This window comes from Serratia sp. CC22-02, from assembly GCF_900182895.1.
GTDB classification, from domain to species: Bacteria; Pseudomonadota; Gammaproteobacteria; order Enterobacterales; family Enterobacteriaceae; genus Serratia; species Serratia nevei.
Genome location: NZ_FXUD01000006.1, coordinates 1 through 57,070 on the forward strand (window position 1 = coordinate 1; position 57,070 = coordinate 57,070).

Here is a 57,070-nt window from a genome sequence, read left to right on the forward strand (position 1 = left end):
ACCGCTCGACTTGCATGTGTTAAGCCTGCCGCCAGCGTTCAATCTGAGCCATGATCAAACTCTTCAATTAAAAGCTTGATTTGCTTCCACTCGAGAAGCGATGCTCAAAGATTTACTGCATGAATTTTACTTCAGTTAGTCACTCTTCAAGACTTGATATTTTTTTGCATCCGAAGATGCTGGATATCGTCTTGTGGAGTGCCCACACAGATTGTCTGATAAATTGTTAAAGAGCAGTGAGTTAGGCGCTTTCGCTTGCTAACTCGAGGTGGCGTATATTACGCTTTTCACCCGGAGAGTCAAGCGTTTATTTCGCTTTTCTCTCGCTGACCCGGCGACTTGTCAGTCGTTGTTCCCGGTCAGTGGAGGCGCATTATAGGGAGTTCTCGGCGGGCCGCAACCCCTAAATGCAAAAAACTTTTCAAGCGCGCTTTTTTTCAACAAAAGGGCGAAAAAGCGACGAATTTATGTCACTTTTTCCGGCAAACAGCCATAAAAGCTGGCGATCACTGGAGTAAAATAGAAATAACGATGTCAGTAAGGACCCGCAGCCATGCCGCTAAATGCACAACAACAGGCCGCCCAACGCAATCTTTCTTATCTGCTTGCAGAGAAACTCGGCCAACAAATTCTGGCTGGCGATTATCAGGCCGGCAGCATCCTGCCCGGTGAAATGGAACTGGGCGAGCAATTCGGCGTCAGCCGCACCGCAGTACGCGAAGCGGTAAAGATGTTAGCCGCCAAAGGCATGTTGTTGCCGCGCCCACGTATCGGCACCCGCGTGATGCCGCAAAGCCAATGGAATTTTCTCGATCAGGATTTACTGACCTGGTGGATGACGCGGGAAAACTTCGATCAGGTGATGCAACACTTCCTTATCCTGCGCACTTCGCTGGAGCCGCAGGCCTGCGCGTTGGCGGCAAACCACGCCAGCCCGCAGCAAACCAAGCTGCTGGCGGAGCTGATGGCGGAAATGCGCGCGCTGCATACCCAGTTTGATCGCGAGCGTTGGATCCAGGTCGATACCCAATTCCACCAGCTCATCTACGAGGCCAGCGGCAACCCGTTCCTGACCTCGTTCGCCAACCTGTTCAGTTCGGTGTACCAAAGCTACTTCCGTGCCATCACCGGCAATGAAGTGATCAAGCTGCGCCATCATCAGGCTATCGTCGATGCGATACTCGCCGGAGACAGCGCCGGCGCGCTCGTCGCCTGCCAGGTGCTGCTGAAAGAGAAAGACTAGACACGCTCCCCGCTTATATATAGAAGAAAGAGACGAGGGACAGACGACCATTTAACCAGGACCGACCATGACCCAATCCGCGCGCAGTATGGCAGGACTACCGTGGATCGCCGCAATGGCGTTCTTTATGCAGGCGCTGGACGCCACCATCCTTAACACCGCGCTGCCGGCGATCGCCCAAAGCCTGGGGCGTTCACCGCTGGCGATGCAATCGGCCGTCATCAGCTACACGCTGACGGTGGCGATGCTGATCCCGGTCAGCGGCTGGCTGGCGGACCGCTTCGGCACCCGCCGCGTGTTCATCTTCGCCGTGACGTTATTCACCCTTGGCTCGCTGCTGTGCGCCCTGTCCCCTACGTTAAGCGTGCTGGTCGCCTCTCGCGTGCTGCAAGGCATCGGCGGCGCGATGATGATGCCGGTCGCGCGGTTGGCGCTGCTGCGCGCCTATCCGCGCAGCGAACTGCTGCCGGTGCTGAACTTCGTCACCATGCCCGGCCTGGTCGGGCCGATTCTCGGGCCGCTGCTGGGCGGCTGGCTGGTCACCTACGCCACCTGGCACTGGATTTTCCTGATCAATATCCCTATCGGCCTGCTCGGCATCGTCTATGCGCGCAAGTACATGCCGGACTTCACCACGCCCAAGCGCCGCTTCGATTTCCTTGGCTTCATGCTGTTCGGCCTGAGCCTGGTGCTGATCTCTACCGGACTGGAGCTGTTTGGCGAGCGGGTGCTGGCGAGCTACGTTTCGCTGGGCATTCTGCTCAGCGGTTTCGTGATGCTGTTCGGCTATATCGCGCACGCACGCCGCCATCCTCAGCCGCTGATCGGTATCGACCTGTTCAAAACCCGCACCTTCTCGGTCGGTATCGCCGGCAACGTCGCCTCCAGGCTGGGAACCGGCTGCGTGCCGTTTTTAATGCCGCTCATGCTGCAGGTGGGATTCGGTTATACGGCGATCGTCGCCGGCTGCATGATGGCGCCGACCGCCATCGGTTCGCTGATGGCGAAATCCACCGTCACTCAGGTGCTGCGCTGGTTCGGCTACCGTAAAACGCTGGTCGGCATCACCGTTATCATCGGGGTGCTGATCGCCCAGTTCGCCCTGCAAAGCCCGGGCATGCCGCTGTGGCTGATGATCCTGCCGCTGTTCGTGCTGGGCATGGCGATGTCCACCCAGTTCACCGCCATGAACACCATCAGCCTGGCGGATTTGAACGACGCCAACGCCAGCGCCGGCAACAGCGTCCTGGCGGTCACCCAGCAGCTGTCCATCAGCTTCGGTGTGGCAATCAGCGCGGCGGTGCTGCGTTTTTACGAATCCCTGTCGTTAGGCACCATGATCGACCACTTCCATTACACCTTTATCACCATGGGGATCGTCACCGTGGCGTCGGCGCTGGTGTTTATGTTGCTGAGAAGGAAGGATGGCCGCAATTTGATCAGCGGCCAGGAAAGCAAGAAAGAAGCGAAGGCGGCCAGTTAACGGCGGCCCACCGAGGCGCGTTCCACCAGCTCGGGCGTCAGCACCAGCACCTGGGGCGCACGCTCCGGGTTTTGCAGGCGATTGATCAGCGCATCGATCGCCAGTTCGCCCAACGAATCCTTCGGCTGATGAATGGTGCTCAGCGGCGGCGCCAGATAACGCGCCAACTCAATGTCATCGTAGCCCATCACCGCCATATCCTGCGGCACGGAAAGCCCGGCCTGATATAGCGCCTGATAAACGCCCACCGCCACCGCGTCGTTACCGGCGAACACCGCATGCGGCGGCTCGTCCAGCGCCAGCAGTTGGCGCATGGCGTTCACGCCGCCCTCAAACTCAAAGTCGCAATGCACTTCATACCCTGGCGGAACCGGCAATCCGGCGCGCCGCATCGCGTTGCGATAGCCTTCCAGTCGGTGACGGGCGGTGGTTTTATCCTGCGGGCCGGCGATGCAGGCGATCTTGCGGTAGCCGCAGGCGATCAGATGATCGGTCGCCATCTCGCCGCCCAGCAGCGAGTTATCCTGAATAATGTCGTTGGCGCCCTCGAACGGCGCCCAGTCCATCATGACGATCGGCAGTGACGGGTAGCGGCTCAGGGCATCTTGCGATGGCCGGTGGTTTTCGGTGCACATCAGCAGCAAACCGTCGACGCGCTTTTGCAGCAGCGTCTCCATACTGCGGTTCATGCGCGCGGCGTCTTCTTCGGTGTTGCACAGGATCAGGCTGTAGCCGCGTTCATAGCAGCTGCGCTCCACGCCACGCACCACTTCGGCATAAAACGGGTTGTTACTGGCGGTCACCAGCATGCCGATGGTGCGCGTCTGATTGAGCTTCAGGCTGCGCGCCAGCGCGGAAGGCGCATAGTTCAGCTGTTCCACGGCCGCCATGACCTTGTCGCGCACGCTGTCGCTGACAAAGCGATTGTTGTTGACCACATGCGAAACGGTAGAGGTTGAAACGCCCGCCAGGCGGGCGACATCTTTCATGGTGGCCAAAGGATCACCCCTGCTGCTGCAAGAAGGCGTCGATCTCTTCACGCCACGGCACCGAAGGCTGCGCGCCAGGGCGGGTCACGGCGATCGCCGCCGCCGCATGGGCGAAACGCACCGCGTCGGCCATGATCTTGCCTTCCAACAGAGCTGTGACCAGCGCACCGTTAAAGGTATCGCCGGCGGCGATGGTATCCACCGCTTGCACCTTGAAGCCGGGCACCAGTTTGCCGTTGCCGTTTTCGCTCAGCCACACGCCGCGGCTGCCAAGGGTGATGATCACCGTCGCGATGCCCTTGTCGTGCAGCGCCTGCGCCGCGCGCGCCGCATCGGCGTCGTTGTCCACGGCGATGCCGGTCACGCGCTGGGCTTCGGTTTCATTCGGAGTGATCATATCGATCATGCCCAGCAGCTCGTCCGGCAGCTCACGCGCCGGGGCCGGGTTGAGGATCACTTGCGTGTGATGCTGCTTCGCCAGGCGGGCGGCGGCGATCACCGTATCCAGCGGCGACTCCAACTGCATCAGCAAAGCGTCGGCATCGATCACTTTTTGTTGGTAGCGCGCCAGGTAATCCGGCGTCACCGCGGCGTTGGCGCCGGCATCGATGCCGATCACGTTCTCGCCTTCGGCGTTGACGAAGATCAGCGCCACGCCGGTGGTGCTGTCGGCGATGGCTTCAATCGGTTGGGTATCAATGCGATCGCTCGCCAGCTGCCGGCGGACACGTTCGCCGATGTCGTCAGCGCCCACGCAGGCGATAAAGGCGATCTCCGCCCCGCTGCGCCCGGCCGCCACCGCCTGATTCGCGCCCTTGCCGCCAAACGCCACCTTATACTGTTTCCCGATCACCGTTTCGCCCGGGTGGGGGAACTGTTCAATATTGAGGATATGGTCGGCATTGATGCTGCCAAGAACCACCAGCTTACCTGTTTCCATCGCATTGATTCCTGAATTGCGCGCCATCGTAAACGCCCCGTTCCGATGGCGCTGGTATGACTTACTGAGTGACCAGTTTCAAATCGACCGGGATGGTCGCCGGCACTTTTTCGCCTTTCAGCACTTTATCGGCGGTTTCCACACCGATCACGCCGATCTGATCGGGACGCTGCGCCACGGTCGCCGCCAGCTTACCGCCTTCGACCGCTTTCACGCCGTCAGCGGTGCCGTCGAAGCCTACCACGATCACGTCGGTTTTACCGGCGGTTTGCAGCGCGCGCAGCGCACCCAGCGCCATTTCATCGTTCTGAGCGAACACCGCCTGCACATCCGGGTGCGCAGTCAGCAGGTTCTGCATCACGTTCAGGCCCTTGGTGCGATCGAAATCGGCCGGCTGGCTGGCCAACAGTTTGAATTTATTCTGATCCAGCGACTGTTTGAAGCCTTCACCGCGTTCACGCGCGGCGGAAGTGCCAGCGATGCCTTCCAGCTGAATCACCTTGGCATCGGCACCCACTTTCTTGGCGATGAAGTCGCCGGCCATTTTGCCGCCCACGCGGTTATCCGAAGCGATGTGGCTCACCACGTCACCCTTGCTCGCCACGCGGTCCAGCGTAATGACCGGGATCTTAGCCTGGTTGGCCATCTTGATGGCGTTGCCTACCGCGTCGGAGTCGGTCGGGTTGATCAGCAGCAGCTTGGGCGCGCGCACCATCAGATCCTGCACGTTGGCCAGCTCTTTCGCCGGGTTGTTCTGGGAATCCAGCACCACCAGGTTGTAGCCCAGCTTGTTGGCCTCTTGCTGCGCACCGTCCTTCATCGAGACGAAGAACGGGTTGTTGAGGGTGGACACCACCAGCGCGATGGTGTCTTTGGCCATGGCATTGGCGCTCAGGGTGGCGCTCAGCGCGATGGCGGAAGCTAAGGTTGCCAGTTTTTTCATTTTCATCATCGTGATTCCTGTAGGGGGAGGTTACTTGTTGCTTTTGTTATCTACCAGAACCGCCAGCAGTATCACCACTGCCTTCACGATCATTTGGTAGTAGGAAGAAACACCCAGTAAATTCAGGCCGTTGTTCAGGAAGCCGAGGATCAGCGCCCCGATCAGCGTGCCGACGATGCGGCCCTTGCCGCCGGCCAGGCTGGTGCCGCCCAGCACCACGGCGGCGATGGCGTCCAGCTCATAGCCGGTGCCGGCGGTCGGCTGCGCCGACGACAGGCGCGCCACTTCGATCACCCCGGCCAGCGCCGCCAGCAGGCCGCACAGCGAGTAGACGATAATCTTCACTTTATCGACGCTGATGCCGGAGAGGCGGGTCGCCGCTTCGTTGCCGCCCAGGGCATAAATATAGCGGCCCAGGCGCGTATGATGCAGCATATACCAGGCGGCGATGAACACGATCGCCATGATCCAGATCGGCGTAGGCACGCCCAGCGGGCGGCCGATGCCGAACCAGCCGAAGGTGTCGGCCACGTCGGTGAAACCGGTGTTGACCGGGCTGCCATTGGTGTACACCATGGTGACGCCGCGCAGCAGCAGCATCATCACCAGCGTGGCGATAAAGGCCTGCACTTTGCCTTTGGCGACGATCACCCCGGTGCAGGCGCCAACCGCGGCGCCCAGCGCCAGTGCCGCCGCCACCGCCACCAGCGCGTTGACCTCAAAGCCGACGATCGACGCCGCCACCGCGCCGGTCAGCGCCAGCAGCGATCCTACCGACAGATCGATGCCGGAGGTGAGGATCACCAGCGTCATCCCCACCGCCATGATGGCGTTCACCGAGGTCTGCTGCAGAATATTGAACAGGTTGTTCAGGGTGAAGAAGTTCGGGCTCATGGAAGAGACCACGGCGATCAGCACCAGCAGCGCAATCAACGACTTCTGCTCTAACAGCCACTCTTTACTGAACCAGCGCTTAGCTGCGATAGTCTGGGAACTCATATCTGATTACTCCTGCTTTACGCCGTATTGCTTGCCGACGGCTGCCGCCATCAACGCTTCCTGGGTGGCCTGTTCAATCGGGAACTCGCCGCTGAGATGCCCTTCGTGCATCACCAGAATGCGATCGCTCATGCCCATCACCTCCGGCATTTCCGAAGACACCAGAATGATGCTCAGCCCTTCCTGCTTGAACTGGTTGATTAACTGATAGATCTCTTTTTTGGCGCCAACGTCGACGCCGCGCGTCGGCTCATCGAGGATCAGTACCTTCGGCCGGGTCATCAGGCCGCGGGCGATCGCCACTTTTTGCTGATTGCCGCCGGAAAGCAGACCGATCGGCTGCTCCATCGACGGCGTTTTTATATTGAACAGCCGGATGAAATCCCCCACCGCCTGCCGCTCGTCGGCCTGTTTCAGGCTGCCGTCGGCGCGGCTGAAATAGCGCAGCGCGGTCAGCGACATGTTTTCCTTCACCGACATGCCCAGCACCAGGCCGTCGCGTTTGCGGTCTTCCGAGATATAGACGATGCCGTTCGCCAACCCGTCCTGCGGCGAATGGGTGACCACGTCGCGACCGTCCAGGCTGACGGTGCCGGCCTTGCGCGGGGCGGCGCCGTACAGGATTTTCATCAATTCTGTGCGCCCGGCGCCCATCAGCCCGGCCACGCCGAGGATCTCGCCGCGATACAGCGTAAAGCTAACGTCTTCAACGCCGGGGCCGGAAAGGTGGCTGACGTCCAGCCGTTTTTCCCCGCGCGGCAAATCAAGGCGCGGGTACTGCTCTTCCAGCTTGCGGCCGACCATCATCTCAATCAGCGAATCTTCCTGCAGCTCGCTCACCGGCCGCTCGGCGATAAACTGCCCGTCGCGGAATACGGTCACGTCGTCGCAGATTTCAAAAATCTCTTTCAGGCGGTGCGAGATATACACGATGCCGCGCCCTTCGGCCTTCAGCTCGTTGATCACCTTGAACAGCGAGGCAGTTTCGGTGTCGGTCAGCGCATCGGTCGGTTCGTCCATGATGATCACTTTCGATTCGAAGCTCAGCACCTTGGCGATCTCCACCATCTGCTGATCGCCGATCGACAGCTCGCCCACCAGTCGGTGGCTGCTGTAGCGCAGATTGAGACGCGCCAACAAGCGATCGGCCTCGGCGTACATGCGCTTCCAGTCAATGCGGCCGAAACGGTTGACGAACTCGCGGCCGAGGAAGATGTTTTCCGCAATCGTCAGCTGCGGGATCAGGTTCAGCTCCTGATGGATAATGCCTATGCCCGCTTCCTGCGAATCCTTAGGCCCGTTGAACGCCACCTCTTTACCGAGAAAATACTGGCTGCCGGCGTCTTTCTGGTAGATGCCGGTCAGCACTTTCATCATGGTGGACTTCCCGGCGCCGTTTTCTCCCACCAGCGCCATCACCTTGCCGGGATAGACGCTGAGGGCAGCGCCGGAAAGCGCCTTCACGCCGGGAAAGGCTTTATCAATCCCTTTCAGTTGCAGTAAAGGTTGCATACGCGCCTCAGAAAGTTACGCCGGCGCACAGGATCACGTTCGCATAAGGCGAACACTCCCCGCTGCGGATCACCGCCCGGCTGTGCCCGGTTTGCGCTTTAAACGCCTGATGGCTGATATAGCGCACGCTGATGGTATTGCCCTGGCGTTGACCCAATGCGGTCAGTTCAGCCAACAGTGCCTCGTGGAGCGACGGATTCTGTTTCACGATCTCTTCCGCCAGGATGGCGCTTTCTACCTGCATCTCTTGCGTGACCGCCGCGAACACCTGCATGAAGGTCGGCACGCCCTGCGTCAGCGCCAGATCGATGCGCTGCGTTTCCGTCGGTATCGGCAGGCCCGCATCGCACAGGGTGAGCTGGTCGGTATGCCCCAGCCGGGCAATCACGGCAGACACGTCGGAATTCAGTAATACGCCTTTTTTCATCTTCTCACTCCGCTAGCGAAACGTTTCGCTCTCTGGGGGAGTTTAAAAAAACGGCAGGGGAAGGCAACCGGGACAATGCAGAAGTGTGATCGCTATCGAAACGTTTCGTTCACGCACGGACAAAGCACAAACAAAAGGGGCTCAGCCATGCTGAGCCCCTTATCAGGCGGGTTAAATCTCGACCTGCGTGCCGAGCTCGATCACCCGGTTCGGCGGGATCTCAAACTGATCCGGCGCGCGCAGCGCGTTGCGGCTCAGGGCGACGAACAGTTTACCGCGCAAATAGAGGTACCACGGCCGCTTGGTGAGGATCAGCGATTCATGGGACATGAAGAACGAGGTCTCCGACATGCGGCACGGCAACCCTTCCAGCCCGCAGCGGTGGAACACTTCCTCGACGTTCGGCGTTTCACGCCAGCCGTAGCTGGCCACCACCCGCCAGAAGGTCGGCGACAGCTGTTCGATGGTCACCCGGCGCACGTTGTGCACGTAAGGCGCATCTTCGGTGCGCAGCGTCAGCAGCACCACGCGCTCATGCAGCACCTTGTTGTGCTTCAGGTTGTGCAGCAGCGCAAAAGGAATGACGTTGGTGGCGCGCGACATGAACACCGCGGTACCCGGCACCCGCACCGGCGGCGATTTCTCCAGCGAGGCAATCATCGCCTCCAGCGAGTTGCCGTGTTCATGCAGGCGGCGCAGCAGGCGGAAACGCTCGCTCTTCCAGGTGGTCATAATGAGGAACATCACCAGCGCCAAGGTCAGCGGCAACCAGCCGCCGGAGAACAGCTTCAGGGCGTTGGCGGAGAACATCGGCACGTCGATGATCAGCAAGATGGTCACGATGCCGATCGCCAGGAAGCGATTCCAGTGCCAGTTGTTGATCGCCACCGAGGTGACCAGAATGCTGGTCAGCACCATGGTGCCGGTGACGGCGATGCCGTACGCCGCTGCCAGGTTGCTGGAGTGTTCGAACCCGATGATCACCAGCACCACCGAGATGTACAGCGTCCAGTTGATCACCGGAATATAGATCTGGCCGGATTCCATTTCCGAGGTGTGAATGATGCGCATCGGCGACAGATAGCCCAGGCGCACCGCCTGGCGGGTCAGCGAGAAGACGCCGGAAATTACCGCCTGCGAGGCGATAACCGTCGCCAGGGTCGCCAGAATCAGCAGCGGGATCAGCGCCCAGTCGGGCGCCAACAGGAAGAACGGGTTTTTGATCGCCTCCGGGTTTTTCAGCAGCAGCGCGCCCTGGCCGAAGTAGTTGAGCACCAGCGAAGGCAGCACCACGGTGAACCAGGCCAGGCGAATCGGGAACTTGCCGAAGTGCCCCATATCGGCATACAGCGCCTCGACGCCGGTGATCGACAACACCACCGCCCCCAGCGCGAAGAACGACACCTTCTTATATTCCATGAAGAAGTTGAGCGCCCATTTGGGATTCAGCGCCTGCAGCACTTCCGGGTTCGAAATGATGCTGCGCGCGCCCAGCACCGCCAACACGATGAACCACAGCAGCATCACCGGAGCGAACAGCTTGCCAACGCTGCCGGTGCCGTGCTTTTGAATGGCGAACAGCAGCGTCAGTACCAGAATGGAGAGCGGCACGATATAGGCGTCAAGCGCAGGCGCGGCGATTTCCAGCCCCTCGATCGCCGACATCACCGAGATAGCCGGGGTGATCACCACCTCGCCATAGAAGAAGCTGCCGCCGATCAGGCCCAGTATCACCAGCACCGCGGTAGTGCGCGCCGAAGTGTTGCGCCCGGCCAGCGACATCAGCGTCAGGATACCGCCCTCGCCGGCGTTGTCCGCGCGCATCACGTAGGTGAGATATTTGAGGGAAACGATCACGATCAGCATCCAGAAAATCAGCGACAGGAAGCCGAAAACCACGTCTGGACGAACATCGAAGCCGTAATGGCCGGAGAAACACTCTCTCAGCGTATAGAGAGGGCTGGTTCCGATATCACCGTAGACCACGCCGATGGCCGCCAGGGTTACCGCCGATAAGGACTGCTTATGCTCTGCGCTCATAATTCGTTTCTTTATCAGAACATCCGTTAGCGATGCATCCGCATCAGGCAAAATACGGGCTCAAAGATCCGTCACGCCCACCAGAAAGCCGCACAGTATGCACCATTTATACGCCTTGCCTACCCTTATATCAGAGCCGAAAAATAAACAAAATGTGAACCGGATATCCGGCACAGCTTAGAAAAATATTACTAATCAATAAGCTATACCACTAAAAATAATGGTGGTTTATCATCGGATTATCGACCAAGATTGGCTAACTCTCGGACAATGCGACAATTATATGACGCCATCATCCCTTCTGGCAGAACGAATTTCCCGCCTCAGCAGCGCGCTGGAGAGCGGTCTTTATGAGCGGCAAGAAGCGATCCGCCTGTGCCTGCTCGCGGCGCTGAGCGGCGAAAGCGTATTCCTGCTCGGCCCGCCCGGCATCGCCAAGAGCCTGATCGCGCGCCGGCTGAAGTTTGCCTTCCGCAACGCCCGTTCCTTTGAATACCTGATGACGCGATTTTCCACGCCGGAAGAGGTCTTCGGCCCGCTCTCTATTCAGGCGCTGAAAGATGAAGGGCGCTATCAGCGCCTGACAACCGGCTACCTGCCGGAAGCGGAGATCGTGTTTCTGGACGAAATCTGGAAGGCCGGCCCGGCGATCCTCAACACCCTGCTGACGGCGATCAACGAACGGCGCTTTCGCAACGGCAACAGCGAAGAACCGATCCCGCTGCGCCTGCTGGTCACCGCCTCCAACGAACTGCCCGAAGCAGACAACAGCCTCGAAGCCCTGTATGACCGCATGCTGATCCGCCTGTGGCTGGACAAGGTGCAGGATAAACAGAATTTCCGCTCGCTGCTGGTCAACCGCCAGAACGAGAGCCAAAACCCGGTGCCGGCGGCGCTGAGCGTCAGCGACGAAGAGTTTCTGCAGTGGCAACCGCAGATCGACAAGGTGGCGCTGCCGGAAGCCTGCTTTGAACTGATTTTCCAGCTGCGCCAGCGGCTGGACGCGTTGGAACAGGCGCCGTACGTCTCCGACCGACGCTGGAAAAAGGCCCTGCGCCTGCTGCAGGCCTGCGCCTTCTTCAGCGGGCGCGACGCCATCGCCCCGCTCGACCTGATGCTGCTGAAAGACTGCCTGTGGCACGATCTCACCTCGCTGAAGCTGCTGCAACAGCAGATCGATCAGCTGCTGACCGAATCGGCCTATCAGCAGCAGTCGATGTTGATCCAACTGCAACAAATCCACACCCGCTGGCTGCAGGATCAGCAACAACAAAGCGACCGGCAGGCCATCAGCCTGGTGAAAAAGGGCGGCATGTTCAGCCGCAAACCGCAATACGCGCCGGCCACGCCGTTCGCCGGCGGCACTCTCACTCTGCTGCTGCAAAAACCGCTGCAGCTGCATGACATTCAGGTCAACCATCTGAGCATCGAGAGCAGCGTGCTGGATAACTGGCTGCAAAAAGGCGGCGACGTGCGCGCCAAGCTGAACGGCATCGGCTTCGCGCAGCCGATCGATTTGGAGGTCGACGACCAACTGCACCTGACGGTGCTGGACGTCAGCCGCCAGCCTTCGCTGCTGGCGCTGCCGGGCAAACAGGCCACCGCCACGCCGCAGGCGCTGCTGGATGAAATGGACGCGTTGGCCCAGCGCCTGGCGGAGCAGCGCCGCGCCTTCAGCCAGCATCAGCCCTGTCTGTTCACCCCCGCCGCCGGCCTGGCCAAGATCGAAGCCAGTCTGCTGCAGGTGGCAGAGCAGGTTAAACAGCAACTGCAGCAAATGCGCGGCCAGTAACCATGCTCAGTCTGGAGACGCTCGATCTGCTGCTGGCGATCACCGAAGGCGAGATGATCGAGGAGATGATCGTCGGCATGCTGGCGGCGCCGCAGCTGTCGGTGTTCTTTAAAAAGTTTCCGGCCATTCGCCGGGCGCTGGATCGCGATCTGCCACGCTGGAAACTGCAGCTCAAGGAGCGTCTGCAGGAGGCCATGGTGCCGCCGGCGCTGGCGCAGGAATTTTACCGCTACCAACAGTGCCAACTGGAGAATAACACCCAGTTCTATCACAACCTCAACGACACGATGGAGCTGCTGCGCCAGCTGGTCTCGCCGTTTTATGAACAGGCGCGCGCGCTGGTGGACGCCGCCGATCTGCCCAATCATCCGCTGGACGACAGCTTCCAAACCCTATTCTTGCAGCGCTGGCGCATCAGCCTGACGCTGCAGGCCACCATGCTGCACCACCAGCTGCTGGAACAAGAGCGCGAGCAGCTGATGGCGGAACTGCAGGAGCGCCTGGCACTGAGCGGCGCGCTGGAGCCGCTGCTGTCGGAGAACGACACCGCCGCCGGCAGGCTGTGGGACATGAGCAAAGGCCAGCTGCAGCGCGGTGATTACCAACGGCTGGTGGAGTACGGCAACTTTTTGCAGCAGCAGCCAGAGCTGAAAAAGTTGGCGCAGCAGCTGGGCCGCAGCTATCAGGCCAAGGCAGTGCAGCAACAGGACGCGCAGCCCGAACCGTTCAGGGTCATGGTACAGGTGCCGGCCACGCTGCCGGAAGAAGTGAGCGGCATTCATCAAAGCGATGACATCCTGCGCCTGCTGCCGCCGGAGCTGGCGACGCTGGGGATTGAAGAGCTGGAGTTCGAGTTTTATCGCCGCCTGTTGGAAAAGCGGCTGCTGAGCTACCGCCTGCAGGGCGACGTTTGGCAGGAACAGATCCTGATCCGCCAGGTCACCCACCAGCAGCAGGATCAACAGCCGCGCGGGCCGTTTATCGTCTGCGTGGACACCTCAGGATCGATGGGCGGCTTCAACGAACAGTGCGCCAAGGCGTTCTGCCTGGCGCTGCTGCGCATTGCGCTGGCGGACAACCGCCGCTGCTACATCATGCTGTTCGCCAACCAGATCGTGCATTACGAACTCACCGCCGCCAGCGGCATCGAACAGGCGGTGCGCTTTCTCGGCCAGCAGTTTCGCGGCGGCACCGATCTGGCGGCCTGCCTGAACGCCACCGTCACCAAAATGGCGGAAAGCGGCTGGTTCGACGCCGATGCGGTGATCATTTCCGATTTTATCGCCCAGCGATTGCCGGAGGAGGTAATAAAGAAGGTAAAACAGCAGCAGCAAAGCCACCAGCAGCGTTTCCATGCGGTGGCGATGTCCGCCTACGGCAAACCCGGCATCATGCGCATCTTCGATCATATCTGGCGCTTTGATACCGGGCTGAAAAGCCGTTTGATGCGCCGCTGGCGGCGCTAGGCAGGATCAGAGCAGGCCTTCGACCGCCCCGCGCACTTCCGGCGACCACACGCCGCACTGCACCTGGCCGATATGCGACAGTTGCAACAGCAGCATCACCAAACGCGACTGGCCGATACCGCCGCCGATGGTCTGTGGCATATCGCCGCGCAACAACGACTGGTGCCACTCCAGCTTCATGCGCTCTTCGTCACCGGTCAGCGCCAGCTGATGTTTCAGCGCGGCGGCGTCGACGCGGATGCCCATAGAGGACAGCTCGAAAGCGTCCTGCAGCACCGGGTTCCACACCACGATGTCGCCGTTCAGGCCCGCCAGGCCATCCGCCGCCGGCGTGGTCCAGTCATCATAATCCGGCGCCCGCACATCGTGCGATTTGCCGTGCGACAGCTTGCCGCCGATGCCGATCAGGAATACCGCGCCCAGCTCTTTGGCGATCGCCCGCTCGCGCCCTTTGGCGTCCAGATCCGGGTAGCGCTGCAGCAGGGTTTCGCTGTGCACAAAGTGGATCTGTTCCGGCAGGAACGGAGTCAGACCATGCTCGCGGCTGACTTCCGCCTCCGTCGCCTTGATGGCGGCGTAAATGCTGCGCACGGTGCTTTTCAGGTAGTCCAGGCTGCGCTCACCATCGCCCATTACCCGCTCCCAATCCCACTGATCGACGTACACCGAGTGGATAGGCGTCAGGCGATCTTCATCAGGGCGCAGCGCCTTCATATGGGTGTACAGGCCTTCGCCAGCGCCGAAATCGTAACTACCCAGGGTTTTGCGTTTCCATTTCGCCAGTGAATGCACCACTTCGAAGGTGGCGTCCGGCAGGGTTTTGACCTTAACCTGCACCGCTTTCTCGCTGCCGGAGAGGTTATCCTGCGTGCCATCGCCCAAACGGCTGAGGATCGGGGCCTGCACTTCGATCAGACCGAGCTGTTGCTCCAGCTGGCGGGAGAAGAAGGATTTGACCTGGCTGATTTGTTGTTGTTTTTGGATAAACTGTTTTTTCATTGCCGTATCTCTTGTAAACCTGTCTCTGTTGCCATCGATTAAGCAACAAAATGATACGCCAATTCAATATCCACTAATCAATATTGCCTTTTCACTTTTAATCGTTCATTTTTACCCGGACAGAATTCAACAATCGTTAATTAATGGGGGATTAAATGGCGGAAATTTATCAGATCGATAATCTCGATCGCGGCATCCTCAACGCACTGATGGACAACGCGCGCACACCGTACGCCGAACTGGCGAAAAACTTCGCCGTCAGCCCCGGCACCATTCATGTGCGGGTAGAGAAGATGAAACAGGCCGGGATCATCACCGGCGCGCGCATCGACGTCAGCCCCAAACAGCTGGGCTATGACGTGTGCTGCTTTATCGGCATCATTTTAAAGAGCGCCAAAGACTATCCTTCGGCGCTGAAGAAGCTGGAAAGCCTGGAAGAAGTGGTGGAAGCCTATTACACCACCGGCCACTACAGCGTCTTTATCAAGGTGATGTGCCGATCGATCGACGCGCTGCAACAGGTACTTATCAACAAGATCCAGACCATCGACGAGATCCAGTCTACCGAAACGCTGATCTCGCTGCAGAACCCCATTATGCGCACCATTGTGCCGTAACCCGCCAAATTGCATACCCACATTATCCACAGGTAGATCCCAGCCGATTCACAGCGTACAATGCAGCCACTTTGAGTGAGAAGGTTGGGATCGTTGGTTCATGGCAGACATTACTCTGATCAGTGGCAGTACGCTTGGCAGCGCCGAATACGTGGCTGAACATTTGGCTGAAAAGCTGGAAGACGCGGGTTTCTCTACCGAGATGCTGCACGGCCCTGAACTGGATGAGCTGCCGTTGACCGGTCGCTGGCTGGTGGTCTCTTCCACGCACGGCGCCGGCGAACTGCCGGATAACCTTCAGCCGTTGCTGGAGCAGATCGCAGAACAACAGCCGGATCTTTCCGAGGTGCAGTTCGGCGCCGTCGGTTTGGGCAGTTCGGAATACGACACCTTCTGCGGTGCGATCAAACAGATCGACGATCTGTTGATCGCCAGAGGCGCGAAAAGGATCGGCGATCGTCTCGAGATCGACGTGACCGAACATGAAATTCCCGAGGATCCGGCCGAGGAATGGGTAAAAAACTGGATTAATTTACTCTAATTCGCCTAAAGATCGTGCGAACGATTGTGGATAACTATACTTAAAAGCAGGGTAAAAGCCGTAGTTATCCCAATAACAACCGTAGTGCGCTTTTTGTCCTGTGCATAACAAGCCTTTTAGATCCCAGCTTATCTGCGTCGGGATCACCGATCATTCACAGCAAACGATCCTCCTTAATCTGCTGATCTTCATCGTGAATAGTCACTTATCCACAGAGGATCGCGATCCTAATAAGAGATCTAATAAAGAGATCTTTAAATAAAAAAGATCTTCTTTTAATTACCGACGATCCTGACCACTTGGTCGATTGTCTAAACTTGAGTAGAATCCCCCACCCCAGGGCAAATAACGATCGTTCGCAATACGGCGAGGTGCAGTTCCATGTTTTATCCAGATCAATTTGACGTCATCATCATCGGTGGTGGCCATGCAGGGACCGAGGCCGCCATGGCCGCGGCACGCATGGGACGTCAGACTTTATTATTGACACACAATATCGATACGCTGGGACAGATGTCCTGCAACCCGGCGATTGGCGGTATTGGTAAAGGGCATCTGGTTAAGGAAATTGATGCACTCGGCGGCCTGATGGCCACGGCGATCGACCATGCCGGCATCCAGTTTAGGATACTAAACGCCAGCAAAGGCCCAGCCGTTCGCGCCACGCGCGCTCAGGCGGATCGCGTACTGTATCGCCAGGCGATCCGTACCGCGTTGGAGAACCAACCCAACCTGATGATCTTCCAACAACCCGTTGAGGATCTGATCGTCGAAAACGATCGCGTAGTGGGCGCCGTCACCCAAATGGGCCTGAAATTCCGCGCCAAGGCGGTGGTATTGACCGTCGGCACTTTCCTGGACGGTAAGATCCATATTGGCCTGGAGAATTACAGCGGCGGCCGCGCCGGGGATCCTCCTTCAATCTCGCTGTCGCAGCGCCTGCGAGAACTGCCGCTGCGCGTTAACCGCTTGAAAACCGGTACGCCGCCGCGCATCGACGCTCGCACTATCGATTTCAGCGTACTGGCGCCACAACACGGCGATACGCCGGTGCCGGTATTCTCGTTCTTGGGCGATGCTAGCCAGCACCCAGAACAAATGGCGTGCTACATCACCCATACCAATGAAAAAACCCATGACGTGATCCGCAATAACCTCGATCGCAGCCCGATGTATGCCGGGATCATCGAAGGGATCGGCCCACGTTACTGCCCGTCGATCGAAGACAAGGTCATGCGCTTTGCCGATCGCAACGCGCACCAGATCTTCCTCGAACCGGAAGGCCTGACCAGCAACGAGATTTACCCTAACGGGATCTCCACCAGCCTGCCGTTCGACGTGCAGATGCAGATCGTCCGTTCGATGGAAGGCATGCAGAACGCGCGTATTATTCGCCCTGGTTACGCCATCGAGTACGATTTCTTCGATCCGCGCGATTTGAAGCCGACGCTGGAAAGCAAATTCATTCAGGGGCTGTTCTTCGCCGGCCAGATCAACGGCACTACCGGGTATGAAGAAGCCGCTGCGCAGGGCCTGCTGGCCGGTTTGAACGCCGGGCGCTTCGCCGACGAACAGGAAGGCTGGGCGCCACGTCGGGATCAGGCTTATCTGGGCGTGCTGGTGGACGATCTCAGCACCCTCGGCACCAAAGAACCGTACCGGATGTTTACCTCACGTGCCGAGTATCGTCTGATGCTGCGCGAAGACAACGCCGATCTCCGCCTGACGGAAAAAGGCCGTGAACTGGGCCTGGTGGACGATGTGCGTTGGGCGCGTTACAGCGAGAAGCTGGAGCGAATCGAACGCGAACGTCAGCGCCTGCGCGACATCTGGATGCACCCGCACGCCGAGAACGTCGAACAGGTCAATGCGCTGCTGAAAGCGCCGTTGTCGCGTGAAGCGAACGGCGAAGAGCTGCTGCGCCGCCCTGAGATGGATTACGCGCAGTTGACCGGCACCGACGTCTTCGCGCCGCCGCTGGACGACGTACAAGCTGCCGAACAGGTCGAGATCCAGGTCAAATACGAAGGCTACATCGCTCGCCAGCAGGAAGAGATCGAAAAACAGCAGCGCAATGAGAATACCGTGCTGCCGTTGGATCTCGATTACCGTCAGGTTTCAGGGCTGTCGAACGAGGTGATCGCCAAGCTGAACGATCACAAACCGAACTCCATCGGCCAGGCTTCGCGCATCTCCGGCATTACGCCGGCGGCGATCTCGATTTTGCTGATCTGGCTGAAAAAGCAGGGACTGCTGCGCCGCAGCGCATAAATCTCGCATCCAGGCGGCCGTTTGTTCATCCCGTAGCCAAACGGCCGCTGACATCACTTGCGCCCTGAATTATCATAGTCGCCTCATTGCGCCAGCTAACCATCCGCTGGTCGTTCAGCGCCTGCCAGAGGATCCGTTGTGCAAAAAAAATTAGACTCGCTGCTTGCGGTAGCAGGCATTGAGCTGCCCGATCAGCAGAAACAGCAGCTGCTGGGCTATGTCGGCATGCTGGATAAATGGAACAAGGCTTATAACCTCACGTCGGTGCGCGATCCGCAGCAAATGCTGGTGCGCCACATCCTCGACAGCATCGTGGTCAACCCGCATCTGCAGGGCTCGCGTTTTATCGATGTCGGTACCGGCCCCGGCTTGCCGGGCATTCCGCTGGCGATCGTGCGCCCGGACGCGCATTTCACGCTGCTCGACAGCCTGGGTAAGCGTGTGCGTTTCCTGCGTCAGGTGCAGCATGAGCTGGGCCTGAACAATATCGAGCCGGTGCAGAGCCGCGTTGAGGAGTTTCCGGCCGAGCCACCGTTCGATGGCGTGATCAGCCGCGCGTTCGCTTCGCTGCAGGATATGCTGTCCTGGTGCCATCATCTGCCGGCGAAAGGGCAGGGGCGTTTTTACGCGTTGAAAGGCGTGCGCCCGGATGAAGAGCTGACGCAGCTGCCTGCAGGCGTTAGCCTGGAGTCTATCGTGCGGCTGCAGGTGCCTGAACTGGAAGGCGAACGCCATCTGGTGATTCTTAAGGCAAACTGAGTTTGCTTTTGATCAAACAAGCGTGAATTAAAGGCAGTACCAGGCAGAAAGATAAGCAGGCTAATTAGTTGGTCGCTTTTTTTAGTTAATTTACTTCCTATTAACACAAAAAACGCGGCTAATTAGCGACAATAGAGTAATTGCATTTGGAAATAGTCACGTTAGCAATCATGTGCGAAAGATTGGCGTTTGCTGCTAATGTTAATTGGCTGTTGGAATATTGCCCCGCTGCTTGTCAATAAAAGGTTTTCATCGGGTATACGGATTGTTTTTGAACAGTTAACTGATAATGTTTTGATTTATATAATCTTTTGATCGCTCAAATTGCTAAAGACGGTTTGGTTGACCATCGGCTATAAATCAGGAAGGGACATTACTGTGATCGGCTTCGCGTTTCTAAACGCAACGCTGGAATAATCAGACAATTAAATGCGCCCTATTATTCCGACCGTTTTCTTGTGAAAATAGGCTGGAATAGGGAAATTTAAATAATTGTTCACCTTTTCGCTACTTATCGATTGAATTCGTTGGTATGCCCCGTATAATTTGCTCGTTTTTTGCTGCTTGACTCAGGACAGCAAAAACAGTTGTATACGTCACTCAGCATACCCCCTCTGGGGTACGGAGAGAACAAACGTCATGTCTGTGTCCCTTTACAGCGGGAAAGTCGCACGCAAACTGCTGTTTTTGCAGTTAATGACTTTTGTTCTGATCAGCGTTGCTTTCTGGCTGAAAAGCCCGGAATGGAGCGCTTCGGCGCTGGCAGGCGGTCTCGCCGCCTGGTTGCCGAGTGCAATGTTTATGCTGTTTGCCTTGCGCCATCAGGCGCAAACGCCGGCGCCCGGTAGGGTTGCCTGGTCGTTCGCCATCGGCGAGGGGCTAAAGGTCGTGATCACCATCGTTTTGCTGATCGTGGCGCTGGGGGTGTTCAAGGCGGAGTTTATACCGCTTGGCCTGACCTATTTAGCGGTGTTAGTGGTGCAGATAGTGGCACCGGCCGTGATTAACAGTTACCGAACTTAACTAAATAAGGGTAAGAGGCATCATGTCTGCAGGAGAAGTCTTGACTCCACAGGAGTATATCGGTCACCACCTGACGCAGCTTCAGGTCGGGACTGGGTTTTGGTCGATTAACCTCGACTCGATGTTTTTCTCCGTCGTCCTCGGGGCGCTCTTCCTGGTGATCTTCCGCAAAGTGGCCAAAAACGCCACCAGCGGCGTGCCGGGTAAACTGCAAACCGCCGTGGAGCTGGTGGTCGGTTTCGTCGACAGCAGCGTGCGCGATATGTACCACGGCAAGAGCAAGGTCATTGCGCCGTTGGCACTGACCGTGTTCGTCTGGGTGTTCCTGATGAACCTGATGGACCTTATCCCGGTTGACTTCCTGCCTTATCTCGGCACCCACGTTCTCGGTCTGCCTGCGCTGCGCGTCGTGCCTACCGCCGACGTGAACGTCACGCTGTCTATGGCGCTGGGCGTGTTTATCCTGATTCTGTTCTATAGCATCAAAATGAAAGGCGTTGGCGGGTTCGTTAAAGAGTTGACCATGCAGCCGTTCAACCACCCTGTATTCATTCCTATCAACCTGATTCTTGAAGGTGTCAGCCTGCTGTCCAAACCTGTTTCACTGGGTCTGCGACTGTTCGGCAACATGTATGCGGGTGAGTTGATCTTCATCCTGATTGCCGGCCTGTTGCCGTGGTGGTCACAGTGGGTCCTGAGCTTGCCTTGGGCTATTTTCCACATCCTGATCATTACGCTTCAAGCCTTTATTTTCATGGTTCTGACGATCGTCTATCTGTCGATGGCGTCTGAAGAGCACTGATTTTCTTAAAACACTTGCACTTTTAAACTGAAACAAACTGGAGACTGTCATGGAAAACCTGAGTATGGATCTGCTGTACATGGCTGCCGCTGTGATGATGGGTTTAGCGGCAATCGGTGCTGCGATCGGTATCGGCATCCTGGGTGGTAAATTCTTGGAAGGCGCTGCTCGTCAGCCTGACCTGATTCCTCTGCTGCGTACACAGTTCTTTATCGTTATGGGTCTGGTCGACGCCATCCCGATGATCGCTGTAGGTCTGGGTCTGTACGTGATGTTCGCCGTCGCGTAAGTAGAGTAACCCTCTACGACGTAACCAAACTATTAACTTTTAAAGAGGCATTGTGCTGTGAATCTTAACGCAACAATCCTCGGCCAGGCCATCGCGTTCGTTCTGTTTGTCTGGTTCTGCATGAAGTACGTATGGCCGCCGATCATGGCTGCCATCGAGAAACGTCAGAAAGAAATCGCTGACGGCCTCGCTTCTGCAGAGCGTGCCAAAAAAGATCTGGACTTAGCGCAAGCCAATGCGACCGACCAGCTGAAAACTGCTAAAGCAGAAGCTCAGGTGATCATCGAGCAAGCGAACAAACGCAAAGCTCAGATCATGGATGAAGCGAAAGCCGAAGCCGAGCAGGAACGTAACAAAATCGTGGCGCAGGCTCAGGCTGAGATCGAAGCCGAACGTAAGCGCGCTCGTGAAGAGTTGCGTAAGCAAGTCGCGATGCTGGCAATTGCCGGCGCCGAGAAGATCATCGAACGTTCCGTGGATGAAGCTGCTAACAGCGACATCGTTGATAAACTGGTCGCTGAACTGTAAGGAGGGAGGGGCTGATGTCTGAATTTGTAACTGTAGCTCGCCCCTACGCCAAAGCAGCTTTTGACTTTGCCGTTGAGCACCAAAGCGTAGAGCGCTGGCAGGAAATGCTGGCGTTTGCGGCTGAAGTCACTCGCAATGAACAGATTTCTGAACTGCTGTCTGGCGCGGTCGCGCCAGAAACGCTGTCCAAGACGTTCATCGCGGTTTGTGGCGATCGGCTCGACGAACATGGCCAGAACTTTATCCGTGTAATGGCCGAAAATGGACGTTTACTGGTTCTTCCTGCCGTGCTGCAGCAGTTCATCGAACTGCGCGCCTCGCTGGAATCCACCGTCGAAGTCGAAGTGCTCTCTGCGAGCGCGCTGAGCGACGAACAGCAGGCGAAAATCGCCGCTGCGATGGAAAAACGTCTGTCACGCAAAGTTAAGCTGAATTGCAAAATTGACAAGTCTGTACTGGCCGGCATCGTTGTTCGCGCCGGCGATATGGTGATTGATGGCAGCGTTCGCGGTCGTCTTGAACGCCTGACAGACGTCTTGCAGTCTTAAGGGGACTGGAGCATGCAACTGAATTCCACCGAAATCAGCGAACTGATCAAGCAGCGCATTGCTCAGTTCAATGTAGTGAGCGAAGCTCACAATGAAGGTACTATCGTTTCCGTCAGCGACGGGATCATCCGCGTACACGGCCTGGCCGAAGTTATGCAGGGCGAAATGATCGCGCTGCCTGGCAACCGTTACGCAATCGCATTGAACCTGGAGCGCGACTCCGTAGGTGCCGTGGTTATGGGTCCGTACGCGGATCTGGCCGAAGGCATGAAGGTTAAATGCACCGGCCGTATCCTGGAAGTTCCAGTCGGTCGTGGTCTGCTGGGCCGCGTAGTTAACACCCTGGGTGCACCAATCGACGGCAAAGGCCCGATTGAGAACGATGGCTTCTCTCCGGTAGAAGCTATCGCGCCAGGCGTTATCGAGCGTCAGTCCGTTGATCAGCCGGTTCAGACTGGCTACAAATCCGTTGACGCCATGATTCCAATCGGCCGTGGCCAGCGTGAGCTGGTGATCGGTGACCGTCAGACCGGTAAAACCGCGCTGGCGATCGATGCGATCATCAACCAACGCGACTCCGGCATCAAATGCGTTTACGTGGCTATCGGCCAGAAAGCGTCCACCATCGCTAACGTGGTGCGCAAACTGGAAGAGCACGGCGCACTGGCCAACACCATCGTGGTGGTGGCGACCGCTTCCGAATCCGCTGCACTGCAATACCTGGCGCCATACGCCGGTTGCGCAATGGGTGAATACTTCCGTGACCGCGGTGAAGATGCGCTGATCGTGTACGATGACCTGTCCAAACAGGCCGTTGCTTACCGCCAGATTTCCCTGCTGCTTCGTCGTCCGCCAGGTCGTGAAGCTTACCCAGGCGACGTATTCTACCTGCACTCCCGCTTGCTGGAGCGTGCAGCGCGCGTTAACGCCGAATACGTTGAAGCCTTCACCAAAGGTGAAGTTAAAGGCCAAACCGGTTCACTGACCGCTCTGCCGATCATTGAAACCCAGGCGGGTGACGTTTCCGCGTTCGTTCCGACCAACGTAATCTCGATTACCGATGGTCAGATCTTCCTGGAATCCAACCTGTTCAACTCCGGTATTCGTCCGGCAGTTAACCCGGGTATCTCCGTATCCCGTGTTGGTGGCGCCGCGCAGACCAAGATCATGAAGAAACTGTCCGGTGGTATCCGTACCGCGCTGGCGCAGTATCGTGAGCTGGCTGCGTTCTCCCAGTTCGCCTCCGATCTGGACGACGCGACCCGCAAACAGCTGAGCCACGGTCAGAAAGTGACCGAGCTGCTGAAACAGAAACAGTATGCGCCGATGTCGGTTGCACAACAGTCTCTGGTGCTGTTTGCCGCAGAACGCGGTTACCTGAACGACGTCGAAGTCGCCAAAGTGGTGAGCTTCGAAGCCGCGCTGGTAGCCTATGCGGACCGCGAGCACGCCGAACTGCTGAACCACATCAACCAAACTGGCAACTTCAATGATGAGATCGAGGGCAAGTTGAAAGACATCCTCGAGACCTTCAAGAAAACCCAGTCCTGGTAACGCCGAACGGTCCTGCTGTTGAAAGACAGCAGGCCGTCTGGCACTGAGGAGAAGCAGAGATGGCCGGCGCAAAAGAGATACGTAGTAAGATCGCTAGCGTGCAAAACACGCAAAAGATCACTAAAGCGATGGAAATGGTCGCCGCCTCCAAAATGCGTAAATCGCAGGATCGCATGGCGGCCAGCCGTCCTTATGCAGAGACCATGCGCAAAGTGATTGGTCACCTTGCGTTAGGGAATCTGGAGTACAAGCACCCGTACCTGGATGAGCGTGACGTTAAGCGCGTCGGGTATCTGGTGGTGTCTACTGACCGTGGTCTCTGCGGCGGCTTGAACATCAACCTGTTCAAAAAGCTGCTGGCGGAGATGAAAGCCTGGTCCGAAAAAGGCGTCGAAACCGATTTGGCGCTGATTGGCTCTAAAGCGGCCTCTTTCTTTGGTTCCGTGGGCGGCAACGTGGTTGCCCAGGTGACCGGCATGGGGGACAAACCTTCCCTGTCGGATCTGATCGGGCCGGTGAAAGTGATGCTGCAGGCCTACGACGAAGGTCGTTTGGACAAGCTGTACATTGTCAGCAACAAATTTGTTAATACGATGTCCCAAGAGCCACAGGTGCTTCAGCTGCTGCCGTTACCGCCAGCCGATGACGAAGAGCTGAAGAAAACGCCTTGGGATTACCTGTATGAACCCGATCCAAAAGTGCTGCTTGATACCTTGCTGCGCCGCTATGTGGAGTCGCAGGTTTATCAGGGCGTCGTGGAAAACCTGGCCAGCGAGCAGGCCGCACGAATGGTCGCGATGAAAGCCGCAACCGATAACGGCGGTAGCCTGATCAAAGAGCTGCAGTTGGTATACAACAAGGCGCGTCAGGCCAGCATCACTCAGGAACTCACCGAGATCGTTTCGGGAGCCTCCGCGGTTTAAGCTAGGTTTACGAATTACGTAGAGGATTCAAGATGGCTACTGGAAAGATTATCCAGGTAATCGGCGCCGTGGTGGACGTCGAGTTCCCTCAGGATGCCGTACCAAAAGTGTACGATGCCCTTGAGGTAGAAAACGGCACCGAAAAACTGGTGTTGGAAGTTCAGCAACAGCTGGGCGGTGGCGTGGTTCGCTGTATCGCAATGGGGACCTCCGACGGTCTGCGTCGCGGTCTGAAAGTGAACAACCTGGACCACCCGATTGAAGTGCCGGTGGGTAAAGCTACCCTGGGCCGTATCATGAACGTATTGGGTCAACCGATCGACATGAAAGGCGACATCGGCGAAGAAGAGCGTTGGGCGATTCACCGCGCGGCGCCAAGCTACGAAGAGCTGTCCAGCTCCCAGGAGCTGCTGGAAACCGGTATCAAGGTAATGGACCTGATTTGTCCATTCGCCAAGGGCGGTAAAGTCGGTCTGTTCGGCGGTGCGGGCGTGGGTAAAACCGTAAACATGATGGAGCTGATCCGTAACATCGCGATCGAGCACTCCGGTTATTCTGTGTTTGCGGGCGTGGGCGAGCGTACTCGTGAGGGTAACGACTTCTACCACGAAATGACCGACTCCAACGTTCTGGACAAAGTATCCCTGGTTTACGGCCAGATGAACGAGCCACCAGGTAACCGTCTGCGCGTTGCGCTGACCGGTCTGACCATGGCGGAGAAATTCCGTGACGAAGGCCGTGACGTTCTGCTGTTCGTTGACAACATCTACCGTTACACCCTGGCCGGTACCGAAGTGTCCGCACTTCTGGGCCGTATGCCATCCGCGGTAGGTTATCAGCCAACGCTGGCGGAAGAGATGGGCGTTCTGCAAGAACGTATCACCTCGACCAAGACCGGTTCCATCACTTCCGTACAGGCCGTTTACGTTCCTGCGGATGACTTGACTGACCCGTCACCAGCCACCACCTTTGCGCACTTGGACGCAACCGTGGTACTGAGCCGTAACATCGCTTCTCTGGGTATCTACCCGGCCGTTGACCCGCTGGATTCCACCAGCCGTCAGCTGGATCCGCTGGTTGTTGGCCAGGAGCACTACGACGTAGCGCGTGGCGTGCAGTCCATTCTGCAACGCTACCAGGAACTGAAAGATATCATCGCGATCCTGGGTATGGACGAGCTGTCTGAAGAAGACAAACTGGTCGTATCCCGTGCGCGTAAGATCCAACGCTTCCTGTCTCAGCCGTTCTTCGTGGCAGAAGTCTTCACCGGTTCTCCGGGCAAGTTCGTATCGCTGAAAGACACCATCCGTGGTTTCAAAGGCATTATGGACGGCGACTATGACCACCTGCCGGAGCAGGCGTTCTACATGGTTGGCACCATTGAAGAAGCAGTGGAAAAAGCCAAGAAACTGTAACGCCTTGAGAGGAGGGTGATATGGCTATGACTTACCATCTGGATGTAGTCAGCGCGGAAAAACAGATGTTTTCCGGCCTGGTGCAGAAGATCCAGGTGACAGGCAGCGAAGGTGAACTGGGGATCTTCCCTGGCCATGCGCCGCTGCTGACTGCCATCAAGCCTGGCATGGTGCGTATTGTTAAGCAGCACGGTGAAGAAGAGTTCATCTACCTGTCCGGCGGCATCCTCGAGGTGCAGCCGAGCGTGGTTACCGTGCTGGCGGACACTGCTATCCGTGGTACTGACCTCGACGAAGCGAGAGCGTTGGAAGCTAAGCGTAAAGCTGAAGAACACATTCGCAGCTCTCATGGCGATGTCGACTATGCTCAGGCATCCGCTGAACTGGCGAAAGCGATCGCAAAACTGCGCGTTATCGAGCTCACCAGAAAAGCGATGTAATGTTTGGGTGCAAAGCACCCAACTTTAAGAAAGCGGCCTATAGGGTCGCTTTTTTTTTACTTTAAAATAAGCATTTCAGCCCGGCGGACAGTGTGGTGTATAACCCCTGATATCGGGAAATAAACGTCGCCGATCGCCGACAGTTTTTTCGTCCCGACGCCGAATTGGCCGCGATAGCGGCAGGCCAAGGCCCACGCGGTCTGCACCGGGTTCGTGCAGAGAAATATGTAGTAATATCGTCGCTAAACGGTTTTACTTTCGTCTATCAAAATGGAGTTATCAGGTTGCTTATGTCGAACAGCGCAATGAGCGTGGTTATCCTCGCCGCGGGCAAGGGAACACGCATGTATTCCGATCTTCCCAAGGTCTTACATCCGTTGGCCGGCAAGCCGATGGTGCAACACGTCATTGATGCCGCGATGAAACTGGGCGCGCAACATGTCCACCTGGTATACGGCCACGGCGGCGATCTGCTGAAGAGTACGTTGACTGACGGCGCGCTGAACTGGGTGCTGCAGGCCGAGCAACTGGGTACCGGCCATGCGATGCAGCAGGCCGCGCCGCACTTTGCCGACGATGAAGACGTGCTGATGCTGTACGGTGACGTGCCGTTGATCTCCGTGGATACGCTGCAACGCCTGCTGGCGGCCAAGCCGCAGGGCGGTATCGGGCTGCTGACGGTCAAGCTGGACGATCCGAGCGGTTACGGCCGCATCGTGCGCGAGCAGGGCAACGTGGTGGGCATCGTCGAACACAAGGATGCCAGCGAGGCGCAGCGCCAGATTAACGAGATCAATACCGGCATCCTGGTGGCGAACGGGCGCGATCTGAAGCGCTGGCTGGGGATGTTGAATAACGACAACGCGCAGGGTGAGTTCTACATCACCGATATCATTGCGTTGGCCCATGCCGACGGCAAGAAAATCGAAACCGTGCACCCGTCGCGTTTGAGTGAAGTGGAAGGCGTGAACAACCGCCTGCAGCTGGCGACCCTGGAGCGCGTCTTCCAGTCGGAACAGTCTGAAAAGCTGCTGTTGGCCGGCGTGATGTTGCTGGATCCGGCGCGTTTCGATCTGCGCGGGGAACTTGTTCATGGCCGCGACATCACTATTGATGCGAATGTGATTATCGAAGGTCACGTCAAGCTGGGCGACCGGGTGAAAATCGGCGCCGGCTGCGTGCTGAAAAACTGCGTGATTGGCGATGACTGCGAGATCAGCCCTTACAGCGTGCTGGAAGACAGCGTGCTGGAGGCTGACTGCACCGTGGGGCCGTTCGCCCGCCTGCGCCCAGGCGCGGAGCTGGCGGCAGGGGCTCACGTCGGCAACTTCGTGGAAATGAAAAAGGCGCGTCTGGGTAAAGGCTCCAAGGCCGGCCACCTCAGCTATCTGGGCGATGCCGAAATCGGCGATGACGTGAATATCGGCGCCGGCACCATCACCTGCAACTACGATGGCGCCAACAAGCACAAGACGGTGATCGGCGACGGCGTATTCGTCGGTTCCGATACTCAGCTGGTGGCGCCGGTGTCGGTCGGCAAAGGCTCCACCATCGCCGCCGGCACCACGGTGACGCGCGATATCGCCGAGAACGAACTGGTGCTGAGCCGCGTCAAGCAGGTGCACATTCAGGGCTGGCAACGTCCGGTGAAGAAGAAGTCATAGTGTGTTTTGCGTTGGGCTCCGTTCACGAGCCCAATACAAAACATAATAACCCCCACCATCTACAGGCTCGGGGGACGCACGGTAAAAACCGGCAAAAATCAGGTCAAGGCATCGAAAGCGCCCATGAAGGGCGTTCATTAGGAATACAACTGATGTGTGGAATTGTAGGCGCAGTAGCGCAACGTGATATCGCAGAAATCCTGTTGGAAGGTTTACGCCGTCTCGAGTACCGCGGTTATGACTCCGCCGGTCTGGCGGTGGTCGACGCGCAGGGCAACGTCAGCCGCCTGCGCCGCGTAGGCAAGGTGCAAAAACTGGCCGAAGCAGCGGAGCAGACCGATCTACACGGCGGTACCGGCATCGCTCACACCCGTTGGGCAACGCACGGTGAACCTACTGAGGCGAACGCGCACCCGCATGTTTCCGACTACATTACCGTGGTGCATAACGGCATCATCGAAAACCACGAACCGCTGCGCGAACTGTTGATCGAACGCGGTTATCGCTTCAGCTCCGAAACCGACACCGAAGTGATTGCGCACCTGGTGCACTGGGAACAACTGCAAGGCGGTACGCTGCTGGAAGTGGTTCAGCGCGTGATCCCACAGCTGCGCGGCGCCTACGGCACCGTGGTGATGGACAGCCGCGATCCGAGCGTATTGGTCGCGGCGCGCTCCGGCAGCCCGTTGGTTATCGGCCGCGGCGTCGGGGAAAACTTCATCGCTTCCGATCAGCTGGCGCTGCTGCCGGTCACCCGCCGCTTCATCTTCCTGGAAGAAGGCGACGTGGTGGAAGTGACTCGCCGCACCGTCAACATCTTCGACAAGCAGGGCAACGCCATCGAGCGCCCTGAGATCGAATCCCAGGTGCAGTATGACGCCGGCGACAAGGGCGCTTACCGTCACTACATGCAAAAAGAGATCTACGAACAGCCGCTGGCGCTGAAAAACACCCTGGAAGGGCGTTTCAGCCATGGCCAAATCAACCTGAGCGAGCTGGGCCCGCGCGCCGATGAGCTGTTGGCCAAGGTGCAGCACGTGCAGATTATCGCCTGTGGCACTTCTTATCACTCCGGTATGGTGGCGCGTTACTGGTTCGAAGCGCTGGCCGGCGTGCCGTGCGACGTCGAGATCGCCTCCGAATTCCGTTACCGCAAATCGGCGGTGCGTCCGGGCAGCCTGATCATCACCCTGTCGCAGTCCGGCGAAACCGCCGATACCCTGGCGGCGCTGCGCCTGTCCAAAGAGCTGGGTTATCTCGGTTCGCTGGCCGTTTGTAACGTTGCGGGCTCTTCGCTGGTGCGCGAATCCGATCTGGCGTTGATGACCAAGGCCGGCACGGAAATCGGCGTAGCCTCGACCAAGGCCTTCACCACGCAGCTCACCGTGCTGCTGATGCTGGTGGCGCGCCTGGGCCGCCTGAAAGGCATGGCAGAAAGCGTGGAGCAGGAGATCGTGCACGGCCTGCAGGCGCTGCCGGCGCGCATCGAGCAGATGCTGTCGATGGATAAAGAGATCGAAGCGCTGGCGGAAGGCTTCTCTGACAAGCACCATGCGCTGTTCCTCGGCCGCGGCGATCAGTATCCGATCGCCATGGAAGGGGCGCTGAAGCTGAAAGAGATCTCCTATATTCATGCCGAAGCTTATGCGGCGGGCGAGCTGAAACACGGCCCGCTGGCGCTGATCGACGCCGATATGCCGGTGATTGTGGTGGCACCGAACAACGAACTGCTGGAAAAGCTGAAGTCCAACATTGAAGAAGTGCGCGCGCGCGGCGGCCAGCTGTACGTGTTCGCCGATCAGGACGCCGGCTTCGTCAGCAGCGAAGGCATGACCATCATTCCTCTGCCGCACGTCGAGGAAATCGTGGCGCCGATCTTCTACACCGTGCCGTTGCAGCTGCTGTCTTACCACGTGGCGCTGATCAAAGGCACCGACGTTGACCAGCCGCGCAATCTGGCGAAGTCTGTCACCGTAGAGTAATCTGCCGCAGGTAAACTGCAAAAGCCGGCCTTAGTGCCGGCTTTTTTCATGAGTAACGCGAAAGATGACAGCGGCGCCGATTCAGGGATAAACGTTGTCATATTCAAGCGGATAGGGCGTGGCCAAACGGTTTTTTTATTGCTTGGCAATTGCGCTGTTTTTGATTTAACTAATTGATTTTTATGTAAATTATCACCCCTCAAATGCACTGTAATATAACTGTCATATTGCGTACATTTTTCTGTCACCAAACTGTCCTATTTTCCCTCCTGCAGCAATACTTACTCTGATTAAAACGACTCGAAGTCGATTTTAAATATCCCATTAGGAGGGATTATGAAACTGATGCGTACCACCGTCGCCAGTATTGTGGCAGCGACCTTCTCCCTGACCGCCGTGTCCGCGTTCGCTGCTGCCAGCCTGACCGGTGCAGGTGCGACATTCCCCGCTCCGGTTTACGCCAAGTGGGCAGATTCTTATCAGAAAGAAACCGGCAACAAAGTTAACTATCAGGGCATCGGCTCCTCTGGCGGCGTGAAGCAAATCGTGGCCAACACCGTTGACTTTGGCGCCTCCGACGCCCCGCTGTCTGACGACAAGCTGGCGGCCGACGGCCTGTTCCAGTTCCCGACCGTGATTGGCGGCGTGGTGCTGGCCGTGAATATCCCGGGCATTAAATCCGGCGAACTGACTCTGGACGGTAAAACCCTGGGCGATATCTACCTGGGCAACGTCAAAAAATGGAACGACCCGGCTATCACCAAGCTGAACCCAGGCGTGAAACTGCCTGATCAGAACATCGCCGTGGTACGCCGCGCCGATGGTTCCGGCACCTCGTTCGTGTTCACCAGCTACCTGTCCAAGGCCAACGCGCAGTGGAAAGAAAAGATTGGCGCCGGTTCTACCGTTAACTGGCCGACCGGTCTGGGCGGCAAAGGCAACGACGGCATCGCCGCCTTCGTTCAGCGTCTGCCAGGCTCTATCGGCTACGTAGAATACGCTTACGCCAAGCAGAACAACCTGGCTTATACCAAGCTGGTTTCCGCCGACGGCAAACCGGTCAGCCCGACTGAAGAGAGCTTCAGCAACGCGGCCAAAGGCGTGGATTGGAGCAAGACCTTCGCTCAGGATCTGACTGACCAGAAAGGCGACAACGTGTGGCCAATCACCTCCACCACCTTCATCCTGGTGCACAAAGAGCAGAAAAACCCTGCTCAGGGCGCCGAAGTGTTGAAGTTCTTCGACTGGGCTTACAAAACCGGCGGCAAACAGGCTAACGAGCTGGATTACGCCACCCTGCCGAAAGAAGTGGTTGAGCAGGTGCGCGCGGCCTGGAAAACCAACGTAAAAGACAGTTCAGGTAAAGCGCTGTACTAACAACGCAGGGGCGCGGGCTCGCCGCGCCCCACACAGTTCTTCAGGCTCCGATCCCGGTTGGGGCTGCCAGGGTTCAAACAGAGAGTAATCTATGGCTGAGTACAAGCCGACCATCAAAGCACCGGGCAAAAACGGTGACATCATTTTCAGCGCGCTGGTGAGACTGGCGGCGCTGATTACCCTATTGTTGCTGGGCGGCATTATCGTTTCGCTGATCTTCGCCTCCTGGCCAAGCATGCAGAAATTCGGCTTCGCTTTCCTGTGGACCAAAGAGTGGGACGCGCCGGCGGAGCAGTTTGGCGCGCTGGTGCCGATCTACGGTACCGTGGTCACCTCGCTTATCGCGCTGATCATCGCCGTGCCGGTGAGCTTCGGCATCGCGTTGTTCCTGACCGAACTGGCGCCGAACTGGTTGAAGCGGCCGCTGGGCATCGCCATTGAGCTGCTGGCGGCCATCCCGAGCATCGTCTACGGCATGTGGGGCCTGTTCGTGTTCGCCCCGCTGTTCGCCGAATACTTCCAGACGCCGGTGGGCGAAGTGCTGTCGGGCATTCCGATCGTCGGCGAGCTGTTCTCCGGCCCGGCCTTCGGCATCGGCATTCTGGCCGCCGGGGTGATCCTGGCGATCATGATCATTCCTTACATCGCCGCGGTCATGCGCGACGTGTTCGAACAGACGCCGGTGATGATGAAAGAGTCGGCCTACGGCATCGGTTGCACCACCTGGGAAGTCATCTGGCGCATCGTGCTGCCGTTCACCAAAAACGGCGTCATCGGCGGCGTGATGTTGGGCCTGGGCCGCGCGCTGGGGGAAACCATGGCGGTGACCTTTATCATCGGTAACACCTACCAGCTCGACAGCGCTTCGCTGTACATGCCGGGCAACAGTATCACCTCGGCGCTGGCCAACGAATTCGCCGAAGCCGAGTCCGGCGTGCACACCGCCGCGTTGATGGAGCTGGGTCTGATTCTGTTTGTTATCACCTTTATCGTGCTGGCGCTGTCGAAACTGATGATCATGCGTCTGGCCAAGAATGAGGGGCGTTAACATGGCGACGATGGATATGCAAAACGCAGTCGTTCTGGCGGAAAGCCGCCGCAAAATGCAGGCCTGGCGCCGGCAGAAAAACCGCCTCGCGCTATTCCTGTCGATGGCGACCATGGCGTTCGGGCTGTTCTGGTTGATCTGGATCCTGATCGCCACCGTCACCAAAGGCTTCGACGGTATGTCGCTGGCGCTGTTCACCGAAATGACCCCGCCGCCGAATACCGCGGGCGGCGGCTTGGCCAACGCCATCGCCGGCAGCGGCCTGTTGATCCTGTGGGCGACCATCTTCGGTACGCCGCTGGGCATCATGGCCGGCATCTACCTGGCGGAATACGGCCGTAAATCCTGGCTGGCGGAAGTGATCCGCTTTATCAACGATATCCTGCTGTCCGCACCGTCGATCGTGGTGGGCCTGTTCGTTTACACCATCGTGGTGGCGAAGATGGAACACTTCTCCGGCTGGGCCGGCATCGTGGCGCTGGCGCTGCTGCAGGTGCCGATCGTCATTCGCACCACCGAAAACATGCTGAAGCTGGTACCGGATACGCTGCGCGAGGCCGCGTATGCCCTGGGTACACCGAAATGGCGCATGATTTCTGCCATCACGCTGAAGGCGTCGGTGTCAGGCATCATCACCGGCGTGCTGCTGGCGATTGCGCGCATCGCGGGGGAAACCGCACCGCTGCTGTTCACCTCGCTGTCGAACCAGTTCTGGAGCACCGACCTGATGCAGCCGATCGCCAACCTGCCGGTGACCATCTTCAAATTCGCCATGAGCCCGTTCGCCGAATGGCAACAGCTGGCCTGGGCCGGGGTGCTGTTGATCACCCTGTGCGTACTGTTACTGAATATCCTGGCGCGCGTGATTTTCGCCAAGAAAAAGCATTCATAAAATTTTGAGCGCCGCTTTGGCGGCGCTGATGAAAAGAGAGAAGTCTTGATGAGTATGGTTACTGACGCTTCCAGCAGCAAAATTCAGGTACGCGATCTGAACTTCTACTACGGCAAATTCCATGCGCTGAAGAACATCACGCTGGATATCGCCAAGAACAAGGTCACCGCGTTTATCGGCCCGTCCGGCTGCGGCAAATCCACCCTGCTGCGCACCTTCAACAAGATGTATCAGCTGTACCCGGAACAGCGTGCGGAAGGCGGCATCCTGCTGGACGGCCAGAACATCCTCACCGACAACTCGGATATCGCGCTGCTGCGCGCCAAGGTCGGCATGGTGTTCCAGAAGCCGACGCCGTTCCCGATGTCGATTTACGACAACATCGCCTTCGGCGTTCGCCTGTTTGAAAAGCTGTCGCGCGCCGATATGGACGAGCGCGTGCAGTGGGCGCTGACCAAGGCGGCGCTGTGGAACGAAACCAAGGACAAGCTGCACCAGAGCGGCTACAGCCTCTCCGGTGGCCAGCAGCAGCGTCTGTGCATCGCCCGCGGCATCGCCATTCGTCCGGAAGTGCTGTTGCTGGATGAGCCTTGCTCGGCGCTGGATCCGATCTCCACCGGCAAGATTGAAGAGCTGATCAGCGAGCTGAAGGCCGACTACACCGTGGTGATCGTGACGCACAACATGCAGCAGGCGGCGCGTTGCTCCGACTCTACCGCATTTATGTATCTGGGCGAGCTGATCGAGTTCAGTGATACTGATAACCTGTTCACTGCGCCGCAGAAAAAGCAGACTGAAGACTACATCACTGGCCGTTATGGTTGATAGGAAGCATCATGGATAACCTGAATTTAAATAAACACATTTCCGGCCAGTTCAACGCAGAGCTTGAGCATATCCGCACCCAGGTGCTGACCATGGGCGGGCTGGTGGAGCAGCAGCTGACCGACGCCATCACCGCGATGCACAATCAGGATGGCGAGCTGGCCAAGCGCGTGATCGAAGGCGACGCCAAGGTCAACATGATGGAAGTGGCAATCGACGAAGCCTGCGTGCGCATCATCGCCAAGCGTCAGCCGACCGCCAGCGATCTGCGCCTGGTGATGGCGATCATCAAAACCATTTCCGAGCTGGAACGCATTGGCGACGTGGCGGACAAAATCTGCCGCACCGCGCTGGAAAAGTTCTCGCACCAGCACCAGCCGCTGCTGGTCAGTCTGGAATCGCTGGGGCGCCACACCGTGCAGATGCTGCACGACGTGCTGGACGCGTTTGCGCGCATGGATCTGGACGAGGCGATCCGTATCTACCGTGAAGATAAAAAGGTCGACCAGGAGTATGAAGGCATCGTGCGTCAGCTGATGACCTACATGATGGAAGACTCACGCACCATTCCCAGCGTGCTGACCGCGCTGTTCTGCGCCCGTTCTATCGAGCGCATCGGCGACCGCTGCCAGAACATCTGCGAATTTATCTTCTATTTCGTCAAAGGGCAGGACTTCCGTCATTTGGGTGGTGATGCCCTGGAAAAGCTACTCTCTCCGGGCGGTAAAGACGAAAAGGCCGACTAACCCTTTCCGGGTAATATCCTTCAAAGGCGCGGTTTCCCGCGCCTTTATTCCATCTTAAGCGCGTAAAGATAAAAAGGTTATAAATATAGCTTTTTATATTATTTCCTGACCTATGTGGCGCTTGCTAGCTTATCCGCCAGCAGGACATCAACCACTTAGGAGCTTTCTATGAAACATCGCGCTTTGGCCTTAACGTTGTTAGCCAGTCTGACCGGCCTCGCCGCCGGCGCCGCGCACGCGGACAAACTTGACGATATCAAGCAAGCCGGCGTGGTGCGTATCGCGGTGTTCGATAGCAACCCGCCGTTCGGCTACATCGACCCGCAGAGCAAGAAGCTGGTGGGCTACGATGTGGACGTCGCCGATGCGATCGGTAAAGCGCTGGGCGTGAAAGTGGAGCTGCGCGCCACCAACCCGGCCAACCGCATTCCGTTGCTGGTGTCGAAGAAGGTTGACCTGATCGCCGCCAACTTCACCATTACCGACGAGCGCGCCAAGGAAGTGAACTTCAGCGTGCCATATTTCGCTACCGGCCAGAAATTCATCGCCCGCAAAGGCGTGCTGAAAACCCCGGAAGACATCAAGAAGCTGCGCATTGGCGCGGACAAGGGCACGGTGCAGGAAATCACCCTGCGCGAGCGTTTCCCGACGGCGAAGGTGATCTCTTACGATGACACTCCGCTGGCGTTCGTGGCGCTGCGTAACGGCAACGTGCAGGCGATCACTCAGGACGACGCCAAGCTGGTCGGCCTGCTTGGCAACCTGCCGGCGGCGCAGAAGGCGGAGTTTGAAATTTCGCCGTTCAGCCTGACCAAAGAGTACCAGGGCGTCGGCATTCCCAAGGGCGAAGATCGCCTGACCGCCGCGGTGAACGAGACGTTGATCAAGCTGGAAAAAGACGGCGAAGCGGTTAAGATTTACGATCGCTGGTTCGGGCCGGAAACCCAATCCGCCCAACCGCGCGGTGATTTCAAAATCGCGCCTTTGGATCAGCAACCGAAAGCCTGATTTAACCGCTCGCGGTGAGATCGGCACGGAGGGGCGCAGCTTGCTGCGCCCCTGATGCATTCTGCAAGACAAGGATTGAACATGAACCTGGACTGGCTGCTGGCGCCGCAATACCTGAGCTGGCTGTGGCACGGCTTTCTGCTGACGCTGTGGCTTTCCGCCTGCGCGGGCCTGGCGGCCACGCTGCTGGGCTTTGTGCTGGCGGCGATGCGCGACAGCAGCCTGCGGCCGTTGCGCTGGCTGGCGATGGGGTACAGCTCGCTGTTTCGCAATACGCCGCTGCTGGTGCAGCTGTTCTTCTGGTACTTCGCCGCCGGGCAGATCCTGCCGTCCGCCGCCATGCAGTGGCTGAACAGCTCGCATCAGGTCGGCCCGCTGGAGTGGCCGTCGTTCGAGTTTCTCGCCGGTTTCTTCGGCCTGACGCTCTACTCCACCGCCTTTATCGCCGAAGAGATCCGTTCCGGTATTCGCGGCGTCGCCGGCGGGCAGAAATATGCCGCCCAGGCGCTGGGGCTGACCGGCTGGCAGGCGATGCGCTACGTGGTGTTGCCGCAGGCGCTGAAAATCGCGCTGCCGCCGTTGCTCGGGCAATACATGAACGTGATCAAGAACTCGTCGCTGACCATGGCGATCGGCGTTGCCGAACTCTCTTACGCCTCGCGTCAGGTCGAAACCGAAACGTTGCGCACCTTCCAGGCGTTCGGCGTGGCGACGGTGCTGTATATCGCCATCATCGCGCTGCTGGAAGGCTGGGGCATGTGGCGCCAACAGCGTAAACCGCTGGGAGGGCATTGAGATGGATTTCAGCGTAATTCACGATAACCTGGGCTACCTGCTGTGGGGCACCTGGCCGGACGGACCGCTGGGCGGCGCGGCGCTGACGTTGGCGATCAGCCTGATGGCCGGCGTGGCTTCGGCGGTGCTCGGCACGTTATTCGGCGTGGCGCTGGCGATGTCGCGCGGCGTCGCTGCCGGATTGCTGGCGGCGGTGCTGGGCTTTTTCCGCGCCATTCCGGTCATCATGCTGATCTTCTGGACCTATTTCCTGCTGCCGATGGTGTTTGGCGTCGAGATCCCGGAAATCACTACCGTGGTGTGCGCGCTGGCGCTGATCGCTTCGGCCTATTTGGCCCATGCGGTGAAGGCCGGCATCGCCGCGATCGGCCCCGGCCAGTGGCAGGCCGGGCTTTCTCTGGGGCTGACCCGTTGGCAGACGCTGCGCATGATCGTGCTGCCGCAGGCGCTGCGCATGATGGTGCCGTCGTTCATTAACCAGTGGATCTCCCTGATCAAAGACACCTCGCTGGCTTATATCGTCGGCGTTGGCGAACTGACCTTTCTGGCGACCCAGGTCAACAACCGCAGCATGGTCTACCCGATGGAAGTGTTCCTGTTCGTGGCGCTGGTCTATTTCGTGTTCTGCCTGGCGCTCGATCTGCTGGCCAACGCGATTAACCGCCGCTTCGGCGCGCAAACCCGCGCGCTGAAGCGGTCCTGGCGCTGGTGGCGCAACAAGCCGCCGTTGCCGGCCAGTTAATCGGCCGTCAGTCGCCAGCCGCGTTCGCGCCACAGCGCGGGCAACTGGGCCAGGTCGTCGAACGTCGTCACCAGCGGGTGGTCGATCGGCGGGTTATGCGGATCGGCGCAGAAGTAAAAGACCGGAATGCCGGCGTTGATGCCGGCCTGGGCGCCGGCGGGCGAGTCGTCCACCAGGATGCAGCGCGCCACCGGCACCTGCATCCGTTCGGCGGCGTGAAACACGATCGCCGGATCCGGCTTCCAGCGCTGAATGTCATAGCCGCTGAACAACCGGTCATCAAAATAAGGCAGCATGCCGGTCAGGCCGAGCGAGTGCTGCATCTTGCTGACCGGCCCGTTGGAGACGGTGCAGACAGGCACCGTCACCTGCGCCAGCAGCTCGCGGGCGCCGGCAATCTGCTGTAATTCGCTGTCGAACAGCCGCGCCACCTCCTGCCGATACAGCGGTTCCAGCGCCTCTTTTGCCAGGTTAGTGCCCTGCTCGGCGTTGACCCGATCTATGATCTCGTACAGCTTCACCCCTTTGTATTTCTTGAACACCTCTTCCAGCGACAGGTGAATGCCGTAGCGGGCGAACATGTGCACATAGGCTTTGCTGCACAGCACTTCGCTGTCCACCAGCGTGCCGTCGCAGTCGAACAAAATGCAGTCAATCTGATTCATGCGGGACAGGTTCCTTCGGGTTAACGCCGCTGAGGCCGCTCAGCGATCACTTGATCAGGTTACGCGCCTTAAGATCGTGCAAAATCAGCGCGGCGACGTGTGAGCAGTGCGGTAAATCGCGGCTGTCGCACCACCTGAGTTCGGCGATTTCGGCGGCCGGCTGCAGCTGCCCGGTAAAGTCGGCCTGATAGCAGCGAATGCGCACCTGGGTGCCGTCCTGCTTGCCGTCCGCCGGGCCGGTGAACTCGCCGTAAAACGCGATGGAGCTCGGCAGCAGCGCAACGGTCAGCTCTTCGTCGATTTCGCGGCACAGCGCCTGTTCGTCGGTTTCACCTGCTTCGCGTTTTCCGCCTGGGACATAAAACAGCGTCTTATTGTGTGAACGCACCAGCGCCACTTTGTCATCTTTCAGCGTAATTAACGCGAGCTTATCGATAAAGGTCGAAGACATGCGGATTCCTGTTTTTTTAGCGGGTAGGGTAAGAGATGCGATAGGCCATTTTATCGGCCGTGCCGGCAAACGGCAACGCAGCGGGCGGGAACGGGGAATGAAAGCCTGTAAATACAAGCCGTTGACGCGTTTAGCCGTAAAGACGGCGAAAAAAACCTGTGACCGGCGTCAAAAGCCCCACTTTTTGTTATAGGATAGCCGGCGACTGTCCATTCCCATTTTCGGAATTCTGATAATGACCAAACCAGTATCTGGCCTTGACGCTGAGCAAGGCTTGCTTGGGCGCGTGTTTAAACTCAAGCAACATGGCACGACGGCGCGTACGGAAACGATTGCCGGTATCACCACCTTCCTCACCATGGTGTATATCGTGTTCGTTAACCCTCAAATTTTGGGCGCGGCGGGCATGGATACCCAGGCGGTATTTGTCACTACCTGTTTGATCGCCGCCTTCGGCAGCATCTTTATGGGCCTGCTGGCGAACCTGCCGGTGGCGCTGGCGCCGGCGATGGGCCTGAACGCCTTCTTCGCCTTCGTGGTGGTCGGGGCGATGGGCATCTCCTGGCAGGTGGGCATGGGCGCCATCTTCTGGGGAGCGGTCGGCCTGCTGCTGCTGACCATTTTCCGCATCCGCTACTGGATGATCGCCAACATTCCGGTCAGCCTGCGGGTCGGCATCACCAGTGGCATCGGTCTGTTCATCGGCATGATGGGGCTGAAAAACGCCGGCATCGTAGTGGCCAACCCGGACACGCTGGTGACCATCGGCAGCCTGACCTCGCACAACGTGCTGCTGGGCGCGCTCGGCTTCTTCATCATCGCCGTGCTCTCTTCGCGTAACTTCCACGCGGCGGTGCTGGTGTCGATCGTGGTCACCACCCTTATCGGCTGGATGCTGGGCGACGTGAAATACGGCGGCCTGTTCTCCCTGCCGCCGAGCATCACCTCGGTGGTGGGCCAGGTCGACGTGGCCGGCGCGCTGAACATCGGGCTGGCCGGGGTTATTTTCTCGTTTATGCTGGTGAACCTGTTCGACTCTTCGGGCACCCTGATCGGCGTTACCGATAAAGCCGGCCTGACCGACAGCCAGGGCAAGTTCCCGCGCATGAAGCAGGCGCTGTACGTCGACAGCATCAGCTCGGTGGCCGGTTCGCTGGCGGGCACTTCTTCCGTGACCGCTTACATCGAAAGCTCTTCCGGCGTCGCCGTCGGCGGCCGCACCGGTTTGACGGCGGTGGTCACCGGCCTGCTGTTCCTGCTGGTGATCTTCCTGTCGCCGCTGGCGGGCATGGTGCCGGCTTACGCCGCCGCCGGCGCGCTGATCTACGTCGGCGTGCTGATGACCTCCAGCCTGGCGCGGGTGAAGTGGGACGATCTGACCGAAGCGGTACCGGCGTTTGTTACCGCGGTGATGATGCCGTTCAGCTTCTCGATCACCGAAGGTATCGCGCTCGGCTTTATCTCCTACTGCGTGATGAAGCTCGGCACCGGCCGCTGGCGTGAAATCAGCCCGTGTGTGGTGGTGGTGGCGCTGCTGTTCGTGCTGAAGATCGTCTTCGTCGACGGCCATTGACCGCCAAAGGGCCGGCGCCTGCCGGCCCTGAACCCCTAGACGCCCGGCGTCGCATCCGGCGCCCGATCCAACACCCACTGCAACGGCCGCCTGAAGCGCGCCTGCCAACTGCCGGCGGCATCCTCTCCTTGGGCGAAGTGCAGCGTCTGCACCTGATTATCCTCCCCGAACAGATTGGCGAAGTGCAATGCCAGCGCCTGCTCGCTGAAGTTCTGCCGATCGTAATACGCCATCACGATTTTCTTTTGCGCCGCCAGCGACTGCTGGGCCGGCTTGATCTCCCCGTTGGGGGCGATCAGGAGTGCACCGGCGTAAAACTGCGGGTACTTCGCGATCAGGTTGGCGGCGTGCAGTGCGCCCTGGCCGCGGGCGCTGAGGTAAATCCGTTGGGTATTCAGCTTTAGCTGGGGAGCCAGCTGTTGCAGCGTACGCTGAATGGCGGTGTGGGTGCTCTCGTCGCTGTAATTCGACCAGCGGAAGCTGTTTTCCGACAGCATCTGCGTGCCGTTGATCTCGATGTACGCCACGCCCATTTCGCCGAACAGCAGCCGTTCTTCGGGGCTGATGGCGGCGGCTTTGCCGTAGGTATGCAGGAAGATCACCGTTGGCCAGCCTTCGGGCGGCGCTTCGCCGTCCGGCATCGCGTAGCTGGCCTTGCCTTCATAGTGACGGGCGTGCTGCAGATAGCGCGCTTTGGTGGCGGCCAGGATCGATTGGTAGGTGGCGGAGTGCTGGATGCTGTTGAAGGCGTCGTCCTCCAGCAGGTTGTAGTAGTACCACAGGCCGCGGTCGGCGCTCAGCTGCAGGTAGCGCTCCGCCAGCTCGGTTTGGCCTTTCTCCGCCGACGATACCGCCAGCTGGTAGGGCGCCCAGACGTTGCGGCCGTCTTCGCGCATCAGCGTCAGGTACAGCGACATGGCGCCCAGCTTTTTGTCTTCCTGGTTTTGCGCGGATCGCGACAGCTGGGCGTTGAGCGCGCTGTGTGCCGGCAGCTCCAGCGGCTCTTCACCGGCAGGATAACGCATGTCTGCGGCGAAAGCGGGACTGGTGATGGAAACAAAAAATAACGCTAAAATGAAAAAATACATGATGCTATGGCTTTAATTTTCAATGAATTGACGGACTTCATGTCCTGTTGCGGCGCCCCGCGGGCGCCGCGAGACGGTCACTCCACGCGGCGAATAAAATCGCTGAACGCGGACAGCTGGCCGGTCAGGAAATCCAGCGTTCCCTGATCGCTCAGTTCACCGGCCTGTTCATCGACCTTGCTCTGGATCACACCGCCCATAAACTCAGGCTTGTTCATTACCATCGCATCGAGGAACACCAGGATCTGGCGCAGATGATATTGGCAGCGCGCGCCGCCGATCGGCCCCATCGAGCTGGTTTGAATGGCGACCGGCTTGCCGGCCAGCGGCTGATTCGGCAAGCGAGACAGCCAGTCGATGGCGTTCTTCAACCCGCCGGGCACGGAATAGTTATATTCAGGGGTGACGATGATCACGCCGTCGGCCTGGCGGATCTGTTCGGCGATCGCCTCGACAGCGGCAGGGAAGCCTTCACCCTGTTGCATGTCGGCGTCGTACAGCGGGATATCGCGGATGGAAGGCAGCGCTTCAATGGTGACGCCCTGTGGGGCCAGCCCAGGCAGGGCGCGGGCCACCATGGCGTTGTAGGAGCCTTTGCGCAGGCTGCCGAGCAGAGTGACGATTTTCAAGGCTTGGTCTGACATGGTGATTCTCCCTTTCGAATGAGCAGATTCAGCGTACAACATGGGCGAATAGTAGGCTAAAGCGCGGGTCGAGAATAGGCGATTGCTCAACATTTAGCTGTCTTTACAATTTAATCCAGCAACTTGTGCGGTAAAGACAGCGTTATCCGCTTTGCGCTGCGTTAACCGGGCGTCTTCAGGCCCGTCAGTTTAACGAAGCGCGAGGATGCCGCCGGGCTGCGCGGCGAGATTTCCCCGTCTTTGTGCAGGCCGCGGCGCTCTTCGTAGCGCCAGCACAGCAGGCGGTCCAGGCCGGGGCTGCCGGCGCAGGCCCAGCTCAGGTATTCGTCGGCGTCGCTCATCACCTGAACGTCCGGCGTGGCGCTGGAGCGCAGGTGGCCGGAGAAGGGATGCAGACGCAGCGTAGCCTGGCCGCTGTTGCCGAGGCCGGAAATTTTCAGCACGCTTTGCCGGATGCTCCACAGCTGAGTCTCTGCCTCCAGCCGATCGTCCTGCGCGCAGATCCAGGCACTTTCTGCCGGCGTCTGATGCGCGTGTTGCAGCGCGCTTTGCCGGGTGCCGCGCGCGCGCATCACTTCGATATCCAGTCCGACTTTGCCCTCGTCGCTGAGCAGCACGCCCACGGTGTTGCTGGCGTAAGCGAGGCTGAAATCGGGCAACTGATGATCGGCGAAACAGGGGCGGCCGGTCGGCGTGGTGGCGATGGGGGGCAGCGTCGGCAGGCCGTACAGATAGAACATCATTTCGGCGAGCAGAATGCGCCCTTGCAGGTAGCGCGTGCGGCGTTTAACGGAAAAGGTGCGGGTGGCGGCTATCACTTCGTCGGAGAGTCTTTGGGTATCCAGGACAGCGGAGGCCGGGGTCCAGCGGGCAAAATGACACGCCATTGTTCACTCCATGACAGAGGGTCGCTAAGAACGCAGGGGTGTTAGATTAAGACTAAGTTGAGGATTTATCATCAAAAAACACTATGCGTTTTATCCGATTTGTTGGCTTTTGCGCTATATAGGCGGGGGAGGGAGAAGAGCGTGCGGATCTGAATAAGCGCATAAAATTAATCAGTACCGAAACCAACCACGTTCGAATCGACGGCGTCTAATGAATCTATAAAAATAACTATCAGATAAGAAAAAGTTGGCGGAGAGAGCAGGATTCGAACCTACGACACGATGACTCGTGTGGATTTAAGAAACGGTTAGTTTCTTAAATCTGGCTTAAACCACTCGCCCACCTCTCCGCATTCTTTTGTTGGATACATAAAACCACAAAATAAAAATGGTTAAAATAACCTGAACTTGGAAATGTGATCAAGGCCAAAAAAACCATGATTTATGTGGGTGATTGTTAATTATAAGAGTCAGATCACTAAATTTACATTAGCTATTGTTATACAAAATTGGCGTCATTGGCTACGAATAGGGAAGAAGGGCATGCCAGATCTCGAGTTAATGCCGCTGCAAAGCGCCGAATTTTATAAGACAGCTGAACGTGTTGTTTTTAAAGAATATAAATGCAACTGCAAAAAAGGTTGGAAGGGTGAAGATCGTTTTATCGTCTACAAAGCCGATCAGAATGGAATCATTGAGGTGGTCAATAATGAGGTTTCAAATAACAACGTCGAAGAGCTCATCGCGCTGGCATCGTCTTTTTTGACGGATAAGGTGCTGATTTCCGGTGGGCATACCGTGGTTAATTTGGACGATCGTTTTTCTGTCAGCAGTGAAGTGGAAAAATCAGCGCAATTCTGCATTGACTACATAGCCGAATCCATTCGACAACTCAATGTTCAGCCGGACTTCTTGATGGAAATAAATGATTTCTATATGGAAAAAAGCGATGGCAGCGAGATAGACGGCGCTAACGAATTCAGGAAGATAGCGACATCGCCGTATATTATTCCGGAAAAAATAAATGACTACATTCTGGCGTCGAATCAAAGACATGGTATTGATATAAATACATTTTATGTCAGTGAAAAAAACATGGCGGATCGCTTTAAACGCCATATTAAGAACCGTATGGATAAAGAGGCGTATTTTCAGCGCCAAGACGGCAATGTGAAGATGACGGTGGGAGAGCATAGGTTCGATATCATCAAGGAAAATAAACCGACCTGCGCGGCGGGAAATGCCGCGACGTTCAGGGCCATTCGGTATCGCATTTCCTCCAATAAAGTCTTCGATAATTACACGTCGCATATTGGCGTTTTTCCGCTGTGTTCGCGCGTTAACGTGCTTAACGGCTATCGTGCAGCCGCGACTTTTTACGATAACTTCTCCTTGCCTTCCTTACTGGTCTTCTTCGGCAGATCCTGTTTCGAATGACATTTTTTTTGCCAGTTGGCTATGCGTTGCCGCATAGCCATGATGGTCGAGCATCATCATGAAAATTTCACACCTGTATTGGCCAGTTACCTTTTTCTCCACGGCATTCGGCGCCGGGATTTTCTTTTTGCCCCAGGCTGTGGGGCCGGGCGTGTTGGGGATGAAAGCGTTCGCGCTGTTTATCGTTATCGCCATGTCGGTATCGATGATGGCGCACTATCTTTTTTTCAAATTCATCACTTCGCACCCGGAGAAAGATTTCCTGGCGGCATCATCGACGTTTATCGGCGAGCGGGCGGCGGCAATTGTCTGTGTGCTGTTTATTCTGTCGATGATCATTATCGTGCTGATAAATTTCATTACTCTGGTTAACGTTGTCGTGTCTTTTCTCCACGATGGATTCTGGATTCGGGGCGGTATTTCGCTGTTGTTGAGTGCGATGCTGTCGGCTGCATGGTTGGCGTTTAGCCAGCGAATTGAGCACCTGATCTCCAGAATGGCACTGGTTTCTATCGTGATGGTGGCGATCCTGACGGTGTTTTTCTTGTTACAACCTGCTGGGGCTCAGCTGGCGCCTGCGCCGACGAGCATTTCATTGCAGACGTTGATGCTGCTGCCGATTTTTCTTTTTACGTTTAACTTTACCCCGTGCATCCAGCGGTTTGCGAAAAGCGCAGTGCGGCCGCAGGCGCGCAGTATTCTGTTCGGCAAGATACTGATCTTGGCGTTTATCGCCATGATCGTTATCGCTATCAGCCGCTTGCTGACGTTGGATGATATCTCGATCATTAACGGCCGTAATGTGGATGCGCTGTTTTATACCGCCGGCTTGACCGGCAACTCGATGGCATGGTTAGGCGCAGCCCTATTGCTGTGTTTGCTCACCGGTGGTGCTTATATGGGCACGTTGACTGGCGTAATCGACGGTATTACGTCCTTCGGCATAGCGGGAAAAAAGGGAATTATCGCGGGGAACATTATTGTCTGTACGCTTATCGGCACGATTAATCCGAGTATTATCAAGATCATCTCGAGCTGGTCGATACCCGTTATCGTGATGACCGTCTTTTTCATCCCATCACTGTATTTTTTACAGCGGGGCGACGGCCGGCAAAAGATGGTGGGAATAGCGGTGCTGTGCTGCGGCATCGCGGTGATAGCGACGCTATTTGTGTAAGGCGGTACGTCTAATCCAGAATCAGCGTATCGCCGGTGGCCGGTGAGATCCCTGCCGGCAGCCAGAGCCGGCCCCAGGTGCCGGTACAGTGGCAGCCCATGATCTTTTCCGGTTGATGCTGCCGCAAAAAACGGCGGACGTGCCAGAGCGTGCGCGGGGAAGCGCAGCGCAGATGAAAACCGCCGATCAGGGCGTGGATCCGATCGATCCCGGTGATTTTCTGGCAATGGCGCACGATATTGACGATCCCGCGGTGCCCGCAGCCGGTCACTATCACCAGACCGCGATCCGATTTGTAAATCAGCACCCCTTCGTCGATCACGTAATCCATCGCCGCGTTTTCCCCGGCGATCACCCCGTAGGCGCGCGGGGCGGGTACAGCGATTTCGCCTGACCACATAAAGCGATCGCCGATCGCCAGCGGTTCGCGGCTGTAGTGCATGCGGTGGCGCGAGTAGTCGATATCCAAGGAGAGCTTTTTGATTTTGCGGGTGTGGCCCAGCACCTTCAGCGCCGCATAGCGTTCATCGCCGACCTGCGGGTGGCAGATGATGCGGCTGTTGTCCGGCAGCCAGGCGACGCCGCCGCAGTGGTCATAGTGGCCGTGGGAGAGCACCGTTGCGGTAATACGGGAGAGATCGACGCCCATCAGCGCCGCATTGCGCAGAAAGCTGTCGTCGGGGCCGGTATCGAACAGTATGGACGTCGTCTCATCTTCAATCAGCAGGCTTAGCCCGGCCTTGGCCTGCAATAATGGGTCGGCGCCGGCGGCGCGGCGGTTTTCCAGCAGTACCTTGAGGGTCAATGCCATGTTGACTCGTTCCTGAGAGAGATTCCTGACTTTTCAGTATAGCGTGGAGGGCGGTAGCGGCTCTGTGAGCCGGCGCGCAGAGCGAGCGCGGGAAAGAAAAACGGCCGGAACAAGGGCTTGTCCCGGCCGTGAAGGCGTCTGACGGCGTTATTTACCGATACAGAAGCTGGAGAAGATGCGGCCCAGCAGGTCGTCGGAGGTGAATTCGCCGGTGATTTCACTCAAGGCCAGCTGCGCCTGACGCAGCTCCTCGGCCAACAGCTCGCCCGCGTAAGCGCTCACTAACTGTTCTTTGCCTTGCACCAGGTGCTGTGCCGCCAGCTCCAGCGCCTGCAGGTGGCGACGGCGCGCCAGGAAGCCGCCTTCCATGTTGCTGGTGAAGCCCATGCTCTGTTTCAGATGATCGCGCAGCACATCGACGCCTTCGCCGGTGCGGGCCGATAGGCGAATAAGTGAGTGGTTGTTCACTTCCGTCAGACCCAGCGTTTCACCGGTGATGTCGGCCTTGTTGCGCACCACGGTGATCGGCAGCGTGCCCGGCAGGCGCGCCATAAACTCCGGCCAGATCTCCGCCGGCTCGGTGGCAGCGGTGGTGGTGCCGTCCACCATAAACAGCACCCTGTCGGCCTGTTCGATCTCGTTCCAGGCACGTTCGATGCCGATACGCTCAACTTCGTCGCTGGCGTCGCGCAGGCCGGCGGTGTCGATGATGTGCAGCGGCATGCCGTCGATATGGATATGTTCGCGCAAGACGTCGCGGGTGGTGCCGGCGATATCGGTGACGATCGCCGCCTCACGCCCGGCCAACGCATTGAGCAGGCTGGATTTACCGGCGTTGGGGCGCCCGGCGATCACCACCTTCATCCCTTCGCGCAGCAGGCTGCCCTGGCGTGCTTCGCCGCGCACGCTGTCCAGATCCGCCATCACGTCGTTGAGCTGCGCCTCGATTTTACCGTCGGACAGGAAGTCGATTTCCTCGTCGGGGAAGTCGATCGCCGCTTCCACGTAGATTCGCAGGTGAGTGAGCGCTTCCACGAGCTGGTGGATGCGGGTGGAGAAGGCGCCCTGCAGCGAGTTCATCGCCGAACGTGCCGCCTGCTCGGAGCTGGCGTCGATCAGATCGGCAATCGCTTCGGCCTGCGCCAAATCGAGTTTGTCGTTGAGGAACGCGCGTTCGGAGAACTCGCCGGGCCGTGCGATGCGCACGTCGGGCAGCGCCAGCACGCGCTTGAGCAACAGATCGAGGATCACCGGCCCGCCGTGGCCCTGCAGCTCCAGCACGTCTTCACCGGTAAAGGAGTTCGGCCCCGGGAACCACAGCGCGATGCCCTGATCGAGGGTGGCGCCCGTGGCGTCGCGGAACGGCAGATAGTCAGCGTAGCGCGGCTTCGGCAGCTTGCCGAGCAACGCCTGGGCGACGTCTTTGGCCTGGCTTCCGGAAATGCGCAGAATGCCGACGCCGCCGCGTCCCGGCGGGGTGGCTTGGGCTACGATGGTATCGGTGGTGCTCATAACGGTTCTCTCTGACGATTAAGATGCAAAAAGGCGGTCTAATGACCGCCTTTGGTGTGACTGCAAGGGTCGGCGCGCCGAACCCCTACAATACGCTTAGCTTTTTTTCTTGTCGCGGCTGTGCAGACCGCGTTTTTCCAGACCACGGTAAATCAGCTGCTGCTGCAGGATGGTCACCAGGTTACTGACGATGTAGTACAGCACCAGACCGGACGGGAACCACAGGAAGAACACTGTGAAGATCACCGGCATGAAGGTCATGATTTTCTGCTGCATCGGGTCAGTCACGGTGGTCGGCGACATCTTCTGAATGAAGAACATCGTCACGCCCATCAGGATTGGCAGGATGTAGTACGGGTCTTGTGCCGACAGGTCATGGATCCACAGGGCGAACGGCGCGTGGCGCAGCTCGACCGAACCCATCAGCATGTAGTACAGCGCCAGGAAGATCGGCATCTGAATGATCAGCGGCAGGCAGCCGCCGAGCGGGTTCACTTTCTCCGCCTTGTACAGCGCCATCATCTCTTGGCTCATGCGCTGTTTGTCATCGCCGATGCGCTCGCGCATCGCCTGCAGCTTCGGCTGCAGCATGCGCATTTTCGCCATCGAGGTGTACTGCGCCTTGGTCAGCGGGTACATGATGCCGCGCACGATGAAGGTGATGATGATGATGGAGAAGCCCCAGTTACCGATAAAGCCGTGGATGAACTTCAGCAGTTTGAACAGCGGCTGGGAGATGAACCACAGCCAACCGTAATCCACGGTCAGGTCCAGGTGCGGCGCCAGCTGGGCCATCTGGTCCTGCAGCTCCGGGCCGACCCACAGGGTCGCGTTCAGCTGCTGCTGAGCGCCCGGCTGCACCACGACCGGCGTAGATTTGAAGCCGATGGTGGACAGATTGTCGCCCGGTTTGGCGGTGTAGAAGGTGTTGTCACCCTTGGTCGCCGGTACCCACGCGGTGGCGAAGTACTGTTGCAGCATGGCGACCCAACCGTCTTTGGTGGTGACGCTCAGGTTTTCGTCTTTGTCGAATGCGTATTTCTGGTACTTGTCATCGCTGGACGAGTACGCCGCGCCGCGGAAGGTGTGCAGCGCGAAGTTGCTGCTGCCGGTGTCGCGGTGCTTAGGCAATTCGGTGGTCTGCTTCAGCTGGCCGAACAGGGTCAGCTCTAGCGGCGTCGCGCCTTTGTTGTCGATGCTGTAATCCACGCCGACCGCATAGTGATCGCGTTTGAGCACGAAGGTCTTGGTGTAGACCGCGCCGTCTTTATCGGTGTAGGTCAGCGGGATGCGCAGCTCGTCCTGGCCTTCCGGCAGGGTGTAGCTGTCCTGTGCCGCCTGATACAGCGGGCGTTCGCCGTTGGCCGGGTTGTCCGGGCCGTTTTTACCGGTCAGGCCGCTTTGCGCCTGATAGACGAATGACGGAGTGGTTTCCAGCAGTTGGAACGGAGTCGATGAACCCAGAGTATCCGGGTAGGCCAACAGTTTAGCCTGCTCGATATCGCCACCACGGGTGTTGATGGTCAGTGACAGCACGTCGGTGTTCACGGTAATCAGCTTACCCTGACCACTGGCTGGCACGGCCTGGCTGGCGGCATCACCGGCTACTGCGTTCGAAGTCTGTTGCGTGGTCTGTGCGGCCGGCTGCGGAGCGTTGTCCGTTTGCCATGCCTGCCAGATCATGAAAGACACGAACAGCAGAGCGATGAGGAGAAGATTGCGTTGCGAATCCATCGTTAGTGTTCTCTGTTATCGTCGGTTTTTGGCGGCACCGGATCATCGCCACCTGGGTTCAAAGGGTGGCATTTTAATACGCGTTTCAATGCTAACCAACTGCCTTTTATCATGCCAAACCTGCTTAATGCCTCAATTGCGTAATGAGAGCATGTCGGCTGGAAGCGACAACGAGGCCCTAGCAGCGGACTGATGACGAGCTGATAGGCCCGCACCAGCCCGATCAGGATGCGGGAGCCTGGCGACAGTGGCGACGCCATAATTTATCCAAAGCTTCCGTCAGCGCGCGGTTATCCAAATCCGCTATCCCCTTTTTGGCCACCACGACAAAATCCATCGCCGGTAATTCGTGCTGACGCAGGCGGAAGCTTTCGCGGGTTAGGCGTTTGATCCGATTACGCTCGTGCGCGCGTTTGACGTGTTTTTTGGCGACGGTAAGACCGATGCGGGGATGCCCCAGCTGGTTCAGGCGGCCGAGGATGGTGATTTGCGGCGTGCCAGCCCGTTGTGGCTGCTGGAAGACGAAAGTGAAATGAGTGGGAGTTAACAAACGTAACTCCCTGGGAAAAGCGAGCTTAACCACTCAGCGGGTTAGCTTTATTACTTAGAAACAGTCAGACGAGCACGGCCTTTCGCACGACGGCGGGCCAGAACTTGACGACCATTTTTGGTGGCCATACGAGCACGGAAACCGTGGCTACGGTTGCGCTTCAATACGGACGGTTGGAAAGTGCGTTTCATAGCGATTTCTACCTAAACTTAAAATAATTACTGATCAGTAAACGCGTTTGGCTACTCGGCGTGAAGATGACCGACGCCTCAATCGCAATACATAAAGAAGCGGGATTGTAATAATTGTACAGTCCTGAGTCAATTCGCATCGCGCCAGCCTACCTGGTTGTCTGCCAATAACGGAACAAAATCCGTTCTTGGCCCGTGGTCACCGCAGAATCCTGTCTGGCTAATGACGCACCATAAGGAACCAGGTATCACACGTAGGGCGAAGATTATACGGACTCGGGGTGAAATCGCAAGGATCCCCGTGAGATCCTTTGCGCGCGATCGCAGGATCCGGCGTGGATAACAGGGTATAACCGGTTGACAATGTAAAAAACGCGGCGTAGCGGCCGGGATCTGCGCGGCCATTCGGCGCCAGCGGCGAAAAGATCGCCGCCGGCCGCGGCCTGTGGATAAAATGGATCTAATCTGTGAGGAAGGGGAGGATCTCTTGCGCGGATTGCGCTATGATCCGTCATTCCGATCGCGATCCCTCATACCGGGATCGTGAGGGACACAAACCGTGAAAGGCGGTTCGCATCCCCCACAGGCAAACAGCCGATGCCGGGTATGTGTCAAAAATCATGAGTTATAAAAAAGTTGCCCGTTTCTTTTCTTTATTGATCTTGTTCGAGTGGAGTCCGCCGTGTCACTTTCGCTTTGGCAGCAGTGTCTTGCCCGATTGCAGGATGAGTTACCTGCCACAGAATTTAGTATGTGGATTCGCCCATTGCAGGCGGAACTGAGTGACAACACCCTGGCGCTGTACGCGCCTAACCGTTTTGTGCTGGATTGGGTTCGCGATAAGTACTTAAACAACATCAATGGTCTGCTGAATGATTTCTGCGGCACGGATGCGCCTTTGCTGCGTTTTGAAGTCGGCAGCAAGCCGATCACGCAGGTGATCAGCCAGACCGTGACCGCCAGCGTCAGCAGCGCCCCCGCAGCCCCGGCGGCGCGCACGGCCGCGCCTTCGCGCCCGAGCTGGGACAACGCGGCGGCGCAACCCGAGCTCTCTTACCGCTCCAACGTCAACCCCAAGCACACCTTCGACAACTTCGTCGAGGGTAAGTCCAACCAGCTGGCGCGCGCGGCGGCTCGCCAGGTGGCGGACAATCCGGGCGGCGCCTACAACCCTTTGTTCCTGTATGGCGGCACCGGCCTGGGTAAAACTCACCTGCTGCACGCGGTCGGCAACGGCATCATGGCGCGCAAAGCCAACGCCAAAGTGGTCTACATGCACTCGGAACGCTTCGTGCAGGATATGGTCAAAGCGTTGCAGAACAATGCCATCGAAGAGTTTAAGCGCTACTACCGTTCGGTGGACGCCTTGCTGATCGATGACATCCAATTCTTCGCCAACAAGGAGCGTTCGCAGGAAGAGTTCTTCCATACCTTTAACGCCCTGTTGGAAGGCAATCAGCAGATCATCCTGACCTCGGATCGCTACCCTAAAGAGATCAATGGGGTGGAAGATCGTTTGAAGTCCCGCTTCGGCTGGGGGCTGACGGTGGCGATCGAGCCGCCGGAGCTGGAAACCCGCGTGGCGATCCTGATGAAAAAGGCCGACGAGAACGACATTCGCCTGCCGGGCGAAGTGGCGTTCTTCATCGCCAAGCGCCTGCGTTCCAACGTGCGTGAGCTCGAAGGGGCGCTGAACCGCGTGATCGCCAACGCCAACTTTACCGGCCGGGCCATCACCATCGATTTCGTGCGCGAAGCGCTGCGCGATCTGCTGGCGCTGCAGGAAAAGCTGGTCACCATCGACAATATTCAAAAGACGGTGGCGGAGTATTACAAGATTAAAGTCGCGGATTTGCTGTCCAAGCGGCGTTCGCGATCCGTTGCCCGCCCGCGCCAGATGGCGATGGCGCTGGCGAAGGAACTCACCAACCACAGCCTGCCGGAAATCGGCGATGCGTTTGGTGGCCGCGACCATACCACGGTGTTGCACGCCTGCCGGAAGATCGAGCAGCTGCGTGAGGAAAGTCACGACATCAAAGAAGATTTCTCCAATTTAATCAGAACATTATCTTCATAGCGCTATGAAATTTATCGTTGAACGTGAGCATCTGCTAAAACCGCTGCAACAGGTGAGCAGCCCGCTGGGCGGCCGCCCGACCTTGCCGATCCTGGGCAACCTGCTGCTGCAGGTGACGGAAGGCTCCCTGCTGCTGACCGGCACCGATCTGGAGATGGAGATGGTGGCGCGCGTCGCCCTGTCCCAACCGCACGAGCCGGGCGCGACCACCGTGCCCGCGCGCAAATTCTTTGATATCTGCCGTGGCCTGCCGGAAGGGGCGGAGATCGCCGTCACGCTGGAGAGCGAGCGCATGCTGGTGCGGTCCGGCCGCAGCCGCTTCTCGCTGTCCACACTGCCGGCGGCGGACTTCCCGAACCTGGACGACTGGCAGAGCGAGGTGGAGTTCACCTTGCCGCAGGCGACGCTGAAGCGCCTGATCGAAGCCACCCAGTTCTCGATGGCCCATCAGGACGTGCGTTACTACCTGAACGGCATGCTGTTTGAAACCGAAGGCGAGGAGCTGCGCACCGTCGCGACCGACGGCCACCGCCTGGCGGTGTGCTCGATGCCGATCGGCCAACAGCTGCCGTCCCATTCGGTGATCGTGCCGCGTAAAGGGGTGATGGAGCTGGTGCGTCTGCTGGACGGCGGCGATTCGCTGCTGCAGCTGCAGATCGGCAGCAACAACATTCGCGCCCACGTCGGCGATTTCATCTTCACCTCCAAGCTGGTTGACGGCCGTTTCCCGGACTATCGCCGCGTCTTGCCGAAGAACCCGGATAAAACGCTGGAAGCCGGCTGCGATCTGCTCAAGCAGGCGTTTGCGCGCGCGGCCATTCTCTCGAACGAGAAATTCCGCGGCGTGCGGCTGTACGTCAGCCAGAACCAGCTGAAGATCACCGCCAACAACCCGGAGCAGGAAGAGGCGGAAGAGATCCTCGACGTCAGCTACGACGGCGCGGAGATGGAGATCGGCTTCAACGTCAGCTACGTGCTGGACGTGTTGAACGCGCTCAAGTGTGAAGACGTGCGCCTGCTGTTGACCGACTCGGTCTCCAGCGTGCAGATCGAAGACGGCGCCAGCCAGGCGGCGGCCTACGTTGTCATGCCAATGCGGTTGTAGTCTCGTTACCTTGAATTACAGCACCGTCATCGGTAAAGAGATTGCATGGCTCTGACGCGTTTATTGATTAAAGATTTCCGCAATATCGAGGCGGCGGATTTGGCGCTGGCGCCGGGATTCAACTTCCTGGTCGGCGCCAACGGCAGCGGCAAGACCAGCGTGCTGGAAGCGGTATATACGCTCGGGCACGGCCGCGCCTTTCGCAGCCTGCAGGCCGGTCGGGTGATCCGTCACGACCAGCCGGAGTTCGTGCTGCACGGCCGCATAGAAGGTACGGAGCGCGAGCTGTCGGTAGGATTGAGCAAGAGCCGTCAGGGTGACAGCAAAGTACGCATCGATGGCAGCGACGGCCACAAGGTGGCCGAGCTGGCGCAGCTGCTGCCCATGCAGCTGATCACCCCCGAAGGTTTTACCCTGCTGAACGGCGGGCCGAAATTCCGGCGCGCCTTCCTTGACTGGGGCTGTTTTCATAACGAACCCGGTTTTTTCACCGCCTGGAGCAACCTGAAACGGTTACTGAAGCAGCGCAATGCCGCGCTGCGCCAGGTGAGTCGCTATGCGCAGATCCGCGCCTGGGATCAGGAACTGATCCCGCTCGCGGAGCGCATCAGCGAATGGCGGGCGGAATACAGCGACGCGATCGCCGCGGATATCACCGCGACCTGCGCGCAGTTTCTGCCTGAATTCGCCCTGAGCTTCTCCTTCCAGCGCGGCTGGGACAAAGAGAGCGACTACGGCGAGCTGCTGGAGCGCCAGTTCGAGCGCGACAGGGCGTTGACCTATACCGCGGTGGGGCCGCATAAAGCGGACTTCCGCATTCGTGCCGACGGCACGCCGGTAGAGGATTTGTTATCGCGCGGTCAGCTTAAGCTGCTGATGTGCGCGTTGCGCTTGGCGCAGGGTGAGTTTCTCACCCGGCAGAGCGGGCGGCGTTGCCTGTATCTGATTGATGATTTTGCCTCCGAGCTGGACACCGGCCGTCGCCGGTTGCTGGCCGATCGCCTGAAAGCCACCCAGGCCCAGGTTTTTGTCAGCGCGGTCAGCGCTGAACAAGTGACCGACATGGCCGGTGAAAAGGGCAAGATGTTCCGCGTGGAACAGGGTAAAATAGAGGTTCAACCACAGGACTAAAATGAGCGAGAAACGTTGATGTCGAATTCTTATGACTCCTCAAGTATCAAGGTATTAAAAGGGCTGGATGCGGTGCGCAAGCGCCCGGGCATGTATATCGGCGATACCGATGACGGCACCGGTCTGCACCACATGGTATTCGAGGTTGTGGACAACGCTATCGACGAAGCGCTCGCGGGCCACTGTAGTGACATTCAGGTCACCATCCATGCCGACAACTCGGTATCGGTACAGGATGACGGCCGCGGCATTCCGACCGGCATTCACCCTGAAGAAGGGGTTTCAGCCGCAGAGGTCATCATGACCGTGCTGCACGCCGGCGGTAAATTCGACGACAACTCCTATAAAGTTTCCGGCGGCCTGCACGGCGTGGGCGTCTCGGTGGTTAACGCCCTGTCGGAGAAACTGGAGCTGGTGATCCGCCGCGAAGGCAAAGTACACGAACAGACTTACAGCCACGGCGAGCCGCAGGCGCCGCTGACCGTGGTGGGCGAAACCGAACAGACCGGCACCATGGTGCGCTTCTGGCCGAGCCACCAGACCTTCACCAATGTGACCGATTTTGAGTACGACATTCTGGCCAAGCGTCTGCGCGAGCTGTCCTTCCTCAACTCCGGCGTGTCTATCCGCCTGAAGGACAAGCGCACCGACCGTGAAGACCACTTCCATTACGAAGGCGGCATCAAGGCGTTTGTCGAGTATCTGAACAAGAACAAAACCCCGATCCACCCGAACGTGTTCTACTTCTCGACCGTGAAAGACGATATCGGCGTGGAAGTGGCGCTGCAGTGGAACGACGGTTTCCAGGAAAACATCTACTGCTTCACCAACAACATTCCGCAGCGCGACGGTGGCACGCACCTGGTCGGTTTCCGTACCGCGATGACCCGTACGCTGAACAGCTACATGGAAAAGGAAGGCTACAGCAAGAAGGCCAAGGTCAGCGCCACCGGCGATGACGCGCGTGAAGGCCTGATTGCCGTGGTGTCGGTGAAGGTGCCGGATCCGAAGTTCTCTTCTCAGACCAAGGACAAGCTGGTCTCCTCCGAGGTGAAAACCGCGGTTGAAACGCTGATGAACGAGAAGCTGGTGGATTACCTGATGGAAAATCCAGGCGACGCGAAAATCGTGGTCGGCAAAATCATCGACGCGGCGCGCGCGCGCGAAGCGGCGCGTAAAGCGCGTGAGATGACCCGCCGCAAAGGCGCACTGGATCTGGCCGGCCTGCCGGGCAAGCTGGCGGACTGCCAGGAACGCGATCCGGCGCTGTCCGAACTGTACCTGGTGGAAGGGGACTCCGCGGGCGGCTCTGCCAAGCAGGGGCGCAACCGCAAGAACCAGGCTATCTTGCCGCTGAAGGGGAAAATCCTCAACGTCGAGAAAGCGCGTTTCGACAAAATGCTCTCCTCGCAGGAAGTGGCGACGCTGATCACCGCGCTGGGTTGCGGCATTGGCCGCGACGAGTACAGCCCAGACAAGCTGCGTTACCACAGCATCATCATCATGACCGATGCCGACGTCGACGGTTCGCACATCCGTACGCTGCTGTTGACCTTCTTCTACCGCCAGATGCCGGAAATCATCGAGCGTGGCCACGTGTTCATCGCGCAGCCGCCGCTGTACAAGGTGAAGAAAGGCAAGCAAGAGCAGTACATCAAAGATGACGAGGCGATGGATCAGTACCAGATCGCCATCGCGATGGACGGCGCTACGCTGCACACCAATGCCAGCGCACCGGCGCTCGGCGGTGAGCAGCTGGAAAAACTGGTGGCCGAACACTACGGCGTGCAGAAGCTGATTGGCCGCATGGAGCGCCGCTACCCGCGCGCGCTGCTGAACAGCCTGATCTACCAGCCGACGCTGAACGAAGGCGATCTCAGCGATGAAGCCAAGGTGAAAACCTGGATCGCTTCGCTGGTGCAGGCGCTGAACGACAAAGAGCAGCACGGCAGCAGCTATGACTTCGTGATCTTCGAGAACCGTGAGCGCCAGATGTTCGAGCCGGCGCTGCGCATCCGCACCCACGGCGTGGATACCGACTATAAGCTGGACTTCGACTTCATCCACGGCGGTGAATATCGCAAGATCTGCCAGCTGGGCGAGAAGCTGCGCGGGCTGATCGAAGACGGTGCGTTCATCGAGCGTGGCGAACGTCGTCAGCCGGTAGACAGCTTCGAGCAGGCGCTGGAGTGGCTGGTGAAAGAGTCGCGCCGCGGCCTGTCGGTGCAGCGTTATAAAGGTCTGGGCGAGATGAACCCGGAGCAGCTGTGGGAAACCACCATGGATCCGGAAAGCCGCCGCATGCTGCGCGTGACCGTCAAGGACGCCATCGCTGCCGATCAGCTGTTCACCACGCTGATGGGCGATGCGGTTGAACCGCGCCGCGCCTTTATCGAAGAAAACGCCCTGAAAGCG

At 58.3% G+C, this 57,070-nt stretch carries 53 protein-coding genes, 1 rRNA gene and 1 pseudogene (1 of these 55 cut by a window edge); 34 read left to right on the plus strand and 21 right to left on the minus strand.

Features of this window, described 5'->3' with window-relative positions; translation table 11 throughout:
- Positions 1-70, minus strand: a 16S ribosomal RNA gene (locus QOL81_RS18615); the annotation flags it as partial.
- 483 nt (positions 71-553) lie between these two features.
- On the opposite strand from QOL81_RS18615, the gene QOL81_RS18620 reads away from it, so the two are divergent.
- Together QOL81_RS18620 and mdtD are read left to right on the plus strand one after the other, a co-directional pair.
- Positions 554-1,243: a FadR/GntR family transcriptional regulator gene (locus tag QOL81_RS18620; RefSeq protein ID WP_033636503.1), complete on the plus strand. Its 690-nt coding sequence runs from the start codon at positions 554-556 to the stop codon at positions 1,241-1,243.
- A gap of 67 nt (positions 1,244-1,310) precedes the next feature.
- Entirely contained in the window at positions 1,311-2,726 is a 1,416-nt protein-coding gene (gene mdtD, locus QOL81_RS18625; protein ID WP_283439984.1) for a multidrug transporter subunit MdtD, read from the plus strand.
- On the opposite strand, the gene rbsR is transcribed toward mdtD, so the two are convergent.
- The 7 genes from rbsR to kup form a co-directional block, all read right to left on the minus strand.
- Complete coding sequence (gene rbsR, locus QOL81_RS18630; protein ID WP_016929629.1) at positions 2,723-3,724, minus strand: ribose operon transcriptional repressor RbsR; 1,002 nt, start codon at positions 3,722-3,724, stop codon at positions 2,723-2,725. The genes mdtD and rbsR overlap by 4 nt on opposite strands.
- 4 nt (positions 3,725-3,728) lie before the next feature.
- Positions 3,729-4,655, minus strand: coding sequence for a ribokinase (gene rbsK, locus QOL81_RS18635; protein ID WP_283439985.1), 927 nt, complete (start codon positions 4,653-4,655; stop codon positions 3,729-3,731).
- A gap of 61 nt (positions 4,656-4,716) precedes the next feature.
- Positions 4,717-5,604, minus strand: coding sequence for a ribose ABC transporter substrate-binding protein RbsB (gene rbsB, locus QOL81_RS18640; protein WP_025160300.1), 888 nt, complete (start codon positions 5,602-5,604; stop codon positions 4,717-4,719).
- 24 nt (positions 5,605-5,628) lie between these two features.
- Positions 5,629-6,597 carry a ribose ABC transporter permease gene (rbsC, locus tag QOL81_RS18645; protein ID WP_019455467.1) on the minus strand — a complete coding sequence of 323 codons (969 nt, stop codon included), beginning with the start codon at positions 6,595-6,597 and terminating at the stop codon, positions 5,629-5,631.
- Positions 6,598-6,603: 6 nt separating this feature from the next.
- Positions 6,604-8,109: a ribose ABC transporter ATP-binding protein RbsA gene (gene rbsA / locus QOL81_RS18650; protein WP_038876049.1), complete on the minus strand. Its 1,506-nt coding sequence runs from the start codon at positions 8,107-8,109 to the stop codon at positions 6,604-6,606.
- Positions 8,110-8,116: 7 nt separating this feature from the next.
- Entirely contained in the window at positions 8,117-8,536 is a 420-nt protein-coding gene (rbsD, locus tag QOL81_RS18655; RefSeq protein ID WP_060441271.1) for a D-ribose pyranase, read from the minus strand.
- A gap of 171 nt (positions 8,537-8,707) precedes the next feature.
- Positions 8,708-10,576: a low affinity potassium transporter Kup gene (kup, locus tag QOL81_RS18660; protein ID WP_049200553.1), complete on the minus strand. Its 1,869-nt coding sequence runs from the start codon at positions 10,574-10,576 to the stop codon at positions 8,708-8,710.
- A gap of 283 nt (positions 10,577-10,859) precedes the next feature.
- Here kup and ravA point away from each other — a divergent pair, with 283 nt between their 5' ends.
- Positions 10,860-12,368 (plus strand): ATPase RavA, encoded by a 1,509-nt coding sequence (gene ravA, locus QOL81_RS18665; RefSeq protein ID WP_087762477.1) that lies wholly within the window; start codon positions 10,860-10,862, stop codon positions 12,366-12,368.
- A gap of 2 nt (positions 12,369-12,370) precedes the next feature.
- Entirely contained in the window at positions 12,371-13,834 is a 1,464-nt protein-coding gene (viaA, locus tag QOL81_RS18670; RefSeq protein ID WP_049200559.1) for an ATPase RavA stimulator ViaA, read from the plus strand.
- A 6-nt stretch (positions 13,835-13,840) separates the two neighbouring features.
- Here the strand turns inward: viaA and asnA are convergent, their stop codons facing one another.
- Complete coding sequence (gene asnA / locus QOL81_RS18675) at positions 13,841-14,833, minus strand: aspartate--ammonia ligase (RefSeq protein ID WP_041037361.1); 993 nt, start codon at positions 14,831-14,833, stop codon at positions 13,841-13,843.
- A 155-nt stretch (positions 14,834-14,988) separates the two neighbouring features.
- Between asnA and asnC the strand changes: the two genes are divergently transcribed.
- The 23 genes from asnC (at position 14,989) to QOL81_RS18790 (ending at position 37,622) form a co-directional block, all read left to right on the plus strand.
- The gene (asnC, locus tag QOL81_RS18680) at positions 14,989-15,450 is read left to right on the plus strand and encodes a transcriptional regulator AsnC (RefSeq protein WP_004933786.1); all 462 of its coding nucleotides are present in this window, start codon (positions 14,989-14,991) and stop codon (positions 15,448-15,450) included.
- Positions 15,451-15,550: 100 nt separating this feature from the next.
- Positions 15,551-15,991, plus strand: coding sequence for an FMN-binding protein MioC (mioC, locus tag QOL81_RS18685; protein WP_016929621.1), 441 nt, complete (start codon positions 15,551-15,553; stop codon positions 15,989-15,991).
- 381 nt (positions 15,992-16,372) lie between these two features.
- Positions 16,373-18,262 (plus strand): tRNA uridine-5-carboxymethylaminomethyl(34) synthesis enzyme MnmG, encoded by a 1,890-nt coding sequence (gene mnmG, locus QOL81_RS18690; RefSeq protein WP_060424381.1) that lies wholly within the window; start codon positions 16,373-16,375, stop codon positions 18,260-18,262.
- A gap of 138 nt (positions 18,263-18,400) precedes the next feature.
- Positions 18,401-19,021 carry a 16S rRNA (guanine(527)-N(7))-methyltransferase RsmG gene (rsmG, locus tag QOL81_RS18695; protein ID WP_060424379.1) on the plus strand — a complete coding sequence of 207 codons (621 nt, stop codon included), beginning with the start codon at positions 18,401-18,403 and terminating at the stop codon, positions 19,019-19,021.
- A gap of 639 nt (positions 19,022-19,660) precedes the next feature.
- Complete coding sequence (gene atpI / locus QOL81_RS18700) at positions 19,661-20,044, plus strand: F0F1 ATP synthase subunit I (protein WP_004933796.1); 384 nt, start codon at positions 19,661-19,663, stop codon at positions 20,042-20,044.
- A gap of 22 nt (positions 20,045-20,066) precedes the next feature.
- Positions 20,067-20,846 carry a F0F1 ATP synthase subunit A gene (gene atpB / locus QOL81_RS18705; RefSeq protein ID WP_025160299.1) on the plus strand — a complete coding sequence of 260 codons (780 nt, stop codon included), beginning with the start codon at positions 20,067-20,069 and terminating at the stop codon, positions 20,844-20,846.
- 49 nt (positions 20,847-20,895) lie between these two features.
- Positions 20,896-21,135, plus strand: coding sequence for a F0F1 ATP synthase subunit C (gene atpE, locus QOL81_RS18710; RefSeq protein ID WP_004093904.1), 240 nt, complete (start codon positions 20,896-20,898; stop codon positions 21,133-21,135).
- Between the two features lie 57 nt (positions 21,136-21,192).
- The gene (atpF, locus tag QOL81_RS18715) at positions 21,193-21,663 is read left to right on the plus strand and encodes a F0F1 ATP synthase subunit B (protein ID WP_004933804.1); all 471 of its coding nucleotides are present in this window, start codon (positions 21,193-21,195) and stop codon (positions 21,661-21,663) included.
- Between the two features lie 14 nt (positions 21,664-21,677).
- On the plus strand, positions 21,678-22,211 hold the full coding sequence (gene atpH / locus QOL81_RS18720; protein WP_033649565.1) for a F0F1 ATP synthase subunit delta: 534 nt from the start codon (positions 21,678-21,680) through the stop codon (positions 22,209-22,211).
- A 12-nt stretch (positions 22,212-22,223) separates the two neighbouring features.
- Positions 22,224-23,765, plus strand: coding sequence for a F0F1 ATP synthase subunit alpha (gene atpA / locus QOL81_RS18725; protein ID WP_004933808.1), 1,542 nt, complete (start codon positions 22,224-22,226; stop codon positions 23,763-23,765).
- 59 nt (positions 23,766-23,824) lie between these two features.
- A complete protein-coding gene (gene atpG, locus QOL81_RS18730) occupies positions 23,825-24,688 on the plus strand; it encodes a F0F1 ATP synthase subunit gamma (RefSeq protein WP_004933811.1) in 864 nt (287 codons plus the stop codon).
- A 32-nt stretch (positions 24,689-24,720) separates the two neighbouring features.
- Positions 24,721-26,103, plus strand: a complete 1,383-nt coding sequence (gene atpD, locus QOL81_RS18735; protein WP_004933813.1) for a F0F1 ATP synthase subunit beta — start codon at positions 24,721-24,723, stop codon at positions 26,101-26,103.
- A 20-nt stretch (positions 26,104-26,123) separates the two neighbouring features.
- Complete coding sequence (locus tag QOL81_RS18740) at positions 26,124-26,543, plus strand: F0F1 ATP synthase subunit epsilon (RefSeq protein WP_004933814.1); 420 nt, start codon at positions 26,124-26,126, stop codon at positions 26,541-26,543.
- Between the two features lie 290 nt (positions 26,544-26,833).
- The gene (glmU, locus tag QOL81_RS18745) at positions 26,834-28,207 is read left to right on the plus strand and encodes a bifunctional UDP-N-acetylglucosamine diphosphorylase/glucosamine-1-phosphate N-acetyltransferase GlmU (RefSeq protein WP_038876038.1); all 1,374 of its coding nucleotides are present in this window, start codon (positions 26,834-26,836) and stop codon (positions 28,205-28,207) included.
- Positions 28,208-28,359: 152 nt separating this feature from the next.
- The gene (glmS, locus tag QOL81_RS18750) at positions 28,360-30,189 is read left to right on the plus strand and encodes a glutamine--fructose-6-phosphate transaminase (isomerizing) (RefSeq protein WP_060424377.1); all 1,830 of its coding nucleotides are present in this window, start codon (positions 28,360-28,362) and stop codon (positions 30,187-30,189) included.
- 336 nt (positions 30,190-30,525) lie between these two features.
- Positions 30,526-31,566, plus strand: coding sequence for a phosphate ABC transporter substrate-binding protein PstS (pstS, locus tag QOL81_RS18755; protein ID WP_038876034.1), 1,041 nt, complete (start codon positions 30,526-30,528; stop codon positions 31,564-31,566).
- Between the two features lie 91 nt (positions 31,567-31,657).
- Positions 31,658-32,614 carry a phosphate ABC transporter permease PstC gene (gene pstC / locus QOL81_RS18760; RefSeq protein WP_004933822.1) on the plus strand — a complete coding sequence of 319 codons (957 nt, stop codon included), beginning with the start codon at positions 31,658-31,660 and terminating at the stop codon, positions 32,612-32,614.
- Between the two features lies 1 nt (position 32,615).
- A complete protein-coding gene (gene pstA / locus QOL81_RS18765) occupies positions 32,616-33,506 on the plus strand; it encodes a phosphate ABC transporter permease PstA (protein WP_019455481.1) in 891 nt (296 codons plus the stop codon).
- Between the two features lie 54 nt (positions 33,507-33,560).
- On the plus strand, positions 33,561-34,331 hold the full coding sequence (pstB, locus tag QOL81_RS18770) for a phosphate ABC transporter ATP-binding protein PstB (protein WP_016929614.1): 771 nt from the start codon (positions 33,561-33,563) through the stop codon (positions 34,329-34,331).
- Between the two features lie 11 nt (positions 34,332-34,342).
- Complete coding sequence (gene phoU / locus QOL81_RS18775) at positions 34,343-35,077, plus strand: phosphate signaling complex protein PhoU (protein WP_016929613.1); 735 nt, start codon at positions 34,343-34,345, stop codon at positions 35,075-35,077.
- A 168-nt stretch (positions 35,078-35,245) separates the two neighbouring features.
- On the plus strand, positions 35,246-36,085 hold the full coding sequence (locus QOL81_RS18780) for an ABC transporter substrate-binding protein (protein WP_019455482.1): 840 nt from the start codon (positions 35,246-35,248) through the stop codon (positions 36,083-36,085).
- Between the two features lie 81 nt (positions 36,086-36,166).
- Complete coding sequence (locus tag QOL81_RS18785; RefSeq protein WP_025304748.1) at positions 36,167-36,880, plus strand: amino acid ABC transporter permease; 714 nt, start codon at positions 36,167-36,169, stop codon at positions 36,878-36,880.
- A 1-nt stretch (position 36,881) separates the two neighbouring features.
- Complete coding sequence (locus QOL81_RS18790) at positions 36,882-37,622, plus strand: amino acid ABC transporter permease (protein ID WP_060424373.1); 741 nt, start codon at positions 36,882-36,884, stop codon at positions 37,620-37,622.
- Here QOL81_RS18790 and yieH read toward each other — a convergent pair.
- Entirely contained in the window at positions 37,619-38,287 is a 669-nt protein-coding gene (yieH, locus tag QOL81_RS18795; RefSeq protein WP_060424370.1) for a 6-phosphogluconate phosphatase, read from the minus strand. The genes QOL81_RS18790 and yieH overlap by 4 nt on opposite strands.
- 46 nt (positions 38,288-38,333) lie before the next feature.
- Positions 38,334-38,738 (minus strand): NUDIX hydrolase, encoded by a 405-nt coding sequence (locus tag QOL81_RS18800; RefSeq protein ID WP_060424368.1) that lies wholly within the window; start codon positions 38,736-38,738, stop codon positions 38,334-38,336.
- Between the two features lie 235 nt (positions 38,739-38,973).
- Here QOL81_RS18800 and QOL81_RS18805 point away from each other — a divergent pair, with 235 nt between their 5' ends.
- Positions 38,974-40,311 carry an NCS2 family permease gene (locus QOL81_RS18805; protein WP_028128066.1) on the plus strand — a complete coding sequence of 446 codons (1,338 nt, stop codon included), beginning with the start codon at positions 38,974-38,976 and terminating at the stop codon, positions 40,309-40,311.
- 35 nt (positions 40,312-40,346) lie between these two features.
- On the opposite strand, the gene QOL81_RS18810 is transcribed toward QOL81_RS18805, so the two are convergent.
- The 4 genes and pseudogenes from QOL81_RS18810 to QOL81_RS18825 all read right to left on the minus strand — a co-directional run bounded on the left by QOL81_RS18810 (position 40,347) and on the right by QOL81_RS18825 (position 43,280).
- The gene (locus QOL81_RS18810; protein ID WP_038876022.1) at positions 40,347-41,399 is read right to left on the minus strand and encodes an alpha/beta hydrolase; all 1,053 of its coding nucleotides are present in this window, start codon (positions 41,397-41,399) and stop codon (positions 40,347-40,349) included.
- A 77-nt stretch (positions 41,400-41,476) separates the two neighbouring features.
- Positions 41,477-42,043, minus strand: coding sequence for an NADPH-dependent FMN reductase (locus QOL81_RS18815; protein WP_025304752.1), 567 nt, complete (start codon positions 42,041-42,043; stop codon positions 41,477-41,479).
- A 161-nt stretch (positions 42,044-42,204) separates the two neighbouring features.
- Entirely contained in the window at positions 42,205-42,930 is a 726-nt protein-coding gene (locus tag QOL81_RS18820; protein ID WP_197757446.1) for a 4'-phosphopantetheinyl transferase family protein, read from the minus strand.
- Positions 42,931-43,178: 248 nt separating this feature from the next.
- Positions 43,179-43,280 (minus strand): annotated as a pseudogene (locus tag QOL81_RS18825).
- Between the two features lie 193 nt (positions 43,281-43,473).
- Between QOL81_RS18825 and QOL81_RS18830 the strand changes: the two are divergent.
- Both QOL81_RS18830 and QOL81_RS18835 read left to right on the plus strand, forming a co-directional pair.
- Entirely contained in the window at positions 43,474-44,367 is an 894-nt protein-coding gene (locus QOL81_RS18830) for a hypothetical protein (RefSeq protein WP_102985063.1), read from the plus strand.
- Positions 44,368-44,425: 58 nt separating this feature from the next.
- The gene (locus QOL81_RS18835) at positions 44,426-45,544 is read left to right on the plus strand and encodes an amino acid permease (protein ID WP_197757448.1); all 1,119 of its coding nucleotides are present in this window, start codon (positions 44,426-44,428) and stop codon (positions 45,542-45,544) included.
- A 10-nt stretch (positions 45,545-45,554) separates the two neighbouring features.
- On the opposite strand, the gene QOL81_RS18840 is transcribed toward QOL81_RS18835, so the two are convergent.
- The 6 genes from QOL81_RS18840 to rpmH all read right to left on the minus strand — a co-directional run bounded on the left by QOL81_RS18840 (position 45,555) and on the right by rpmH (position 50,342).
- The gene (locus QOL81_RS18840) at positions 45,555-46,355 is read right to left on the minus strand and encodes an MBL fold metallo-hydrolase (protein WP_197757450.1); all 801 of its coding nucleotides are present in this window, start codon (positions 46,353-46,355) and stop codon (positions 45,555-45,557) included.
- A 147-nt stretch (positions 46,356-46,502) separates the two neighbouring features.
- Positions 46,503-47,867 carry a tRNA uridine-5-carboxymethylaminomethyl(34) synthesis GTPase MnmE gene (gene mnmE / locus QOL81_RS18845; RefSeq protein WP_038876016.1) on the minus strand — a complete coding sequence of 455 codons (1,365 nt, stop codon included), beginning with the start codon at positions 47,865-47,867 and terminating at the stop codon, positions 46,503-46,505.
- A gap of 96 nt (positions 47,868-47,963) precedes the next feature.
- Positions 47,964-49,601, minus strand: coding sequence for a membrane protein insertase YidC (gene yidC, locus QOL81_RS18850; protein ID WP_049200579.1), 1,638 nt, complete (start codon positions 49,599-49,601; stop codon positions 47,964-47,966).
- Between the two features lie 2 nt (positions 49,602-49,603).
- Positions 49,604-49,861, minus strand: coding sequence for a membrane protein insertion efficiency factor YidD (gene yidD / locus QOL81_RS18855; protein ID WP_004933881.1), 258 nt, complete (start codon positions 49,859-49,861; stop codon positions 49,604-49,606).
- The gene (gene rnpA / locus QOL81_RS18860; protein ID WP_004933883.1) at positions 49,825-50,184 is read right to left on the minus strand and encodes a ribonuclease P protein component; all 360 of its coding nucleotides are present in this window, start codon (positions 50,182-50,184) and stop codon (positions 49,825-49,827) included. The genes yidD and rnpA overlap by 37 nt, the downstream gene beginning before the upstream one ends.
- A 17-nt stretch (positions 50,185-50,201) precedes the next feature.
- Positions 50,202-50,342 (minus strand): 50S ribosomal protein L34, encoded by a 141-nt coding sequence (rpmH, locus tag QOL81_RS18865; RefSeq protein ID WP_000831330.1) that lies wholly within the window; start codon positions 50,340-50,342, stop codon positions 50,202-50,204.
- A 682-nt stretch (positions 50,343-51,024) separates the two neighbouring features.
- Here rpmH and dnaA point away from each other — a divergent pair.
- The 4 genes in view from dnaA to gyrB are tightly spaced (at most 45 nt apart) and all read left to right on the plus strand, a layout consistent with a single transcriptional unit that may run on beyond the window.
- Positions 51,025-52,419, plus strand: a complete 1,395-nt coding sequence (gene dnaA, locus QOL81_RS18870) for a chromosomal replication initiator protein DnaA (protein WP_004933889.1) — start codon at positions 51,025-51,027, stop codon at positions 52,417-52,419.
- A 4-nt stretch (positions 52,420-52,423) separates the two neighbouring features.
- The gene (dnaN, locus tag QOL81_RS18875) at positions 52,424-53,524 is read left to right on the plus strand and encodes a DNA polymerase III subunit beta (protein WP_004933892.1); all 1,101 of its coding nucleotides are present in this window, start codon (positions 52,424-52,426) and stop codon (positions 53,522-53,524) included.
- A gap of 45 nt (positions 53,525-53,569) precedes the next feature.
- Positions 53,570-54,655, plus strand: a complete 1,086-nt coding sequence (gene recF / locus QOL81_RS18880) for a DNA replication/repair protein RecF (RefSeq protein WP_033636531.1) — start codon at positions 53,570-53,572, stop codon at positions 54,653-54,655.
- 18 nt (positions 54,656-54,673) lie between these two features.
- Positions 54,674-57,070, plus strand: the 5' portion of a protein-coding gene (gene gyrB, locus QOL81_RS18885) for a DNA topoisomerase (ATP-hydrolyzing) subunit B (RefSeq protein WP_060424357.1). It continues 18 nt past the right edge of the window; 2,397 of the gene's 2,415 nt are visible here — the first part of the coding sequence; it begins with the start codon at positions 54,674-54,676; the stop codon falls past the right edge of the window.

What these genes read in the sequence shown, in the direction of transcription:
- QOL81_RS18620 (WP_033636503.1), top strand. Translation starts at nt 554, where the DNA reads ATGCCGCTAAATGCACAACAACAGGCCGCCCAACGCAATCTTTCTTAT.
- mdtD (WP_283439984.1), top strand. Translation starts at nt 1,311, where the DNA reads ATGACCCAATCCGCGCGCAGTATGGCAGGACTACCGTGGATCGCCGCA.
- rbsK (WP_283439985.1), bottom strand. Translation starts at nt 4,655, where the DNA reads ATGGAAACAGGTAAGCTGGTGGTTCTTGGCAGCATCAATGCCGACCAT.
- rbsB (WP_025160300.1), bottom strand. Translation starts at nt 5,604, where the DNA reads ATGAAAATGAAAAAACTGGCAACCTTAGCTTCCGCCATCGCGCTGAGC.
- rbsC (WP_019455467.1), bottom strand. Translation starts at nt 6,597, where the DNA reads ATGAGTTCCCAGACTATCGCAGCTAAGCGCTGGTTCAGTAAAGAGTGG.
- rbsA (WP_038876049.1), bottom strand. Translation starts at nt 8,109, where the DNA reads ATGCAACCTTTACTGCAACTGAAAGGGATTGATAAAGCCTTTCCCGGC.
- rbsD (WP_060441271.1), bottom strand. Translation starts at nt 8,536, where the DNA reads ATGAAAAAAGGCGTATTACTGAATTCCGACGTGTCTGCCGTGATTGCC.
- kup (WP_049200553.1), bottom strand. Translation starts at nt 10,576, where the DNA reads ATGAGCGCAGAGCATAAGCAGTCCTTATCGGCGGTAACCCTGGCGGCC.
- ravA (WP_087762477.1), top strand. Translation starts at nt 10,860, where the DNA reads ATGACGCCATCATCCCTTCTGGCAGAACGAATTTCCCGCCTCAGCAGC.
- viaA (WP_049200559.1), top strand. Translation starts at nt 12,371, where the DNA reads ATGCTCAGTCTGGAGACGCTCGATCTGCTGCTGGCGATCACCGAAGGC.
- asnA (WP_041037361.1), bottom strand. Translation starts at nt 14,833, where the DNA reads ATGAAAAAACAGTTTATCCAAAAACAACAACAAATCAGCCAGGTCAAA.
- asnC (WP_004933786.1), top strand. Translation starts at nt 14,989, where the DNA reads ATGGCGGAAATTTATCAGATCGATAATCTCGATCGCGGCATCCTCAAC.
- mioC (WP_016929621.1), top strand. Translation starts at nt 15,551, where the DNA reads ATGGCAGACATTACTCTGATCAGTGGCAGTACGCTTGGCAGCGCCGAA.
- mnmG (WP_060424381.1), top strand. Translation starts at nt 16,373, where the DNA reads ATGTTTTATCCAGATCAATTTGACGTCATCATCATCGGTGGTGGCCAT.
- atpI (WP_004933796.1), top strand. Translation starts at nt 19,661, where the DNA reads ATGTCTGTGTCCCTTTACAGCGGGAAAGTCGCACGCAAACTGCTGTTT.
- atpB (WP_025160299.1), top strand. Translation starts at nt 20,067, where the DNA reads ATGTCTGCAGGAGAAGTCTTGACTCCACAGGAGTATATCGGTCACCAC.
- atpE (WP_004093904.1), top strand. Translation starts at nt 20,896, where the DNA reads ATGGAAAACCTGAGTATGGATCTGCTGTACATGGCTGCCGCTGTGATG.
- atpH (WP_033649565.1), top strand. Translation starts at nt 21,678, where the DNA reads ATGTCTGAATTTGTAACTGTAGCTCGCCCCTACGCCAAAGCAGCTTTT.
- atpA (WP_004933808.1), top strand. Translation starts at nt 22,224, where the DNA reads ATGCAACTGAATTCCACCGAAATCAGCGAACTGATCAAGCAGCGCATT.
- atpG (WP_004933811.1), top strand. Translation starts at nt 23,825, where the DNA reads ATGGCCGGCGCAAAAGAGATACGTAGTAAGATCGCTAGCGTGCAAAAC.
- atpD (WP_004933813.1), top strand. Translation starts at nt 24,721, where the DNA reads ATGGCTACTGGAAAGATTATCCAGGTAATCGGCGCCGTGGTGGACGTC.
- QOL81_RS18740 (WP_004933814.1), top strand. Translation starts at nt 26,124, where the DNA reads ATGGCTATGACTTACCATCTGGATGTAGTCAGCGCGGAAAAACAGATG.
- glmU (WP_038876038.1), top strand. Translation starts at nt 26,834, where the DNA reads ATGTCGAACAGCGCAATGAGCGTGGTTATCCTCGCCGCGGGCAAGGGA.
- glmS (WP_060424377.1), top strand. Translation starts at nt 28,360, where the DNA reads ATGTGTGGAATTGTAGGCGCAGTAGCGCAACGTGATATCGCAGAAATC.
- pstS (WP_038876034.1), top strand. Translation starts at nt 30,526, where the DNA reads ATGAAACTGATGCGTACCACCGTCGCCAGTATTGTGGCAGCGACCTTC.
- pstC (WP_004933822.1), top strand. Translation starts at nt 31,658, where the DNA reads ATGGCTGAGTACAAGCCGACCATCAAAGCACCGGGCAAAAACGGTGAC.
- pstA (WP_019455481.1), top strand. Translation starts at nt 32,616, where the DNA reads ATGGCGACGATGGATATGCAAAACGCAGTCGTTCTGGCGGAAAGCCGC.
- pstB (WP_016929614.1), top strand. Translation starts at nt 33,561, where the DNA reads ATGGTTACTGACGCTTCCAGCAGCAAAATTCAGGTACGCGATCTGAAC.
- phoU (WP_016929613.1), top strand. Translation starts at nt 34,343, where the DNA reads ATGGATAACCTGAATTTAAATAAACACATTTCCGGCCAGTTCAACGCA.
- QOL81_RS18780 (WP_019455482.1), top strand. Translation starts at nt 35,246, where the DNA reads ATGAAACATCGCGCTTTGGCCTTAACGTTGTTAGCCAGTCTGACCGGC.
- QOL81_RS18785 (WP_025304748.1), top strand. Translation starts at nt 36,167, where the DNA reads ATGAACCTGGACTGGCTGCTGGCGCCGCAATACCTGAGCTGGCTGTGG.
- QOL81_RS18790 (WP_060424373.1), top strand. Translation starts at nt 36,882, where the DNA reads ATGGATTTCAGCGTAATTCACGATAACCTGGGCTACCTGCTGTGGGGC.
- yieH (WP_060424370.1), bottom strand. Translation starts at nt 38,287, where the DNA reads ATGAATCAGATTGACTGCATTTTGTTCGACTGCGACGGCACGCTGGTG.
- QOL81_RS18800 (WP_060424368.1), bottom strand. Translation starts at nt 38,738, where the DNA reads ATGTCTTCGACCTTTATCGATAAGCTCGCGTTAATTACGCTGAAAGAT.
- QOL81_RS18805 (WP_028128066.1), top strand. Translation starts at nt 38,974, where the DNA reads ATGACCAAACCAGTATCTGGCCTTGACGCTGAGCAAGGCTTGCTTGGG.
- QOL81_RS18810 (WP_038876022.1), bottom strand. Translation starts at nt 41,399, where the DNA reads ATGTATTTTTTCATTTTAGCGTTATTTTTTGTTTCCATCACCAGTCCC.
- QOL81_RS18815 (WP_025304752.1), bottom strand. Translation starts at nt 42,043, where the DNA reads ATGTCAGACCAAGCCTTGAAAATCGTCACTCTGCTCGGCAGCCTGCGC.
- QOL81_RS18820 (WP_197757446.1), bottom strand. Translation starts at nt 42,930, where the DNA reads ATGGCGTGTCATTTTGCCCGCTGGACCCCGGCCTCCGCTGTCCTGGAT.
- QOL81_RS18830 (WP_102985063.1), top strand. Translation starts at nt 43,474, where the DNA reads ATGCCAGATCTCGAGTTAATGCCGCTGCAAAGCGCCGAATTTTATAAG.
- QOL81_RS18835 (WP_197757448.1), top strand. Translation starts at nt 44,426, where the DNA reads ATGAAAATTTCACACCTGTATTGGCCAGTTACCTTTTTCTCCACGGCA.
- QOL81_RS18840 (WP_197757450.1), bottom strand. Translation starts at nt 46,355, where the DNA reads ATGGCATTGACCCTCAAGGTACTGCTGGAAAACCGCCGCGCCGCCGGC.
- mnmE (WP_038876016.1), bottom strand. Translation starts at nt 47,867, where the DNA reads ATGAGCACCACCGATACCATCGTAGCCCAAGCCACCCCGCCGGGACGC.
- yidC (WP_049200579.1), bottom strand. Translation starts at nt 49,601, where the DNA reads ATGGATTCGCAACGCAATCTTCTCCTCATCGCTCTGCTGTTCGTGTCT.
- yidD (WP_004933881.1), bottom strand. Translation starts at nt 49,861, where the DNA reads ATGGCGTCGCCACTGTCGCCAGGCTCCCGCATCCTGATCGGGCTGGTG.
- rpmH (WP_000831330.1), bottom strand. Translation starts at nt 50,342, where the DNA reads ATGAAACGCACTTTCCAACCGTCCGTATTGAAGCGCAACCGTAGCCAC.
- dnaN (WP_004933892.1), top strand. Translation starts at nt 52,424, where the DNA reads ATGAAATTTATCGTTGAACGTGAGCATCTGCTAAAACCGCTGCAACAG.
- recF (WP_033636531.1), top strand. Translation starts at nt 53,570, where the DNA reads ATGGCTCTGACGCGTTTATTGATTAAAGATTTCCGCAATATCGAGGCG.